The sequence below is a fragment of the Streptomyces sp. NPDC015242 genome, assembly GCF_043079125.1.
In the GTDB taxonomy this organism is placed as follows: Bacteria; Actinomycetota; Actinomycetes; order Streptomycetales; family Streptomycetaceae; genus Streptomyces.
Window position 1 is genome coordinate 337,508 of record NZ_JBIBUF010000001.1, and the last position, 56,717, is coordinate 394,224.

Annotated in this window: 49 protein-coding genes (2 of these 49 running past the window's edge); 28 read left to right on the forward strand and 21 right to left on the reverse strand. The window is 73.6% G+C overall.

Annotated elements, in window-relative coordinates; genetic code table 11:
• From ACF07N_RS01595 to ACF07N_RS01610, 4 genes are all read left to right on the forward strand, one after another.
• A protein-coding gene (locus ACF07N_RS01595) for an ATP-binding cassette domain-containing protein (protein WP_392106990.1) crosses the window boundary here: on the forward strand, positions 1–1,172 show its 3' end. It extends 1,225 nt beyond the left edge of the window; only the last 1,172 of its 2,397 coding nucleotides appear in the window; the start codon falls outside the window, past its left edge; the stop codon is at positions 1,170–1,172.
• Between the two features lie 583 nt (positions 1,173–1,755).
• Complete coding sequence (locus tag ACF07N_RS01600) at positions 1,756–1,992, forward strand: hypothetical protein (RefSeq protein WP_392106993.1); 237 nt, start codon at positions 1,756–1,758, stop codon at positions 1,990–1,992.
• Between the two features lie 66 nt (positions 1,993–2,058).
• Positions 2,059–2,268 carry a hypothetical protein gene (locus tag ACF07N_RS01605; protein WP_392106996.1) on the forward strand — a complete coding sequence of 70 codons (210 nt, stop codon included), beginning with the start codon at positions 2,059–2,061 and terminating at the stop codon, positions 2,266–2,268.
• Positions 2,269–2,411: 143 nt separating this feature from the next.
• Positions 2,412–3,455: an NUDIX domain-containing protein gene (locus tag ACF07N_RS01610; protein ID WP_392106999.1), complete on the forward strand. Its 1,044-nt coding sequence runs from the start codon at positions 2,412–2,414 to the stop codon at positions 3,453–3,455.
• Between the two features lie 395 nt (positions 3,456–3,850).
• Here ACF07N_RS01610 and ACF07N_RS01615 read toward each other — a convergent pair whose 3' ends face one another.
• Positions 3,851–5,206, reverse strand: a complete 1,356-nt coding sequence (locus ACF07N_RS01615; RefSeq protein ID WP_392107002.1) for a dipeptidase — start codon at positions 5,204–5,206, stop codon at positions 3,851–3,853.
• Positions 5,207–5,340: 134 nt separating this feature from the next.
• Between ACF07N_RS01615 and ACF07N_RS01620 the strand changes: the two genes are divergently transcribed.
• From ACF07N_RS01620 to ACF07N_RS01630, 3 genes are all read left to right on the forward strand, one after another.
• The gene (locus ACF07N_RS01620) at positions 5,341–6,582 is read left to right on the forward strand and encodes a geranylgeranyl reductase family protein (protein WP_383328911.1); all 1,242 of its coding nucleotides are present in this window, start codon (positions 5,341–5,343) and stop codon (positions 6,580–6,582) included.
• A gap of 181 nt (positions 6,583–6,763) precedes the next feature.
• A complete protein-coding gene (locus ACF07N_RS01625) occupies positions 6,764–8,023 on the forward strand; it encodes a sensor histidine kinase (RefSeq protein WP_392107005.1) in 1,260 nt (419 codons plus the stop codon).
• The gene (locus tag ACF07N_RS01630; RefSeq protein WP_392107008.1) at positions 8,020–8,685 is read left to right on the forward strand and encodes a response regulator; all 666 of its coding nucleotides are present in this window, start codon (positions 8,020–8,022) and stop codon (positions 8,683–8,685) included. The genes ACF07N_RS01625 and ACF07N_RS01630 overlap by 4 nt, the downstream gene beginning before the upstream one ends.
• A 119-nt stretch (positions 8,686–8,804) precedes the next feature.
• Here ACF07N_RS01630 and ACF07N_RS01635 read toward each other — a convergent pair whose 3' ends face one another.
• Positions 8,805–10,286 carry an MFS transporter gene (locus ACF07N_RS01635; protein WP_392107011.1) on the reverse strand — a complete coding sequence of 494 codons (1,482 nt, stop codon included), beginning with the start codon at positions 10,284–10,286 and terminating at the stop codon, positions 8,805–8,807.
• Between the two features lie 86 nt (positions 10,287–10,372).
• Between ACF07N_RS01635 and ACF07N_RS01640 the strand changes: the two genes are divergently transcribed.
• The gene (locus ACF07N_RS01640) at positions 10,373–10,768 is read left to right on the forward strand and encodes a MarR family winged helix-turn-helix transcriptional regulator (protein ID WP_392107014.1); all 396 of its coding nucleotides are present in this window, start codon (positions 10,373–10,375) and stop codon (positions 10,766–10,768) included.
• Positions 10,769–10,820: 52 nt separating this feature from the next.
• On the opposite strand, the gene ACF07N_RS01645 is transcribed toward ACF07N_RS01640, so the two are convergent.
• The 3 genes from ACF07N_RS01645 to ACF07N_RS01655 all read right to left on the reverse strand — a co-directional run bounded on the left by ACF07N_RS01645 (position 10,821) and on the right by ACF07N_RS01655 (position 13,800).
• Positions 10,821–11,549 carry a maleylpyruvate isomerase family mycothiol-dependent enzyme gene (locus ACF07N_RS01645; RefSeq protein ID WP_383328925.1) on the reverse strand — a complete coding sequence of 243 codons (729 nt, stop codon included), beginning with the start codon at positions 11,547–11,549 and terminating at the stop codon, positions 10,821–10,823.
• Positions 11,550–11,592: 43 nt separating this feature from the next.
• Positions 11,593–12,471 carry an SDR family oxidoreductase gene (locus ACF07N_RS01650; protein ID WP_383328928.1) on the reverse strand — a complete coding sequence of 293 codons (879 nt, stop codon included), beginning with the start codon at positions 12,469–12,471 and terminating at the stop codon, positions 11,593–11,595.
• Between the two features lie 153 nt (positions 12,472–12,624).
• The gene (locus ACF07N_RS01655; protein ID WP_392107018.1) at positions 12,625–13,800 is read right to left on the reverse strand and encodes an MFS transporter; all 1,176 of its coding nucleotides are present in this window, start codon (positions 13,798–13,800) and stop codon (positions 12,625–12,627) included.
• 122 nt (positions 13,801–13,922) lie between these two features.
• On the opposite strand from ACF07N_RS01655, the gene ACF07N_RS01660 reads away from it, so the two are divergent.
• Positions 13,923–15,401, forward strand: coding sequence for a glutamate--cysteine ligase (locus ACF07N_RS01660; RefSeq protein ID WP_392107021.1), 1,479 nt, complete (start codon positions 13,923–13,925; stop codon positions 15,399–15,401).
• 5 nt (positions 15,402–15,406) lie between these two features.
• Here the strand turns inward: ACF07N_RS01660 and ACF07N_RS01665 are convergent, their stop codons facing one another.
• From ACF07N_RS01665 to ACF07N_RS01675, 3 genes are read right to left on the reverse strand one after another with little or no spacing between them, the layout of a single operon-like run.
• Positions 15,407–16,519: a Gfo/Idh/MocA family protein gene (locus ACF07N_RS01665; protein ID WP_383586301.1), complete on the reverse strand. Its 1,113-nt coding sequence runs from the start codon at positions 16,517–16,519 to the stop codon at positions 15,407–15,409.
• On the reverse strand, positions 16,489–17,199 hold the full coding sequence (locus ACF07N_RS01670) for a ThuA domain-containing protein (protein WP_392107024.1): 711 nt from the start codon (positions 17,197–17,199) through the stop codon (positions 16,489–16,491). The genes ACF07N_RS01665 and ACF07N_RS01670 overlap by 31 nt, the downstream gene beginning before the upstream one ends.
• 51 nt (positions 17,200–17,250) lie before the next feature.
• A complete protein-coding gene (locus tag ACF07N_RS01675) occupies positions 17,251–18,102 on the reverse strand; it encodes a class I SAM-dependent methyltransferase (protein WP_392107027.1) in 852 nt (283 codons plus the stop codon).
• A 77-nt stretch (positions 18,103–18,179) separates the two neighbouring features.
• On the opposite strand from ACF07N_RS01675, the gene ACF07N_RS01680 reads away from it, so the two are divergent.
• Complete coding sequence (locus ACF07N_RS01680; protein WP_392107030.1) at positions 18,180–18,593, forward strand: helix-turn-helix domain-containing protein; 414 nt, start codon at positions 18,180–18,182, stop codon at positions 18,591–18,593.
• Between the two features lie 101 nt (positions 18,594–18,694).
• A complete protein-coding gene (locus ACF07N_RS01685) occupies positions 18,695–19,717 on the forward strand; it encodes a LacI family DNA-binding transcriptional regulator (protein WP_383586307.1) in 1,023 nt (340 codons plus the stop codon).
• Here the strand turns inward: ACF07N_RS01685 and ACF07N_RS01690 are convergent.
• Entirely contained in the window at positions 19,714–23,754 is a 4,041-nt protein-coding gene (locus ACF07N_RS01690) for a glycosyl hydrolase (protein ID WP_392107033.1), read from the reverse strand. The genes ACF07N_RS01685 and ACF07N_RS01690 overlap by 4 nt on opposite strands.
• A 211-nt stretch (positions 23,755–23,965) precedes the next feature.
• On the opposite strand from ACF07N_RS01690, the gene ACF07N_RS01695 reads away from it, so the two are divergent.
• The 4 genes from ACF07N_RS01695 to ACF07N_RS01710 all read left to right on the forward strand — a co-directional run bounded on the left by ACF07N_RS01695 (position 23,966) and on the right by ACF07N_RS01710 (position 29,457).
• Positions 23,966–25,252: an MFS transporter gene (locus ACF07N_RS01695; RefSeq protein ID WP_392107036.1), complete on the forward strand. Its 1,287-nt coding sequence runs from the start codon at positions 23,966–23,968 to the stop codon at positions 25,250–25,252.
• Between the two features lie 36 nt (positions 25,253–25,288).
• Positions 25,289–26,752: an arabinose isomerase gene (locus ACF07N_RS01700; protein ID WP_392107039.1), complete on the forward strand. Its 1,464-nt coding sequence runs from the start codon at positions 25,289–25,291 to the stop codon at positions 26,750–26,752.
• A gap of 522 nt (positions 26,753–27,274) precedes the next feature.
• Positions 27,275–28,612, forward strand: coding sequence for a cation:proton antiporter (locus tag ACF07N_RS01705; RefSeq protein WP_392107042.1), 1,338 nt, complete (start codon positions 27,275–27,277; stop codon positions 28,610–28,612).
• A 563-nt stretch (positions 28,613–29,175) separates the two neighbouring features.
• Positions 29,176–29,457 (forward strand): DUF3040 domain-containing protein, encoded by a 282-nt coding sequence (locus ACF07N_RS01710; RefSeq protein ID WP_383328959.1) that lies wholly within the window; start codon positions 29,176–29,178, stop codon positions 29,455–29,457.
• 9 nt (positions 29,458–29,466) lie between these two features.
• On the opposite strand, the gene ACF07N_RS01715 is transcribed toward ACF07N_RS01710, so the two are convergent.
• A complete protein-coding gene (locus ACF07N_RS01715; RefSeq protein WP_383342959.1) occupies positions 29,467–29,967 on the reverse strand; it encodes a hypothetical protein in 501 nt (166 codons plus the stop codon).
• A gap of 266 nt (positions 29,968–30,233) precedes the next feature.
• On the opposite strand from ACF07N_RS01715, the gene ACF07N_RS01720 reads away from it, so the two are divergent.
• From ACF07N_RS01720 to htpG, 3 genes are all read left to right on the forward strand, one after another.
• Entirely contained in the window at positions 30,234–31,058 is an 825-nt protein-coding gene (locus tag ACF07N_RS01720; protein ID WP_383586319.1) for a hypothetical protein, read from the forward strand.
• 134 nt (positions 31,059–31,192) lie between these two features.
• Positions 31,193–31,897, forward strand: a complete 705-nt coding sequence (locus tag ACF07N_RS01725) for a class F sortase (RefSeq protein WP_392107047.1) — start codon at positions 31,193–31,195, stop codon at positions 31,895–31,897.
• 86 nt (positions 31,898–31,983) lie between these two features.
• On the forward strand, positions 31,984–33,879 hold the full coding sequence (gene htpG / locus ACF07N_RS01730; protein ID WP_392107050.1) for a molecular chaperone HtpG: 1,896 nt from the start codon (positions 31,984–31,986) through the stop codon (positions 33,877–33,879).
• 23 nt (positions 33,880–33,902) lie between these two features.
• On the opposite strand, the gene ACF07N_RS01735 is transcribed toward htpG, so the two are convergent.
• Positions 33,903–34,154 carry a twin-arginine translocase TatA/TatE family subunit gene (locus tag ACF07N_RS01735; protein WP_383587311.1) on the reverse strand — a complete coding sequence of 84 codons (252 nt, stop codon included), beginning with the start codon at positions 34,152–34,154 and terminating at the stop codon, positions 33,903–33,905.
• Positions 34,155–34,414: 260 nt separating this feature from the next.
• On the opposite strand from ACF07N_RS01735, the gene ACF07N_RS01740 reads away from it, so the two are divergent.
• On the forward strand, positions 34,415–34,801 hold the full coding sequence (locus ACF07N_RS01740; RefSeq protein ID WP_311681862.1) for a BlaI/MecI/CopY family transcriptional regulator: 387 nt from the start codon (positions 34,415–34,417) through the stop codon (positions 34,799–34,801).
• Between the two features lie 6 nt (positions 34,802–34,807).
• A complete protein-coding gene (locus tag ACF07N_RS01745; RefSeq protein ID WP_392107054.1) occupies positions 34,808–35,755 on the forward strand; it encodes a M56 family metallopeptidase in 948 nt (315 codons plus the stop codon).
• A gap of 13 nt (positions 35,756–35,768) precedes the next feature.
• Here the strand turns inward: ACF07N_RS01745 and ACF07N_RS01750 are convergent, their stop codons facing one another.
• The 8 genes from ACF07N_RS01750 to ACF07N_RS01785 all read right to left on the reverse strand — a co-directional run bounded on the left by ACF07N_RS01750 (position 35,769) and on the right by ACF07N_RS01785 (position 46,518).
• Entirely contained in the window at positions 35,769–36,755 is a 987-nt protein-coding gene (locus tag ACF07N_RS01750; RefSeq protein WP_392107057.1) for a sporulation protein, read from the reverse strand.
• A 36-nt stretch (positions 36,756–36,791) separates the two neighbouring features.
• Positions 36,792–37,952 carry an acyltransferase family protein gene (locus ACF07N_RS01755; RefSeq protein ID WP_392107060.1) on the reverse strand — a complete coding sequence of 387 codons (1,161 nt, stop codon included), beginning with the start codon at positions 37,950–37,952 and terminating at the stop codon, positions 36,792–36,794.
• A 175-nt stretch (positions 37,953–38,127) separates the two neighbouring features.
• Complete coding sequence (locus ACF07N_RS01760) at positions 38,128–39,768, reverse strand: cellulase family glycosylhydrolase (protein ID WP_392107063.1); 1,641 nt, start codon at positions 39,766–39,768, stop codon at positions 38,128–38,130.
• A 190-nt stretch (positions 39,769–39,958) separates the two neighbouring features.
• Positions 39,959–41,056 carry a GDSL-type esterase/lipase family protein gene (locus tag ACF07N_RS01765; protein ID WP_392107066.1) on the reverse strand — a complete coding sequence of 366 codons (1,098 nt, stop codon included), beginning with the start codon at positions 41,054–41,056 and terminating at the stop codon, positions 39,959–39,961.
• A 196-nt stretch (positions 41,057–41,252) separates the two neighbouring features.
• Complete coding sequence (locus ACF07N_RS01770) at positions 41,253–42,746, reverse strand: tripartite tricarboxylate transporter permease (protein ID WP_392107069.1); 1,494 nt, start codon at positions 42,744–42,746, stop codon at positions 41,253–41,255.
• Between the two features lies 1 nt (position 42,747).
• Complete coding sequence (locus tag ACF07N_RS01775; RefSeq protein WP_383329000.1) at positions 42,748–43,287, reverse strand: tripartite tricarboxylate transporter TctB family protein; 540 nt, start codon at positions 43,285–43,287, stop codon at positions 42,748–42,750.
• Positions 43,284–44,267, reverse strand: a complete 984-nt coding sequence (locus ACF07N_RS01780) for a Bug family tripartite tricarboxylate transporter substrate binding protein (RefSeq protein WP_392108728.1) — start codon at positions 44,265–44,267, stop codon at positions 43,284–43,286. Before ACF07N_RS01780 ends, ACF07N_RS01775 begins: the two co-directional genes overlap by 4 nt.
• Before the next feature lie 241 nt (positions 44,268–44,508).
• Positions 44,509–46,518 carry a flavin monoamine oxidase family protein gene (locus tag ACF07N_RS01785; RefSeq protein ID WP_392107072.1) on the reverse strand — a complete coding sequence of 670 codons (2,010 nt, stop codon included), beginning with the start codon at positions 46,516–46,518 and terminating at the stop codon, positions 44,509–44,511.
• A 288-nt stretch (positions 46,519–46,806) separates the two neighbouring features.
• Between ACF07N_RS01785 and ACF07N_RS01790 the strand changes: the two genes are divergently transcribed.
• The 3 genes from ACF07N_RS01790 to ACF07N_RS01800 all read left to right on the forward strand — a co-directional run bounded on the left by ACF07N_RS01790 (position 46,807) and on the right by ACF07N_RS01800 (position 49,553).
• The gene (locus tag ACF07N_RS01790; RefSeq protein ID WP_392107075.1) at positions 46,807–48,705 is read left to right on the forward strand and encodes an NAD-binding lipoprotein; all 1,899 of its coding nucleotides are present in this window, start codon (positions 46,807–46,809) and stop codon (positions 48,703–48,705) included.
• A 114-nt stretch (positions 48,706–48,819) separates the two neighbouring features.
• Entirely contained in the window at positions 48,820–48,990 is a 171-nt protein-coding gene (locus ACF07N_RS01795; RefSeq protein ID WP_031106884.1) for a hypothetical protein, read from the forward strand.
• A 71-nt stretch (positions 48,991–49,061) separates the two neighbouring features.
• Entirely contained in the window at positions 49,062–49,553 is a 492-nt protein-coding gene (locus ACF07N_RS01800) for a hemerythrin domain-containing protein (protein WP_383329010.1), read from the forward strand.
• Between the two features lie 127 nt (positions 49,554–49,680).
• Here the strand turns inward: ACF07N_RS01800 and ACF07N_RS01805 are convergent, their stop codons facing one another.
• The gene (locus ACF07N_RS01805) at positions 49,681–50,322 is read right to left on the reverse strand and encodes a TetR/AcrR family transcriptional regulator (RefSeq protein WP_392107078.1); all 642 of its coding nucleotides are present in this window, start codon (positions 50,320–50,322) and stop codon (positions 49,681–49,683) included.
• 85 nt (positions 50,323–50,407) lie between these two features.
• Between ACF07N_RS01805 and ACF07N_RS01810 the strand changes: the two genes are divergently transcribed.
• A complete protein-coding gene (locus tag ACF07N_RS01810) occupies positions 50,408–51,145 on the forward strand; it encodes an SDR family NAD(P)-dependent oxidoreductase (protein ID WP_392107081.1) in 738 nt (245 codons plus the stop codon).
• Between the two features lie 24 nt (positions 51,146–51,169).
• Here the strand turns inward: ACF07N_RS01810 and ACF07N_RS01815 are convergent, their stop codons facing one another.
• A complete protein-coding gene (locus tag ACF07N_RS01815) occupies positions 51,170–52,348 on the reverse strand; it encodes a serine hydrolase domain-containing protein (protein ID WP_392107084.1) in 1,179 nt (392 codons plus the stop codon).
• Positions 52,349–53,424: 1,076 nt separating this feature from the next.
• Here ACF07N_RS01815 and ACF07N_RS01820 point away from each other — a divergent pair.
• The 4 genes from ACF07N_RS01820 to ACF07N_RS01835 form a co-directional block, all read left to right on the forward strand.
• The gene (locus ACF07N_RS01820; protein ID WP_392107087.1) at positions 53,425–54,549 is read left to right on the forward strand and encodes a Gfo/Idh/MocA family protein; all 1,125 of its coding nucleotides are present in this window, start codon (positions 53,425–53,427) and stop codon (positions 54,547–54,549) included.
• Positions 54,546–55,472 (forward strand): PmoA family protein, encoded by a 927-nt coding sequence (locus ACF07N_RS01825; protein ID WP_392107090.1) that lies wholly within the window; start codon positions 54,546–54,548, stop codon positions 55,470–55,472. Before ACF07N_RS01820 ends, ACF07N_RS01825 begins: the two co-directional genes overlap by 4 nt.
• Entirely contained in the window at positions 55,466–56,230 is a 765-nt protein-coding gene (locus tag ACF07N_RS01830; RefSeq protein ID WP_392107093.1) for a cupin domain-containing protein, read from the forward strand. The genes ACF07N_RS01825 and ACF07N_RS01830 overlap by 7 nt, the downstream gene beginning before the upstream one ends.
• Positions 56,231–56,445: 215 nt before the next feature.
• Positions 56,446–56,717, forward strand: partial view of a phospholipase gene (locus tag ACF07N_RS01835; protein WP_383329030.1) — the 5' portion only. Its footprint extends 181 nt past the window's final position; only the first 272 of its 453 coding nucleotides appear in the window; it begins with the start codon at positions 56,446–56,448; the stop codon falls past the right edge of the window.

The window sequence follows — 56,717 nt, forward strand, 5'->3', positions numbered from 1 at the left end:
GCCTGCACCCGCACGACATCCAGCGGATGAACGACCTGCTGCTGCGGCTGCGGGACAAGGGCAACACGGTCCTCGTCGTGGAGCACAAGCCGGAGACGATCGCGATCGCAGACCACGTCGTCGACCTGGGCCCCGGCGCCGGGACGGCCGGCGGCACGGTCTGCTTCGAGGGCACGGTCGAGGGGCTGCGGGCGGCCGGCACCGTCACCGGCCGGCACCTCGACGACCGGGCGAGGCTCAAGGAGACGGTCCGCGAGCCCACCGGCGCGCTGGAGATCCGGGGCGCCTCGGCCAACAACCTGCGCGACGTCGACGTCGACATCCCCCTCGGGGTGCTCACCGTGGTGACCGGCGTGGCCGGCTCCGGCAAGAGCTCGCTGCTGCACGGCTCGATCCCGTCGGACGCGGGCGTGGTCTCGGTGGACCAGAGCCCGATCAAGGGCTCGCGCCGCAGCAACCCGGCGACGTACACCGGGCTCGCCGACCCGATCCGCAAGGCGTTCGCCAAGGCCAACGGCGTGAAGCCGGCCCTGTTCAGCGCGAACTCCGAGGGTGCCTGCCCCACCTGCAACGGCGCCGGTGTCATCTACGTCGACCTCGGCATGATGGCCGGCGTCGACACCCCTTGCGAGGACTGCGAGGGCAAGCGGTTCCAGGCCTCGGTGCTGGAGTACCGTCTCGGCGGCCGGGACATCAGCGAGGTGCTCGCGATGCCGGTGGCCGAGGCGGAGGAGTTCTTCGGCGCCGGGGAGGCCCGTACTCTGGCGGCGCACCGGATCCTGGAGCGGCTCGCCGACGTCGGGCTGGGCTACCTCACCCTCGGCCAGCCGCTCACCACGCTCTCCGGCGGCGAGCGGCAGCGGCTGAAGCTGGCCACGCACATGGCCGACAAGGGCGGCGTCTACGTCCTCGACGAGCCGACCACCGGCCTCCACCTCGCGGACGTGGAGCAACTGCTGGGCCTGCTCGACCGGCTCGTCGACTCCGGAAAGTCGGTGATCGTGATCGAACACCACCAAGCGGTGATGGCGCACGCCGACTGGATCATCGACCTCGGGCCCGGGGCCGGTCACGACGGCGGCCGGATCGTCTTCGAGGGCACACCGGCGGACCTGGTCGCGGACCGCTCCACGCTGACGGGAGAGCATCTGGCGGCGTACGTGGGCGCCTGACGGACCCGCCCGGGGCCGGTGCCACACCCGGCGACCGGCTCCGGCCGGCCCTGGCCGGCTCCGGGCAGCTCCGGACCGCCCGGTCTGCGGCCCGGTTCGGAGGTCCCGCCCGCCCGTCGCCCGCCCGGCTGGCACGCCCGGCCCGACGGCCGTCCCGCCCGGTCGGCCCACCGGGCTGGTACGCCCGCGCGCTCGGCCTGCCCGGACCGCCCGGTCCGCGGCCCGGCTCGGAGGGCAAGCCCGTCCGCCACCCGCCCGGCGGGCCTGGCCGGCCTACCCCCGGCCTGTCAGCCCCCCCCGCCCGGAAGGCCGCCTGGCTCGTCCGGCCCGCCCGCCCGGGCGAGGCGGTGGTCAGGGTCTGGGCACCTGGCCTGTGTCGTCCGGCCGGGATGGACGAGCCCTGCTCGCCGCTCAGGGTCCGGCCGCGCACGGCAACCCCGCCGGCTCCTTCGCGGCGCGGGCCGCGTCCGTGCCCGGAAGCGGGGAGTTCGCGAGCAGTGGCCCGTCTTGGCGGGTCCGGCCGGGTCGGCCGAACGGACCCCTCCAGGGGGCGCACGGCCGCGTCCCCGCGCAGGCTGGTGCCATGGCGTCCGTGAAACCCGTCGTGGTCTACCCGCCCGCCGCGGACGGCGGCCGGCGGGTCCGTGTGGACGACCAGTTCCTCGGCATCGCCTACGGACTGCTGGACGTCGCCGAGTTCCTGCGGCGCGCGGGGATCGAGGACGCGGACGAGGCGTACGTGACGGCGTCGGGCCTGATCGAATGGCGCGGCGGCGGCCCGGACAGCTGGGGCGACGGCTCCGAGGACGATCTCGCGTGAACGCGTTCCTCGCCCGGCCGGAGGCGCCCGCGTGACCCCGGGGTGGGTCCGGCCGTTGTGCGGGGCATGAAGAAGCGCAGCATGCTCGCCATCGCCTCCCTCGCCACCGGCTTCGTCGTCGCGGCGGTCACCCCGTCCCACGCCCTCACGGAGAACCTCGGCTCCCTCAGCGTGGACGACACCCTCAAGACGCTCGACGGGACCGTCGTCGCCAACGACAGCCTGTCCCTGGACCGGGAGGACGGCAGCCAGGAGAAGGACAAGGACAAGGGCTGACGCGCCGCCCGGTCCGGACCACGGCGCCGGCGCTCCCTCTCGCGGGGGCGCCGGCGCCGTCGTCATGCGCCCTCAACTGCGGCTGGTTTCCGTGGCAGGGTGGAGCGGGCAAGCCTCAGGGGGCCAACAGAAGAGGGGGACCTGTGACCGTCGTCTGGATCAACGGCGCGTTCGGTGCGGGGAAGACCACGACCGCACAGGAACTGATCGAACTGATCCCGAACAGCACGCTCTTCGACCCCGAGGTCATCGGCGGAGCGCTCCGGTACCTGCTGCCACCGAAACACCTCGCGGAGGTCGGCGACTTCCAGGACCTGCCGATCTGGCGCCGGCTCGTGATCGACACGGCCGCCGCGATGCTCGCCGAGCTCGGCGGGACCCTCGTGGTCCCCATGACCCTGCTGCGCCAGGAGTACCGGGACGAGATCTTCGGCGGACTGGCCGCGCGCCGCATCGCCGTCAGCCACATCCTGCTCGCCCCGGCCGAAACGATACTGCGGGAGCGAATAGCCGGCCGCGAGGTACCGCCCGAGCTGCCCGACGGCGAGATACGCGTACGGCAGTGGTCCTTCGACCACATCGAGCCCTACCGCGCCGCCCTCGGCTCCTGGCTCACCGCCGACGCCCACCCCGTCGACACCAGCGAGCTCACCGCATACCAGGCCGCCGTCCGCATCGCCGAGGCCCTGAACAGCGGCTCCGTGCCCGTCTGCGACATCGTCCAGACGCCCGAGCCCACCGCCGAGACGCTCGCCGCCGGAGTGCTCCTCTTCGACGAGCAGGACCGCGTGCTGCTCGTCGACCCCACCTACAAGGCCGGCTGGGAGTTCCCCGGTGGGGTCGTCGAGCCCGGTGAGGCGCCCGCCCGCGCCGGGATGCGCGAGGTCGCCGAGGAGACCGGCATCCACCTCGACGAGGTGCCCGGTCTGCTCGTCGTCGACTGGGAGCGGCCCGTGCCCCCCGGCTTCGGCGGACTGCGCCTGCTCTTCGACGGCGGCCGGCTCGACTCCGCCGAGGCCGCGACGATGCTGCTGCCCGGGCCGGAACTGCGCGAATGGCGGTTCGTCACCGAGGACGAGGCCGCCGAACTGCTGCCCCCCGTGCGCTACGAACGGCTGCGCTGGGCCCTGCGGGCACGCGAACGCGGCGCGGCGTTCTACCTGGAAGCGGGAGTCCCGGTCGGCTGACTCCCGTGTTCCGCGCCTTCACCCGGCCCGGGGGTTCCTTGAGGGGAAGCGAGAGAAAACGCCGCCGGAGTGATGCCTGAGCGATCCCCGGGGAAACGGCGCGAGTGCGGCGTGAAGCGAACGACAGGCCCTGGCAGCCCGGTTGTCCCCGGGCCGCGTCCCGCAGCGCTCGGGACGCGTGTGCCGTCACCGGATCCCCGTGGCCGAAGCACGCCATGCCCGGGTCCGGCTCCGCCAGCCGCCCGCAGGCGGCGTCACGCCGGAGACAGGCCTGCCCGACGGGGAAGCGCAGCAGGCGCAGACGAGGCAACAGCTCGATGACGTCGTCCATGGGGCGACCGTGGAGAAGGCCCCCGTCCGTGGACGAGGGCCTTCTGCCGAGGGCAGCGGCGCGGTCAGCCCGCCGCGTAGTTGCGCAGGAACAGCGCCTCCGCCACCGACAGCCGCTCCAGCTCCTCGGGCGACACGCTCTCGTTGACCGCGTGGATCTGCGCCTCCGGCTCGCTCAGCCCGATGAGCAGGATCTCCGCCCGCGGGTAGAGGGCGGCGAGCGTGTTGCACAGCGGGATGGAGCCGCCCTGACCCGCGTACTGCATCTCCTGGCCCGGGTAGGCCACGGTCATCGCGTCCGCCATCGCCTGGTACGCCGGGCTGGCGGTGTCGGCGCGGAAGGCCTGGCCCTGGCCGATCTGCTCGGTGCTCACGCGCGCGCCCCACGGCGTGTGCGTCTCCAGGTGCGCCTGGAGCAGCTTGGTCGCCTCGGCCGCGTCCACGCCCGGCGGCACCCGCAGGCTGATCAGCGCGCGGGCGCCCGCCTGCACGGACGGGGTCGCGCCGACGACGGGCGGGCAGTCGATGCCGAGCACCGTCACGGCCGGGCGCGCCCAGATGCGGTCGGCGACCGTCCCGGAACCGATCAGCTCCACGCCGTCCAGCACCTTGGCGTCCTGCCGGAACTGCTCCTCGTCGTACTGCAGCCCGTCCCAGGAGGCGTCCGAGGTCAGTCCGTCGACGGTCGTCGAGCCGTCCTCGGCGCGCAGTGAGTCCAGCGCGCGGATCAGCGCGGCCAGCGCGTCGGGCGCGGCACCGCCGAACTGGCCCGAGTGCAGATTGCCGGCGAGCGTGTCGACGCTCACCCGCACCAGCGTCATGCCGCGCAGGGTGGAGGTGACGGTCGGCAGGCCGACCCGGAAGTTGCCCGCGTCGCCGATGACGATCGTGTCCGCCTCCAGCAGCTCCGGGTGCTCCTCGGCGTACCGCTCCAGGCCGCCCGTGCCCATCTCCTCCGAGCCTTCGGCGATCACCTTCACGTGCACCGGCACGCCGCCGTTCGCCTTCAGCGCGCGCAGCGCCAGCAGGTGCATGATCACGCCGCCCTTGCAGTCGGCGGCCCCCCGCCCGTACCAGCGGCCGTCCCGCTCGGTCAGCTCGAACGGCGGGGTCGTCCAGCCGGCCTCGTCCAGCGGCGGCTGCACGTCGTAGTGCGCGTAGAGCAGCACGGTCTTCGCTCCGGCCGGGCCGGGCAGGTAGCCGTAGACGGACTGCGTGCCGTCGGGGGTGTCGAGCAGCGCCACGTCCTGGAAGCCCTCGGCGGTGAGCGCGCCCGCGATCCAGCGTGCGGCGCCCTCGCTCTCGCTCCTCGGGAACTGCTCGAAGTCCGCGACCGACCGGAAGGCCACCAGCTCGGCGAGCTCCTCCTTCGCCCGGGGCATCAGCGAGGCGACGGTCCCGGCGACCGGATGCGACGACATGGGCACGCTCCTTGTGGGTGCGACGTTGTAGCGGTGAGTGCTGTAGATCCTCCCACAGCGGTCGGTGACCAGGTCGGCCGTAGGATGCGGGAGACAGCAGCAGCGGGCGGCTTGATCGGGAGCAGTAGACCATCGTGAGCAGCGAGAACTCTTCGGCGGACGACGTGCGGCAGGTGTGGGACGTCGTCGTGGTGGGCGCGGGACCCGCGGGCGCATCGGCCGCGTACGCGGCGGCGGTCGCCGGAAGACGCGTGCTGTTGCTGGAGAAGGCCGAGCTGCCGCGGTACAAGACGTGCGGCGGCGGCATCATCGGCCCCTCGCGCGACGCGCTGCCGCCCGGCTTCGAGCTGCCCCTGAAGGACCGCGTGCACGCGGTGACCTTCTCGAACAACGGCCGCTTCACGCGCACCCGGCGGTCCCGGCAGATGCTGTTCGGGCTGATCAACCGCCCCGAGTTCGACCAGCAGCTCGTGGAGCACGCGCAGAAGGCCGGCGCCGAGCTGCGTACGGGTGTCACGGTCCAGCGGGTCGAGCAGCACGGCTCGGCGGTGCCGGACCGGCGCACGGTCGCGGTCGTCCTCCAGGGCGGCGAGGTCGTGCTGGCGCGCGCCGTGGTCGGGGCGGACGGCAGCGCCAGCCGCATAGGGGCCCACGTCGGGGTCAAGGTCGACCAGGTGGATCTCGGCCTGGAGGCGGAGATCCCGGTGCCGGAGACGGTCGCCGAGGACTGGAAGGGGCGGGTGCTGATCGACTGGGGGCCGATGCCCGGCAGTTACGGCTGGGTCTTCCCCAAGGGCGACACCCTCACGGTCGGGGTGATCTCGGCGCGCGGTGAGGGAGCCGCGACCAAGCGGTACCTGGAGGAGTTCATCGGGCGGCTCGGCCTCGCCGGTTTCGAACCGAGCATCTCCTCCGGGCACCTGACCCGCTGCCGGGCGGACGATTCGCCGCTGTCGCGCGGCCGGGTGCTGGTGTGCGGTGACGCGGCGGGGCTGCTGGAGCCGTGGACCCGTGAGGGCATCTCCTTCGCGCTGCGCTCCGGCCGGCTCGCCGGCGAGTGGGCGGTGCGCATCGCCGAGGCGCACGACGCCGTGGACACGCGCCGGCAGGCCCTGAACTACGCCTTCGCGGTCAAGGCCGGGCTCGGGGTCGAGATGAGCGTCGGCAGGCGGCTGCTGACGGTGTTCGAGCGCCGCCCCGGGCTGTTCCACGCGGTCCTGACCGGATTCCGCCCGGCCTGGAAGGCGTTCAAGGAGATCACCCAGGGTTCGACGACGCTGGGCGAGATCGTCCGCACGCATCCGCTGGCCCAGCGGGCCCTGACCGCGATGGACCGCCGCCCGGCGGCGGGCGGCGAGGCCGGCGCGCCGGAGTGATCCCGAGGACGGGGTGGTCCGGGGCGACACGGCGCGGCTCGACCCGGGGGAGCCGAGGCCGACGGCGCTGAAGTAGACCCGACCTCCGCTTTCCCTACCGGCCCGTACTTCCCGGGGAGTACGCGTCACCACCACGCGCGGGTGACGCCGCCCCGGGGTGACGGCGTCTAGCGTGGCCGGTATGGACGAGCAGCGTGCGCGGGGCGGTCCGCCGCAGTGGTGGCGGCACGGTCCTCCCTGGTGGGACCGGTGGGCCGACGGGGAGCGTGCGCCCCGGTGGCCCTGGCGGTCCACCGCCTTCCTCACGGTCTTCGTGCAGGCCGGCTCGAACTTCGCGGCGCACGGACAGGAGGGCGAGCGGGCGGCCCTGGATCCCTTCGCGCGCGTGCTGCTGCTGGTGGCAGCGGGTCTGCTGCTGTGGCGGAAGCGGCATCCCGTGGCCGTGGTGTTCGGCACGGCCGGTGCCGTCATGGTGTATCTGGGGGCCGGGTATCCGTACGGGCCGGTGCTCCTGACCGTCGCCGTCGCGTGCTTCAGCGCCATCGTCGCCGGGCACCGCCGGGCGGCCTGGGCGGCGATGGGGACGCTGTGGGCCGGGCACGTGCTGGTGGCGCACTGGCTCTTCCGATGGCTGCCGCCGCCGGGGGACGCCGCCGCCTCCTGGGGTGCGGAGGCCGTGGTCGCGACCTGGGTCGTGGCGGTCACGGCCGTGGCGGAGCTGTTCCGGGTGCGGCGGGAGCAGTGGGCGCGCGAGCGGGCCCAGCGTGCCGAGGCCGCGCGGCGGCGGGCCGACGAGGAGCGGCTGCGGATCGCCCGGGAACTGCACGACGTACTGGCGCACAGCATCTCCGTCATCAACGTGCAGGCGGGCGTCGGTCTCGCGCTCCTGGACACCGACCCCGAGCAGGCCCGTACGGCGCTCACCACCATCAAGGACAAGAGCAAGGAGGCGCTCGGCGAGGTCCGCCAGGTGCTCGACACGCTGCGCGCGCCCGGTGCCGCGCCGCGCGCTCCGGCGCCCGGCCTCGACCGGCTGCCCGAACTGGTGGAGCAGGCGGCGGGCGCGGGGCTGACCGTCCGGGTCGTGGGGGAGCCGCCGCACCTCCCGCCCGGCACCGACCTGGCCGCCTTCCGGATCGTCCAGGAGGCCCTGACGAACGTCGTCCGGCACTCGGGTTCGCGGCACGCGCGCGTGCACCTCGCGCACGACGCGGAGGTGCTGCGCCTGCGGGTGGACGACGACGGGCCCCCGACCGGCGCCGAGGCGGGCGGCAGCGGCAACGGGCTGGTCGGCATGCGGGAGCGGGCGGCCGCACTGGGGGGCACCATCGAGGCCGGGCCCCGCCCGGACGGCGGCTTCCGGGTGCGTGCCGTCCTGCCGCTCAGCCCTCACGCGGACCGCCGGGCCGCATCCCGGACGACGTCAGGAGGTCCACCGTGATCCGCGTACTGCTCGCCGACGACCAGTCATTGGTCCGGGCCGGGTTCCGGGCGCTGCTCGACGCGCAGCCCGACATCGAGGTGGCCGCGGAGGCGGCCGACGGCGAGGAGGCCGTGCGGGGGATCCGTGAACTGCGGCCGGACGTCGTCCTCATGGACATCCGGATGCCCGCGCTCGACGGCCTGGCCGCGACCCGTCGGGTGACGCAGGACCCGGTCCTGCGGGACGTGAAGGTGGTCATGCTCACCACCTTCGAGCTCGACGAGTACGTCTTCGAGGCGATCCGTTCGGGCGCCTCGGGGTTCCTGGTCAAGGACACCGAGCCGGACGAACTCCTGCGGGCGGTGCGGGCGGTGGTCGCGGGCGACGCCCTGCTCTCGCCGGGGGTGACGCGCCGCCTGATCGCCGAGTTCGCGGCCCGTTCCAAGGAACCCGCGGCGGCCGGGGCCCTGAGCCGGCTCACCGAGCGGGAGCGCGAGGTGATGGCCCTGGTCGGGATCGGCCTGTCCAACGAGGAGATCGCCCGCCGCCTCGTCGTCAGCCCGCTCACCGCCAAGACCCACGTCAGCCGCACGATGGTGAAGCTCGGCGCCCGCGACCGCGCCCAACTCGTCGTGCTCGCCTACGAGTCGGGGCTCGTGCGGCCGGGCTGGCTGGGCTGATCCGCCGCCCGGACGCGGGCCCGGTCACAGCCACGGGACGGCCGCCGCGGCCACGGCGTGTGCCCGGCGGGCAAGGCAGCCCGCCGGGCACACGGGACGAGGCGGTCCCCCTGGTCGCGCTAGTCGCGCACGGCGACGCGCTCCGCCTCCTTCGGGGTGGACACGGCGACCACGACGGACGGCCGCTTCCGGCGGGTCCGCAGGCCGGTGAGGGTGACCAGCAGGCCGGCGAGGGCGATGAGCGTGACGACCACCAGGCCGGGCCGGTAACTGTCGAGGACGGCCTGCGGGGAGGCGCCTTCGCCCTCGGGGGAGTTGGCCGTCACCACCGCCGTCACGACGGCCAGGAAGATCGCGCCGCCCACCTGCACCGAGGTGTTGAGCAGCCCGGAGACCATGCCCTGCTCGTGGTCGTCGACGCCGTTGGTGGCCTGGATGTTGAGCGAGGGGAAGACCAGGGCGCAGGCCGCGCCGATCAGCAGCATGCTCGGCAGGATCACCGCGGCGTACACCGGGTCCAGGTCGACGCGCAGGAACAGCGCGTAACCGAGGACCATGAGTGCGAAGCCGACCGCGATCAGGCGCTGGGTGCCGAAGCGGTCCACGATCGCGCCGACCTTCGTCGAGGACGCCGCCACCAGCGCGCCCGCCGGCAGGAAGGCGAGCGCGGTGTGCAGCGCCGACCAGCCGAGCAGGGACTGCATGTAGAGCGTGGCGAGGAACTGGAAGCCGACGTAGGAGCCGAAGAAGGTCATGGCGCCGAGCTGGGCGCGGACCTGGCTGCCGGAGCGCAGCACGCCGAGCCGGATCAGCGGTCCCGGCGAGCGCCGCTCGACCAGGACGAACACGGTCAGCAGCACGGCCACGGCGAGGAAGGACAGCAGCGTGCGGGCCGACGCCCAGCCGGTCTCCGGTGCCTGGACGACGGTGAAGACCAGCAGCAGCATGGACGCGGTGCCGAGGACGGCGCCGGGGATGTCGTAGCCGTTGTGGTCCTTCTCCCGTTCGCTGCGCGGCAGCAGCTTCCAGCCGGCGAGGAGCGCGATCAGGGCGATGGGCGCGGGCAGCAGCATGGTGAGGCGCCAACTGGCCTCGGTGAGCAGTCCGGACAGCACCAGGCCCATGGAGAAGCCGGTGGCCGCGCAGGTGGTGTAGATGGCCAGCGCACGGTTGCGCAACGGGCCCTCGGGGAACGTCGTGGTGATGATCGACAGGCCGGCGGGGGCCGTGAAGGCCGCGCTCAGGCCCTTGATGAAGCGGCTGGCGATGAGCAGCGGGCCGGAGTCGACGAGACCGCCGAGCAGCGAGGCCAGCGCGAAGACGCCCAGGGCCACCAGGAAGACCTGGCGCCGGCCCAGCAGATCGGCGGTGCGTCCGCCGAGGAGCAGCAGGCCACCGTAGCCGAGGATGTAGCCGCTGACGATCCACTGCAGCGAGGAGGTCGACAGGCCCAGGTCCGCGCCGATGGACGGCAGCGCGACGCCGACCATCGACACGTCCAGGGCGTCCAGGAACATCGCGGCGCAGAGCACCAGCAGGGTGCCCCACAGGCGGGGAGTCCAACGCACGCCGGACGTCGGGGTGGTGAGCGGAGAGGTCATGCCCGACACGCTACATGCGCGTGCATGAAATGCAAGTGCATTTAATTCAGGTGCAACAATCCCGGTTCTCTGTTACGGTGCCGCGCATGGCGGCGGAGCAGGCCGAACAGGCGCTCGCAGAACGGTGGCGCGGCATCCTGGCGCTGCACGCGCGGACCCAGTGCGAGCTGGACCGCGCGCTGCACGGTCACGGCCTGTGCGCCAGCGACTTCGAGGTGCTCGACGTCCTCGCCCGGGGCCGGGCGGCGAAGGGCGCCGCGGCCTACCGCGTGCAGGAGATCTCCGAACGGGTCCATCTGAGCCAGAGCGCCCTCTCGCGCCTGATCGCCCGGCTGGAGAAGGAAGGGCTCGTCGAGCGCTGCGTGTGCCCCGAGGACCGGCGGGGCGTCCGGGTGCTGCTCACGGCCGAGGGGCGCGCACTGCACGGCGAGGTCCTGCCGGTACAGCGCGCGGTCCTGGCGCGGATGCTGGCCGACGGCTGACCCCGGCCGGGGCGCCTGACGGCGGTGGCACCCCGGGCCGGGACGCTCGGACTCAGATCGCCGACGTCTCCCGCCACAGCTCGGCCAGCGCCCGGTCGCCCCTGACCGACGGCAGGGGAGCCCGGTTCCACAAGGCCAGATACAACTGCCCGGCGGGGCCCGACAGTTCGCACTCGGCCTCCCCGGACGCGCCCCGCTCGGTGACGGGCGGCTCCGGGGACAGCCGTACGGTCCACACCGCGCCGGTGTCGTCCGCGCGCACGCGCAGCACGCGCGGCCCGGGGGTGCGCACCCGGCTGCGCTCACGGGCGTGGAAGCCGCGCAGCAGCTCGTCGATGCCGTCGGTCGCGAACTCCGGTGTCACCGCCGTCGGTTCGCCACCGCGTGCCGACTCCGCGTCGAAGCGGTGCACGGCCGTCTCGTGCGCCTGGCGGCGGGTCCAGAAGGCCAGCGGGGACGGCGCGGGCAGGAAGGCCCAGCACTGCAGGCCGGGCGGGGCGGCGGCCAGAGCGCCGACGAGGCGGCGGTGGCTGTCGCGGTACCAGGCCACCAGCTCCGCCCCGTCGAGATCGGAGGGTTCGGTCAGGGGGCGGCGCCCGGTGTGCCGCTCCGTGACATACGAAGCGGCCCAGCGGTGCACCGCCCCCGTGTGCCGCAGCAGATCGCGCACGTGCCACCCCGGGCAGGTCGGCACCTCGGCGTCCGTACCGGCCTTCTCGGCGGCCTCGGCCAGCAGCCTGCCCTCGGTCTCCAGCGCGCGCAGGAATTCGGCGGTCTCCATGGCGCCGAGTCTGCCGTACGCGGCGGGCGGCACGCCCCCGGATTTACGGCAGCGGGGTGCCGCCCGTGGCGTTGACGATCTCGGCGGTGATGTACGACGCCTCCTGCGAGGCCAGGAAGACGTACGCCGGGGCCATCTCGGCCGGCTGCGCGGGCCGTCCGATCGGCGCCTGCTTGCCGAACTCCTGCGTGTCCGGCATCGTCGCCGGGATCAGCGGCGTCCACACCGGGCCCGGGGCCACGGCGTTGACGCGTACGCCCCGGTCGATCACCATCTGCGCTAGGCCCTGGGTGAACGTGACGATCGCGCCCTTCGTCGTCGCGTAGTCCAGCAGGTGCGGGCTGGGCTTGTAGGCCTGCACGGACGTGGAGTTGATGATGCTGCCGCCCTCCGGGATGTGCGGCAGGGCGAGCTTGCACAGCCAGAACATGCCGTACAGGTTCGTGCGCATCACGCGGTCGAACTGCTCGGTGGTGATCGCCTCGATGCCGTCGGGCTGCGACATCTGGTACGCCGCGTTGTTCACCAGGACGTCGATCCGGCCGAACTCGTCCACGGCGCGCTCGATCAGCGCACGGCAGTTGTCCTCCTCGCGGATGTCGCAGGAGACGGGCACCGCACGCCGGCCGGCGTCCTCGACCAGCCGGACGGTCTCGGCGGCGTCGTCCTTCTCGTCGTCGAGGTGGGTGAAGAGCACGTCGGCGCCCTCGCGGGCGAACGCCAGGGCGACCGCGCGGCCGATGCCGGAGTCCCCGCCGGTGATCACGGCCTTGCGGCCCTCCAGCCGGCCGCTGCCGCGGTAGGACTCCTCACCGTGGTCCGGGGGCGGGTCCATGGGGCCCGTCCAGCCCGGGTGCGGCTGGTCCTGGGAGGGAAACTCCGGGGTGGGCTGCTGCTCGCCGGGGTGCTGCTGTTCGGTCACGGGTCTTCCTCCTGGGTCATGACGTCCGGCCCGGTGATCGCATCGGGCGTGGCCACGGGTACCCAGGATCACGAGGGTGCCGATCTCGTTTGCGCGGGGAGACCGCGCGCCGGACCGCCGTTCACCCGGACGGCGGCATCGGCGGCATCGGCGTCATCCCGAGGTCCGGCGGGCGGCCGGGCCGGCCAGCGCCCCGACCACCGCCGCCATCCCCGCCAGCAGCGCCACGCTGGTCAGCGCGGACGGCAGGGTGAACCAGTCCGCCATGAACCCGATCGCGGGCGGGCCGAGCAGCATGCCGCCGTAGCCGAGGGTGGAGGCGGTGGCCACGCCGCTCGGGCCGGCCAGGGCGCCCGCGCGTTCCACGGCCACCGGGAAGAGGTTCGCGAGGCCGAGGCCCGTGACCGCGTAGCCGAGCAGGGCCGCCCACAGGGAGGGCGCGAGGGAGCCGAGGACCATGCCGGCCGCCGCGGTGGCCCCGCCGGCCACGACGGTCCGCGTCCGCCCCAGGCGTTCCAGGAGGGTCGTGCCGGTCAGCCGGCCCACCGTCATCGCGAGCGCGAAGCAGGAGTAGCCCGCGGCGGCGGCACCCGCGGAGGCGTCCAGGTCCTGTTCCAGGTGCAGGGCGCCCCAGTCGGCCAGCGCCCCCTCGCCGTACGCGGTGCAACCGGCGATCAGGCCGAAGACGAGCACCAGGCCCCGTGTGCGGCCGTCGAGGCGGCGCGGGGCGTCCCGCCGGCGCTCCTGCTCGGGGGGCGCCGGCGGTTCGTGCCGCAGCAGTGCGGGACCCGCGGCGGCCGTCACGACCAGCCCGGCGACCGTGAGCAGCAGCAGGTGGCGGGTGGGGGAGAGAGAGCCGGCGACCAGGCCGCCCAGGCCCGCGCCGACCATGCCGCCCAGGCTGAAGGCGGCGTGGAAGCTCGGCATGACCGGCCGGCGCAGGGCGGCCACCAGCTCGACGGCGGCGCTGTTGAAGGCCACGTTGATCCCGCCGTACGCGGCACCGAAGAGCAGCAGGACGAGGCCGAGCGCGAGCGCCGAGTGGGCGAGCGGCGGCAGGGCGACGCTGAGCGAGAGCAGGACCGCGCAGACGACGGTGACCCGGTGGTTGCCGTAGCGGCGGCACAGCCGTCCGGTGAGGGTCATGGTGACGACGGCGCCCGCCGAGACGCCCAGCAGGGCGAGCCCGAGGGTGCTGGCGGAGGCGTTCGTCTGCTCCTTGATGGCGGGGATCCGGACGACCCAGCCGGCGAAGACGAAGCCGTCGAGGGCGAAGAAGACGGTCAGGGCGGCGCGGAGCCGGGCGAGGGAGTCGCCGTCACCCGGCACGGCGCTGTGCGTTCGGGATTTGTTTATTTGCGGCACAAAGTCAGGCTAGGTGGGTGCGGGGCCGGGGACAAGGTGCGAGGCTTGGACGGTACGCATCCGCCGAGGGAGCTCCGGAGGGCACGATGGGACGCGATGTGCCGGCCCTGGTGTTCACGCGCGAGGACCGCCGCCGCTACCGGGAGAAGATGCACACCGACCTGGAAGTGCTGGCGCACATGCTGCGCGAGTCCGGCTTCGAGAGCGAGCGCCCCCGGGTCGGGCTGGAGATCGAGCTCAACCTCGTCGACGACCACGGGCTCCCGGCGATGCGCAACACCGACGTGCTCCGGGCGATCGCCGACCCGGCCTGGTCCAGCGAGCTGGGCCGCTTCAACCTGGAGATCAACATCCCGCCCCGGGAGCTGACCACCGGCGGGCCCGGCGACTGGGAGCAGGCGATCCGCGACGCCCTCAACCACGCCGAGGACCGCGCCTCCGCCGTCGGCGCCCACCTGATCATGGTGGGCATCCTGCCGACCCTGGGGGAGCCGGACGTGAGCGGGGCCGCCCTCTCCGGGGACCCGCGCTACCGGCTGCTCAACGAGCAGATCTTCGCCGCGCGGGGAGAGGACCTGCGGATCAGGGTCGACGGCGTGGAGCGCCTGTCGACGTACGCCGACACCATCACCCCCGAGGCGGCCTGCACCAGCACGCAGTTCCATCTCCAGGTCGCCCCCAAGGAGTTCCCGCAGTACTGGAACGCCGCCCAGGCCATCGCGGGCGTGCAGATCGCCCTCGCGGCCAACTCGCCCTTCCTGTTCGGCAAGGAGCTGTGGCGCGAGACCCGCATCCCCCTCTTCGAGCAGGCCACCGATACCCGGCCCGAGGAGATCAAGGCCCAAGGGGTGCGGCCCCGCGTGTGGTTCGGGGAACGCTGGATCACCAGCGTCTTCGACCTGTTCGAGGAGAACGTCCGCTACTTCCCCGCCCTGCTGCCGCTGTGCGAGGACGAGGACCCGCAGCACGAGCTCGACAACGGCCGCGTCCCCCAGCTCGGCGAACTCACCCTGCACAACGGCACGATCTACCGCTGGAACCGCCCCATCTACGCGGTCACCGACAGCGGCCCCCACCTGCGCATCGAGAACCGCGTCCTGCCCGCCGGCCCCACGGTGGCCGACATCATCGCCAACGGCGCCTTCTACTACGGCCTGACCCGCGCCCTGGTCGACGAGGACCGCCCGGTGTGGACGCGGATGTCCTTCTCGGTCGCCGAGGAGAACCTGCACACCGCCGCCCGCGACGGCATCGACGCCCGCCTGTACTGGCCCGGCGTGGGCGAAGTGCCCGTCACGGAACTGGTGTTGCGGCGCCTGCTGCCCCTCGCCCACCGGGGCCTGGAGCTGGCGGGCATGGACGCCGAGTGGCGCGAACCGCTGCTGGGCATCATCGAGCAGCGCTGCGTCACCGCCCGCAACGGCGCGCTGTGGCAGGCGGAGACGGTGCACCACCTGGAGAAGGCCGGCCTGTCCGACCGGCGTGAGGCCCTGCGGCAGATGACCCGGACGTACATGGACTACATGCACATGAACGCCCCGGCGCACACCTGGCCCGTGGACTGACGGATTCACGCGGGGCTGGGCGCGGACTGGCCCCTCCAGTGCGCGGCCGGCGTCAGCGGCACGGGCGCGGGCACCGTCACGGTCGTCGTCAGCTCGACGCGCCGCCCCTCGGCCGCGGAGCGGAGCAGGGCGTCCATGGTCTCCAGGACGTGCAGGGCGACGTCGCCGTTCGCACGCCCCCCGTCCGCGGCGAGGAAGTCCAGCAGGCCGACGCCGCGAGCCCCGTCCTCGTAGCCCGCCGAAACGGGGAGGGCGCGCCACTGGGTGTCGCCGAGCGCGTGGAGGCGCACCTCTCCGTCGAAGCGGTTCGGGTCGGGGACGGCGAGGCTCGCCCGGTCGCCGTGCACCTCGATCGGTGCGGCCGTGGTCGCGACCCCGTCGAAGCTCGTCGTCAGGGTCGTCAGCGCCCCGTTCACGTGCTCCAGGACACCCGAGACATGGCTGTCCACCTCGACCGGTATGCGCTCACCCGCCCGTGGCCCGGAGCCGATGACCCGCTCGGCGCGCAGCCGGCCCGCCGCCCCGGTCACCGCGCGCACCGGGCCCAGCAGATGGACCAGGGACGAGAGGTAGTACGGGCCCATGTCCAGCAGCGGGCCGCCGCCGGCCGTGTAGTAGAAGTCGGGCTGGGGATGCCAGCGTTCGTGGCCGGGGGTGACCATCACGGCCGAGGCGAACTGGGGACGGCCGACGCTGCCCGCCTCCACGGCGGCCCGGGCGGTCTGCACCCCCGTGCCCAGCACGGTGTCCGGCGCGCAACCCACCCGCACACCCGCGCGCGCGGCGGCCTTCAGGACGGCCCGGGCCTCCTCCGGGGTGGCTGCGAGGGGCTTCTCCCCGTAGACGTGCTTGCCCCGGCCGATCGCCCCGAGGGCGATCTCTGCGTGGGCCGCCGGCGTGGTCAGGTTCAGCACCGTGTCGACGTCCGGGCTGCTCAGCAGCTCCTCGACGGTTAGCGCCTCGGCGCCGGGCAGGTCGCCGGCGACCGCGGCCGACCGGGAGGCGTCGAGGTCGGCGACCGCGGTGACGCGCACGGCGGGATGGCCGGCGAGCGTGTCCAGATAGGCCCCGGAGATGACCCCGAGCCCTACGACGCCGACGCGGTGCGCGTCGCCCACAGCATGCCCCTCTCGATGATGGTGCGGACGTCGGGGTGCTCCAGCACGTCGAGGCTGTGCCCGGGGGTCGTCACCACGATCCGCCCGGCACCCCAGCGACGCGTCCACACCGCGGGTGAGGTGACGGGCCGGTGCCAGGGTTCCCACGGCCGCACCGGATGGGTGGTGGTCGCCAGCACGTCGATCAGGTCGTCGTGCAGCACCCAGTACTGCTCCGTGCGCAGCTCGAAGTCCTCGATCCCGGCCGTGACCGGGTGCGCCCGACCGGCGTCGGTGAGGGTGATGGTGTGCGGCAGGAAGTTGTCCGACGCCTCACCCCGCCGCTCGCACGGTTCCTTGCCGGGGTGGGTGGCGAACTGGCCGCCCACCAGGTGGAGATAGTCCGACGAGGCACGGAACGAGTCGGCGATGCCACCGTGCCAGCCGGTGAAACCGGTGCCGGCGACGACCGCCGCCCGCAGCCCCGCCAACTGCTCCGGCGTGATCTGCGACATCGTCACGCACTGCACGACGAGGTCGGTGGCGGCCATCTCGGCGGTGTCGGCGTAGACATCGGTCGATTCCTCGACCCGGACGGCGTATCCGTTGTCCCGGAGGAAGGGCAGGAACAGCTCCGTCGCCTTGACCGGCTCGTGGCCCTCCCACCCGCCCCGGACAACCAGCGCTCTCTTCTGCGTCATCGTGATCTCACTATGCGCAGGGCGGACGCGCTCGGAAAAGAGGGCAGAGCATCACGAAAGTTTCGCGGGCACGGCCCGCGCGGAAACCACCCAGCAGGCCGCCGTGAAGCGGACCTCCTCACCCCGCACGAAGGGCTCGAACGCGGGGCGGACCGCCTCGACGATCCGCGCGCGGGTCCGCTCGTCCGCGCCCGGCAGCAGCATGCCGAGCGGCCCGAGCCGTGTGAAGTAGCGGACCAGTTCGCGCTCGGGCAGCGTGCACACCACGTCGACCGGCCGGAGCTCGACCCCCGCCCAGCCGCTCTCCGCCAGGATCCGGTTCACCCGCCGCGGGTCGGCGAAGGCGAACTGCCCCGGCTGGTCCGGCCGGCGCGGCGGAAGCTCCGGCACGAAGGGCGCCGCGGCCCGCTCCGCCGTCGTCATGAACGGGTTCTCCTCGGGGCCGCGCCACACCACCAGCCGCAGCCCGCCACCGTCCTTCACGGCACCGCGCAGGTTGGTGAAGGCGCGCACGGGGTCGCCGAAGAACATGACACCGAACCGTGAGACGACGGCGTCGAATCCGGCCGGCTCGAACGCGTACTCCTGCGCGTCGCCCAGGACGAAGGACGCCGGGACGCCCTCGCGTTCCGCGATGTCCCGCGCGGTGCCGATCATCGGCTCGGAGATGTCGATGCCGACGCAGTGGCCGACCCGCCGGGCGACGGCCCGGGTGACGCCGCCCGTGCCGCACCCGACGTCGAGCACGCTGCCCACGTGCTGCTGCGACACGGCCTCGGCGAGCAGGTCCTCGAAGGGCCGGAACATGCCGTCCAGCACCTCGTGGAGGTCCACCCAGGCGTGGCCGGCCGGCCCGTTCCAGCGGGCCGCCTGTTCGTCGTCGCTCCTGCGGGGGGCGTTCATGGTCGTCTCTCCTCCTGCTTGTCCTCGTCCGGCGGGGATGACAGCGTTCTACTTCAAGCCGACTTGAGGTCAAGACAATGACGGAACTGGACATCGCCGAGGTGGCACGGCGCGCCGGAGTGCCCGCCTCGACCCTGCGCTACTACGAGGAGAAGGGGCTGATCGCCTCCACCGGCCGGCGCGGCCTGCGCCGCCAGTACGACCGCGGCGTGCTGGAACGGCTGGCGCTGATAGCGCTGGGCCGCACGGCCGGGTTCACGCTCGACGAGATCGCCCGCATGTTCGCGCCGGACGGACGGCCGCGCATCGACCGGCGGATGCTCCACGACAAGGCGGAGGAACTCGACCGCAGGATCCGCGAACTGGCCGCGCTGCGCGACTCCCTGCGGCACGCCGCCGCCTGCCCGGCACCCAGCCACCTGGAATGCCCTACCTTCCGCCGCCTGCTCGACGAGGCGACGGCACCCGGACGGCACGTCCCCGGCCGCTGACGGACCACCCGGGGCCATCCGGCGAAAAACGTTCCACGTTATACTTGCGCCGCCCAGGAAGGCCACCGCCGTGCCTGTCGCACGGCCGCACGAGCGAGGGGGTGGACGCCATTCCGGCACGCCCCGCCCGCATCCAGGACGTCGCGGCCGCCGCGGGTGTCTCGGTATCCACGGTGTCCAACGTGCTCAACCGGCCCGAGCGGGTCAACGCGCGGACCGCCGAGCGGGTCCGCGTCGCCGTCGCCGAACTCGACTACGTCCCGCACCCCGGAGCCGCCGGACTGCGCACCGGACGCGCCAGCGCGATCGGGCTGGTGCTCCCCGACGTCACCAACTCCTTCTACGCGCGCATCGCCCGCGGCGCGGCCGACGCCGCCTACGACCACGGCTACTCCCTCGTCCTGTGCCACAGCGGCGACGACCCGGACCGCGAGCAGGGCTACTTCGGCATGCTCGTCGGGCAACGGGCCGTCGGCGTGGTGGTCGTGCCGCTCAGCGCCGACCCGGGCCGGCTGGCCCGGCTGCGCGAACGGGGCATCCCGCTCGTCCTCGCCGACCGCGCCATGCCCGACCGGGACGGCTGCTCGGCCTCCGTCGACGACATCGCCGGCGGGCGCATCGCCGTCCAGCACCTCCTCGACAGCGGGGCCCGCGACATCCTCGTCGTCAACGGCGAGCGCTCGATACGCCAGTGCGCCGACCGCTACCAGGGCGCCCGGCAGGCCGTGCGCAGCAGGCGCGAGGCGCGGCTGGACCAGGTCGTCGCCGAGCGGATGACCGTCGCGTACGGCACGGAGATCGCCCGCGGACTGAAGGAACTGCCGGACGGGGTGTTCTGCACCAACGACTTCCTGGCCGCCGGCCTGTGCCGGGGGCTGGCCGAACGGGGTGTGCGCGTCCCCGAGGACATGCAGGTGGTCGGCTACGGCGACCTCGACATCGCCGGCTTCGGGGCGACGACCCTGACCACCGTCCGCCAGCCGGTCGAGGACCTCGGCAGGGCGGCCGTGGAGATGCTGCTCGACGAGATCGAGGCCCGCGCCGACCACGTCCACGAGACCCGCGTCTTCGCACCGGACCTGGTCCTGCGCGACTCGACCCGCCGGCCCGGAGACAGGCCCTAGGAAGGGAACCGCAGGGTCACGGGCCCGAACAGACCCGACGGCAGCTGGGAGGGGAAGGCCCACTCCGTCGGGGTGGCCTCCGCGAGATAGGGCGCCAGCGTCCCCCGCACGGTCACCTCCAGCCGTACCGTCCGCCCGGCGACGCCGCGCAGCGGGAACCGGTACGGCGCGCAGAACGCCTCCCCGGCCGGCTCCCCGTCCAGCGACACCTCCACGCTGCCCCGCACCCGCCCGAGGTCGAGCACCGGATCAGGGCCCGGCGGCACCCGGAGCTCTCGGGCGTACAGCACGCCCCCGCTCCAGCCGCCCAGCCCCAGCTCCCGCCAGTCGCCCAGCGGCAGCGGCGCCGGGGCGGTCCGCACCCGCACCGGACCCCGCCAGGCGGAGCCGCCGCGCAGGAACGCCGTCGGCTCCGTGACGACCTCGACCCGGGCGGGCGCCGGCAGGGGCTCCCGAAGCGTCAGACGGCCGCCGTCCGCCAGGGCGGCCTCCTGCCCGTCCCCGACCCGAACGCGCGCGGGCAGCGCCGACGGCAGACACAGCGACACCGTGCCCGGCGGCACGGTGAACCGGAAACGCTGGGGCTTCGCACGGACGTCGTCGGTGGCCCGCGACGGCCGGACGGCTCCGCCCGGCACCGGCCGGCCGGTGAGCCACGCGGTCTCCGGCAGCGGATGCGGCCGTACGGCGGCGTGGCAGTGCCGCAACTCCCCGCGCCGGCGCTGGTCCTCGACGGCCCGGCCCCGCCAGGCCCCCGTCTCCACCTCCCAGCCGGCCCCGCTGACCAGGGCCGTCACCTCGTCGCCCGAGCGCACCACCAGGTCGACGAACACCGCGTCCCGGGAGGCGGTGACGACCTCCAGCGTGTGCTCACCCGCACCCAGCGCCGGCGTGTGGCGGAAGAACATGGGTACGGCGCCCCACTCCGCCTCGTAGTACTCGACCTTCTCCTGCCGCGCCACCACGTCCTTGTCGATCAGCACGGTGACCGAGCAGGCGGACCCCACGACGAGGACGGCCGGGGCGCCACCGGCCGGGACCCGAAGACGCGCCCGGTAGGTCACCGGGCCGTCCTGCCGCACTGTGCCGGGCAGGCACATGAACCGCGGCCGCGGACCGGCCCCGCCCGGCTCGGACAGGCAGAAGAAGCTGCCGAGCGGGGTGCCCTCGGTGGCGGAGACGGTGGTCGGCCGGCTGTCCGCGCCGGACAGTTCGTACTCCAGGACGTTCCGATCACGGAGGACGGTGACAGGGGCGGAAGCCACGTACCCGCCGCCCTCGGCGGCCAGCGGCTCACCGTTCCACCACACGCGTTTGACCGCCTCCGCGCCGACCTGCAGCTCGGCGGGGCCCCGCCGGCCGGTCTCCACGATCGCCCGGACCCGGGCGGCCGTTCCGCGCTCCGGCACGGGAACCCGCACGAACTCCTCGTTCACCAGCCCCTTGGTGCCCAGCAGCCCGCCCTGCTCCGGCAGGCCCCTGCTCGACGAGTACACGACCACGTCCCAGCCCGACTCCGCCGGTGCGAGCGGCAGTTCACCGGCCAGGATCCGCTCGGCCTCGACGGCGTCCAGCGGTGCGGGAAGCTCACCGGCCGGAACCGGGGGCAGGACACGGACGCGGTTGCCGTAGGTGACCCGGGCCGGAGCCCACGCGCCGCCCTCGCTCCACTCCATGGTCCAGATCTGCGGCTCGTCCACCGGCGCACCCGCCGGCAGGGCGAGGTCGCCCCAGGTGTTGTCCAGGGTGGGGACGAGCCGGCCGAGCCAGCCGTCCGAGAGGCCGACGCCCCGGCCGACCGCCCGCGGCTCCTCCGGAGGGAGCGGGCCGGCCGGCTCGCCCGCATCCGACCGCGCGGACGGCCCGGCCGGTTCCGTGCGCACCGACGGCGCTGCCGCCTCCTCGCCCGCGAACGGCCCGGCCGCCTCCGGCTCCTCGCGCCAGACGACCAGGACCGCGGGCGCGCCCTCCAGCGGTACCTCGACCGACGAGATGTCGCCGTCGCCGTCGCCGTCGCCGGAGACGGTGACACGCGCCGTGCGGCGGGAGCCTGTCGCCGGGTTCCAGATCTCGGCCTCGGCGACACGCGCCCGCACCGTCACGGCCGACGTGCGCGCGGCGACCGGAGCACGGCCGGGCCGCAGCGGGTGCGGGCCGATCTCCGGGAAGGCCGCCGTGACCAGGGCCACCCCGGATCCGCCCTGCCTCCGGACGAGCAGCGGCACCTCGCCCGTCGCGTACCCGGCGAGGGAGGCCACCGCCGCCGCCCCCGCCTCCGGGCCGGCCACCCGCTCCAGCCGGGGATGGGCGGCCAGCGCGGTCACGACCGCGTCGTCCCCGGACCGGCCCGCCGCCGTCACGGGCGGACGCCCCACGACCACCACCCGGCCGCCCCCGTCGAGCAGTTCGGCCAGCCGGCGCGCCGTCTCCTCCTCCAGCACGCTCGCCGACGGCAGCAGCACCGCCCGGTAGGCCAGGTCCCGGATCCGCAGGGCACCGTCGGTCACGTCGGCGCGCTGCACCGAGTCGTCGTCGATCACGTCGAAGGAGATGCCGTGCCGGTCCAGGCAACCGGCGTGCGGAGTCAGCCAGTTGTTCGTGCCGCACAGGTCCAGGTAGTGCCGCTGCGTCTCGTCGGCGTCGGCGTGCCCCTCGCCCAGCAGCCCGTCGCCGAAGTGCCGCACGGGCGCGTCCAGCGGGAGGAGCGCCTGCATGGTCGCGGTGGGGTACAGCACCGCCACGTCCGCCGCGTAGCCGCCCCACGACATGATCGAGCAGATCCGCGCCACCGCCCGGGAGAACGCCGGATACTGCTGCCAGTACGGCTGGCGCCAGTCGGTGGACGGCGGCGCCCACTCGAACCAGCCTCCCTCGGTGCCGAAGTAACTCGCGTGCGGGTTGTACAGGTTGGCGCCGCTGCGCAGGAACGGCAGCAGCCACGCGTAGGTCTCCTCCAGCGTGCCGCCCCAGCCGGAGGAGTGGAACGCCTCGATCCACACCCGCTCGTGGCCGTAGAGGTGCGCCATGGAGGAGTGCACCTTGGCGTCGCCGTGGTGGTCGCTGCCCGCCGCGCCGTACCAGCGGTGGGTGCGGAAGTAGTCGGTGTAGATCTGCGTCGACTGGGCCGGGTGGCCCGCGCGGGCCGGGTGGCTCTGGTCGCTGCCCAGCAGCATGCCCCGCTCCGCGTGCCACGCGGCGAGCGGCCGGAAGAAGGCCTCCTCGGTGAGTTCCGCCCGGACCGCGTAGTAGTCGGCGCGGACCTTCCCCGCCGCCGCACCGGCGTCCGTGCCGAACAGCGCGGGCAGGTGGTCGAGCAGGTCGTAGCCGCGCCGGGTGCGGAACTCCGCGGCGAAGCGGTGGCTCCAGGCGTTCGTGCCGGGCAGTTCGTCCTGGAAACTGCCCGCGACGACCGTGCCCAGGTACTCGGGGACACGGCGGTCGTACTCGTGGTGCACCGCGTCCAGCAACAGGCCGGCGGCGTACGGGTCCAGGTAGTCGAACGCGGTGGGGACGGCGGTGACCAGCCGCACCCGCGTCCCCTCGGCGGCCTCGACCTCCCCGTGTGCGCCGAGGCCGAGGCGCCGGCCCCCTTCGTCGTGGACGGCCAGGGGTGTCTCCGCCTCCCGCAGGGCGACCGCGCCGCGCGAGACCCGCACCGCGCGGCAGCGCAGCGAGAGCCCGGCCGCCCCGGGGCGACGCCGCGTCACCTGCCCCTGCACGTTGGCGCCCGAGAAACCGATCTGGTCGTAGAACCACAGCCGCGTGCCCAGTTCGGCGGCGATCTCGCAGGCGTCGGTGAAGCGGGCCCACCACTCCTCGCCGAACCAGGCCGGGTCGTCGGCCCGGGCACCGAAGGCCGGGCCGGCCGGTGCCAAGTTGATGACGACCAGGTTGTGCACCCCGCCGCGCGCGAACGCCCGGAGCTGCCAGGCGAGTCGGTCACGGGTGACCTTCGCGCCGGACCACCACCACAGCGGGGTGGGGCCGAACGCACGGGGCGGGTCGTCGAACAGCCGCCGGAGCGTGGGGGAGAGCACGGGCGCGGTCCTTCCCCTGAAACGTTTTTCGGACCGCCTTCACGGTAGGCGAGCTGGAGTGGCCGCGCCAGGGCCGGGAGCCGGAGGGCGCGATCCGGCGCCACGCCGCGCATGTCCGCGCGACACCTTGTTGCAACGTTTTCGGCGCCCTATATTCGCTGCGACCAGGCCCTCGGAACCGCCCGATGTCACCGGACGACGGAGTCGCATCATGGCCGGTACCCGCCCCATCCCCGCACCGCTGTGGAAGGCCGCCGCCCTGTCGGGCATGGCCTCCTATCTGGACGCCGGGCTGATCGTGAGCATCTCCGTCAACCTGGCCGTCTACCGCGACAGTTACGACATGGGCGTGTGGATGGCCGGGGCGATCAGCGCCGTCGTCACCGGCTGCATCGCCGTCGGGTCCCTCGTCGGCGGACGGCTGGCCGACCTCTTCGGCCGCCGCCGCGTCTACAACTGGGACATCTTCTGCTTCGCGTTCGGCGCGCTCGTCATCACCCTGGCCCCGGACGACATCACCCTGCTGATCGGCGTCCTCGTCGCGGGGCTCGCGGCGGGCGCCGACCTGCCGACGTCCCTGGCCGTGGTCTCGGACGCCGCGCCCTCCTGGGCCCGGGGCAGGCTCGTGGCGTTCACCCAGGTCATGTGGATGCTCGGCATCACCGTCGCCATCTTCCTCGGTTTCGTCCTGTCCACCACGGGCATGACCGGGGCCCGGCTGATCACCGGGCAGCTGGCCGTCGCCGCGCTCGTCACCTGGGCCCTGCGCTCCCGGCTGAGACTGCCCGCAGCGCACGAGCCGGACGGTGCGGAGCCGCAGGACGCCCCGGAGGGCATGGCCCAGGACGCCCCGGAACGCGTGTCGCTGAAGAACGTGTGGACCCGCTCCGCCCTGCTGCCGATGACCGCGACCTTCGTCTTCTACGTCACCTGGGGTCTGGGCGCCAACACCTTCGGCCAGTTCGGCACCTATCTCCTCGTCACCGTCAGCGACGCCTCCCAGAGCCTCGCCACCGGCATCAACCTGGCCTTCATCCCCATCGGCGTGCTGCTGACCCTCGCCTTCGTCCGGGTCGCCGACACCCCTTGGCGCGACCGGCTCTTCCACGTGGCCGCCGTCGTGCAGATCCTCGCCTTCGTCATCGCCTCCCTCACCGCGGGCGCCCTCGCCGGCATGCTCGTCTTCTTCGTGCTCTACCAGCTCTCCAACCCCTTCGCTGGCGAGGCCAACTACAAGGTGTGGTCGCAGCTGACGCTGCCCGCCGACACCCGCGGCACCACGCAGGGCCTCACCTACGCCCTGTCCCGGGGGGTGTTCGCGGTCGCCGCGTTCTTCACCCCCGCCCTCGCCGACCACAGCCCGGCCGTCCTGCTGTGGACCATCACCGCCTGCATGACGGCCGCGGCGTTCGCGGGCGTGTTCATCATCCGCGTCCTGGTTCCGCGCGCCCCCGGTGCGGTGCCCGGCCGGGCGGACCTGCGCGTCCCCAGCCCCTGAGCCGCAGCCGACCGATCCGAACGAGGAGCCCCGACCATGGCAACGACCGCGGACCGCACGGCCGTACGCGCCGCCGCCCTGCACCGACTGCTCCCGCCGGTCACCCGGCGCCCCACCCGCATCGGCCTGGTCGCCGGCGGACTCGGCACCTACTGGCCCCAGTTCCCCGGCCTGCTCCCGCAGCTGAAGGAGTCCGCCGCCCATGTCGCCGAGCGGTTCCGGGCCATGGACGCGGAGGTGACCGACGCCGGGTTCGTCTCCGACGCGCAGGAAGGGGCGCGCGCCGCCGAGCAGTTGCGCCGCGCGGACTGCGACCTGATCGTGCTGTTCCTGACGACGTACCTCACCTCGTCGATGGTGCTGCCGATCGCCCAGCGTTCGCACACGCCCGTCCTCGTCATCGACCTCCAGCCGACCGAGCGGATGGACCACGCCACCTTCGACACCGGCGCCTGGCTTGCCTACTGCGGGCAGTGCCCCGTCCCCGAGGTCGGCAACGTCTTCCGGCGCGCGGGTATCCCCTTCCGGTCGGTGTCGGGCTGGCTGCGGCAGGAGTCTGCCTGGCGGCGCATCGAGCGGTGGATCCGGGCCGCGCGGGTCCGCGCCGCCCTCCGGCACGCCCGGCACGGCCTCATGGGGCACGTGTACCCCGGCATGCTCGACGTGCAGACCGATCCGACCCTGCTGCCGGCGACGTTCGGCTCGCACGTGGAGGTGCTGGAGTTCGACGACCTGCGGCACCGCGTGGAGCGGGTGACCGAGACCGAGACGCGTGAGCGCATGGCACTCGCCCGGCAGGTCTTCACCCTCGACGACAGCGTGGACGAGGAGGACTTCGCCTGGGGCGCGACCGTCTCGGTCGCCCTCGACCGGCTGGTGGAGGACTTCGCCCTCGACAGCCTCGCCTACTACCACCGCGGCCTCGACGGCGAACTGCACGAGCGGCTCGGCGCCGGCATGATCCTCGGTGCCTCCCTGCTCACCGCCCGGGGCGTGCCCGCCGCCGGCGAGTACGAACTGCGCACGTCCGTCGCTCAGCTGGCCTCCCAGAGCATCGGAGCCGGGGGATCCTTCACGGAGATCCAGGCTCTGAACTTCGAGGACGGCGTGGTGGAGATGGGCCACGACGGCCCCGCCCACCTCGCGGCCGGCTCCCGCGACCCGCTGCTGCGCGGCCTCGGCGTCTACCACGGCAAACGCGGGTGGGGCGTGAGTGTCGAGCTGGACGTCCGGCACGGGCCGGTCACCCTGCTCGGACTCGGCCAGCACGCCGACGGCGGCCTCTCCTTCGTCACCTCCGAGGGCACGGTCGTCCCCGGGCCGCTGCTGGAGATCGGCAACACCACCAGCAGGGTCGACCTCGGCCGCGATCCCGGCGAGTGGGTCGACGCGTGGAGCGCCACCGGCGTGGGCCACCACTGGTCCCTCGCGGCCGGCCACCACGCCGCGGACTTCGAGGCGGCGGCGAGCCTGCTGGGCATCGGGCACCGGCACGTCTGACGGCGCGGGGCGACGGAACGGCGGGTTGGCGGGACGGCGCGGGACGGCGGAACGGCGGGGCGGTGGAGCGTTGGGTTGGCGGGGCGGCTGATGGGTGTCCGCCCCGCCCGGATATGGGTGCGGGCACCGATGGCGACGCCGGCGGCGCCCATGTGAGGCTGGCAGCGCCGCCGGGGCCGACCGCGCCCGAGCCGAGCGGGCTCCAGCCCACCGTGCTCAAGGGCACCGTGCCCGGGCCGTTCTCGCCCGGGCCGACCGTGCCCGAGCCGTTGGCGCCCGGGCCGATCGTGCCCGGGCCGTTCGCGTCCCGGACGCGACCGTGCCCGAGGCGACTGTGCCCGAGACGATCGCACCGAGTCGATCGCACCCGGGGCCGCCGCGCCCGGGCCGATCGCGTACGAGCCGACGGCCGGCCGCGGCGCACCACGCCACCCGCCGGACCGCCCCACCGAGGAGGAGCCCTTATCCGTCCCCGCACGATGAAACGATCCGCCCGACGCACACCCACGGAGGCGGTGACCCGTGGGACACGCTGACAGCCTGCTCGCCATGGGCGGTGCCTTCCTCGCCGCCGCCCTCCTCGCCCGCCTCGGCGGCAGAATCGGCCTGCCGACGATCCCGCTGTTCATGCTCGCCGGCATCCTGCTCGGACCGCACACCCCGGGCCTGGTCATCGTCGAGGACGCGCACGACTTCGAGATGCTCTCCGCGCTCGGACTGGTGCTGCTGCTGTTCTACCTGGGCCTGGAGTTCCACCTCGACGACCTCAGGAGCGGCGGCCGGCGCCTGCTGACCGCGGGCGGCATCTACCTGCTGCTCAACGTCGGCGCGGGCCTGGCCTTCGGCTTCGCCCTGGGCTGGGGGGTCCGCGAGGCCCTCGTCCTCGCGGGAGTCCTCGGCATATCCTCGTCCGCCATCGTCACCAAGATCCTCATCGACCTGGGGCGCATCGGCCGTCCCGAGACGCGCCTCATCCTCGGCGTCATCGTCGTGGAGGACATCTTCCTCGCCCTGTACCTCGCCGCGCTCCAGCCCGTCATCAGCGGCGCCCAGGGCGTCGGCGACATGGTCCTCCAGGGCGCCAATGCCTTCGGTTTCCTGCTGGCGCTGGCCGCCGCGGCCCGTTACGGCACCCGCCTGGTCGGCCGGCTGATCGCCACCCGCGACAACGAACTGCTCGTCATCAGCTTCCTCGGCGCCGCCGTCCTGGTGGCCGGAGTGGCCGAGGTCCTGGGCGTCGCCGACGCCATCGGCGCGTTCATGGTCGGCCTGATCCTCGCCGGCACACCGTCCGGCCCCCGCATCCGGGACCTGGTGCACCCGCTGCGCGACGCGTTCGCGGCCATCTTCTTCTTCGCCTTCGGCCTGTCCATCGACCCCGGTGACATCCTGTCCGTCGCCGGCCCGGTCGCCGCTGCGGCCGCACTGACCGTCGCCATGAACATCGCCGCGGGCCTCCTCGTCGCCCGGGTCTACCGCTACGGCGCCGAACCCGCCGCCGAGATCGCCACCACCCTGGTCGCCCGCGGCGAGTTCGCGCTGATCCTGGCCGCCATGGCCGCCACCGCCGGACTGGACGCCCGGCTCGCCCCGTTCATCGCCGGGTACGTCCTCGTCCTCGCGGTCCTCGGACCCATCGCCGCCGGACGCGCCCACCTGCTGGCCCGCGCGCTCCGGACCGGCCAGGACCTGCTGCCCGGCCGCACGGCCCGCACGTCCGACCGGAGCAGTCCGGACCCGTCGGACGGCGCGGGTGACGGCCCCTGCGACGGCCCGGGTGACGGTACTGCGGACAGTAGTGCGGTCGCCGCTGCGGACGGCACGCCCTCCGTGCCGCAGCCCGCCGAGGCCGAACGCTAGAGACCCGCCCGGGGTCCCGTCACCGCGGCGCGTTCAGCGCGGTGACGAGGCCCGGGAGGGCTCGCCCCGCCGTCCGGCATGGTCGAGGTGTTGCGGATCAGCGCCCCACGGCACCGGGACGCGGGAACGGCCCGCCCACGTCGCCCATGGGCCGCCGTGCCTGCCGGACCCGCAGTTGAGGACGGCGAGGGCGCGACGGCGTGGGCGGCGACGGCAGGAGAGACTCCCGTGCGCGAGGGCAGGCGAGGCTGCCCGAACGAGCGCGCCGGTCCCGTCTCCCGCCCGGACGCCCGCGGCCGGCGGCTCCGCCATCCGTGGCGCGACCCATTCCCGGCCGAACAGCCGCCCCGGCGCCCGGCGTTCGCGGGGTACGGTCACCGGGCAGGATGAGGTCAGGGCCCGATGGCGGACGCCTCTGGAGGCGGGAGACGCTGCAGCCCGGGGGAGACGGCGGCGGCAGGCCGGATCCCGCCGCACCGCACCCAGGGCCCGGCACCCCAGGACGTGTCACGGCCCCGGCCGTGCCCCGCCCCCAGCGCTGCCGGGTTCCGGAAGGAGACGCCGTGCCCCCGTCCGAAGACGAACGTCTGGTCGCCCTCGCAGCGCGACTGGAGCGCGAGGACCCCAGATTCGCCCGTGCCCTGCGGTCCGGCCGACCGGTCCGGCCGCGTGAGTACCGGCGTACCGGCGCCTGGTGGGGCCTCGCCCTGGGCGTGGCCGTCCTGGGCCTGGGCATCGCCCTGCCCCAGGGCCTGCTCATCGCGTGCGGGCTGGTCCTCGTGGGTCTCGCGGCCCAGCTGGCCGACCCGGACCCGGCCCGCCCGGGCCACCGGGGAGCCGGGTAGCGGGCCGGCTCAGGCCCCGGCCCACTTCCGCAGCAGCGCCTCGCGCTCCTCGCGCGGCGGAGTGCCCTCCGCCGCGTGGTCGCGGCCCCACGCCAGCAGATCGGCGATGTCGGCGCCGCCCTCGGCCAGCCGCCGCAGGAGGAGGGCGGACAGCTCGTACTCGGCGGGCAGGTAGATGCCCCCGGTGACGGCGGCGTGCGCGTCAGCCAGGACGGTCTCCCCGGCCGTCGCCACCTCCACGGTGAAGGCCGGCGGCAGCTCACCGTCGCCCGTGACCGCGACGAGCGCGGCGTCGAACGCCATCGACGCCAGCCTGCGCACGCCCGAGCGCACCGGCACGTCGTGCGTCTCGATGCGGACCACCTCGTCCCAGGTCCAGGACCTGTCCCCGCCGGCGCCGAGCACCGCGACGCCGTCCTCGGTCAGCCGCACCCCGGAGGCGGCTCCCGTGGGCTCGGCCCCCACGTGCACCGCGTCCTCGCCGATCCAGAACAGGCCGACCATGGCCATGAGCGCCTCCCCGCTTCCGGTTCCGGGGCCCGCTGATCCGCCCCCGTGTCGCCGTAGGAGACGGTGCGCGGGAGCGGGCGGTTGCGGATCTTGGTCATCGGGTCCGCCGGGGGCCGGGCATGGGGCCGTCAGGGTGGGGTCGTAACCCGTGTGAACGCCCCGGATGGTGGGACGGCCCGGCATGACTGACGGTGGTTCACGTCGAGACCGGGTCTCGTGAGCTGGCGCGGCGTCAGCTGCCCGGTCGGCGACGGAAGGACTCACCGATGCGCTCTGCCCGCATGCTGCTCGCGACGGCCACGGCCACGGCCGCCCTCGCGATCGCCGCACCCACCGCCTGCGCCGAGGCGATGGGTGACCGGGACCACGACACCACTTCGTACAGCAAGGAGCACCACAAGGACGGCACCCACCACGAGCCGCGTGGCGGGATGCACACGGGCGGCGGAGCCCTGACCGGCCTGACCGCGGACGACGACGGCAGCCACGACGAAAACGGCTACGGCGACCACCGCGACGAGGAGGGCAAGCACGAGGACCACGGCAAGGACGGCCGCCACGACGAGGACTCCTGGAACGGCAAGCACGACCGGGACCACGAGCACGGCAAGCACGACGAGCACGGCAAGCACGACAAGCCGCGCGGTGGCGTGCACACGGGCGGCGGAGCGCTGGCCGCGGTGAACGCGGACGACGCGGACGCCCCCAAGGAGGCCAAGGACGCCAAGGACGACCAGGACGGCTACAAGGACGGCGAGGACCCCTGGGCCGAGGAGCAGGAAGAGGACGCCTACGGCGAGAAGCCGGACGAGAACGGCAAGCACGAGGAGAACGGCGGCCACGAGGAGAACGGCAAGCACGAGGAGAACGGCAAGCACGAGGAGGGCCAGCACGAGGAGGACGGCCGGCACGACGAGCACGACAAGGGTGCCTGGCACGACAAGCACGACAAGCCGCACGGTGGCATGCACACCGGTGGCGGCGGGCTGGCCGACGCGCCGGGTGTGACCGCCGGCGGTCTCGCGGTGCTGGCGGTGGCCGGGACCGGCCTGTACGCGCTGCGCCGCCGGGCGTCGCAGGGTGCCGCGTGACGCAGGCCTGACGCGTCAAGCCGCCGTGGCCGCCGCACGCCTCTCGCGCGTCGCGGCGGCCCGGCCCGTCCGCCCGCGGGTCGCGCCCGCTGCCGTGCCCGACCCGCCGCCGTGCCCGAATGAGGTGGTCCCCGATGGCAGCCACATCTCCCTCCGCGGCCGAGCCCGCCCCCGCTCCGGGGCGACGGCGGTGGCGCACCGCCGTGACGCTGATCTGGATCGCGGCCGCGCTCGCCGCCACCGCGTACCTGGTCGGCGGCCGTGGTGGGCCGTCCGACGCCGGCGGCCCGCCGCACGCCCCGCCGGCCGTGTCGTCCACCGCTTCCGCCGTCCCCGACGCGGCTGCCGCCCCAGCGGCGCGGCCGTCCGCCGCGGACGCCCCGCGCCTGCCGCGCTCGAAGCCGGTCCGTCTGCTCATCCCCAAGATCGCGGTCGACGCGCCCTTCACCGACCTCGCCATCGGGCGGTCGGGCCAGCTGGACCCGCCGCCGCCCGACGACACCAACCTCGTCGGCTGGTACGCCAAGGGCCACTCGCCCGGGGAGCCCGGCACCGCGATCATCGCCGGGCACGTCGACACCACCACCTCACCGGCGGTGTTCGCCCGGCTCGGCGAGCTGAAGAAGGGCGACCGGTTCCACGTGACGCGGGCCGACGGCAGCAGGGCGACCTTCGTCGTCGACCACAAGGAGTCGTTCCGCAAGGACGCCTTCCCCAGCGAACGCGTCTACGGCGACACCCCCGACGCCCAGGTCCGCCTCATCACCTGCGCCGGGGCCTACGACCGGCGCGCCCGGGACTACACCGAGAACCTCGTGGTCTTCGCCCACCTCGTCTGACATCCGGTCCTGCGGCCTGACTTGGTGTTTTAGAGTGACTGCCACCAGTTCAGGCGACTGTGCGACCTGTGAGGTATGGGCGAACCATGACGACCGAAACGTTTGAGTTCCAGGTAGAGGCGCGTCAGCTGCTGCAGCTGATGATCCACTCGGTCTACTCGAACAAGGATGTCTTCCTGCGCGAACTCGTCTCCAACGCCTCCGACGCGCTCGACAAGCTGCGTCTGGAGAAGCTGCGGGACGACGCGCTCGACGCGGACGTGTCGGATCTGCACATCGAGATCGACGCCGACAAGGAGGCCCGCACCCTCACGGTGCGGGACAACGGCATCGGCATGTCGTACGACGAGGTCGGGCAGCTCATCGGCACCATCGCCAAGTCGGGTACGGCGACCCTGCTGAAGGAGCTGCGCGAGGCCCAGGACGCGGCCGGTGCCGAGGGCCTGATCGGGCAGTTCGGCGTCGGCTTCTACTCCGGATTCATGGTGGCGGACGAGGTCACGCTGGTCACCCGCCGGGCCGGCGAGGAACAGGGCACCCGGTGGAGCTCGCGCGGCGAGGCCACCTACACCCTGGAGCGCGTCGACGACGCCCCGCAGGGCACGTCCGTCACCCTCCACCTCAAGCCCGCCGACCCCGAGAACCAGCTGCACGACTACACCTCCGAGTGGAAGATCCGGGAGATCGTCAAGCGCTACTCGGACTTCATCACCTGGCCCATCCGGATGGTCCCGGCGGCCGGCGACAAGGACGAAACGCCCGAGCCCGAGACGCTGAACTCGATGAAGGCCCTGTGGGCCCGCTCGCGCGAGGAGGTGTCCGACGACGAGTACCACGAGCTGTACAAGCACATCAGCCACGACTGGCGCGAGCCGCTGGAGACGATCCGCCTCCAGGCGGAGGGCACCTTCGAGTACCAGGCGCTGCTCTTCGTCCCCTCGCACGCGCCGCACGACCTGTTCACCCGGGACTTCAAGCGCGGCGTCCAGCTGTACGTGAAGCGCGTCTTCATCATGGACGACTGCGAGGCGCTGCTGCCGCCCTACCTCCGCTTCGTCAAGGGCGTCGTGGACGCGCAGGACCTCTCGCTGAACGTCTCGCGCGAGATCCTCCAGCAGGACCGCCACATCCGGATGATGCAGCGCCGGCTCACGAAGAAGGTGCTGTCCACGGTCAAGGAGATCATGACCAAGGACGCCGACCGCTACGCCACCCTGTGGCGCGAGTTCGGCACGGTCCTCAAGGAGGGCCTGGTCACGGACTCCGAGAACCGGGACGCCCTGCTCGCCGTCGCGTCGTTCGCGACCACCCACGGGGACGAGCCGACCACGCTCGCCCAGTACGTCGAGCGCATGAAGGACAGCCAGGAGGACATCTACTACCTCACCGGCGAGTCCCGGCAGAGCATCGAGAACTCCCCGCACATGGAGGCGTTCCGCGCCAAGGGCATCGAGGTGCTGCTGCTCACCGACGCCGTCGACGAGGTGTGGGTCGACACCGTCGGCGAGTACGAGGGCAAGAAGCTGCGGTCCGTGGCCAAGGGCGAGATCGACCTCGACGCCGAGGAGGCGGAGAAGGCCGGCGAGGAGCGGGAGAAGCAGGCCGAGGAGTACGCCGGACTGCTCGGCTGGATGCGCGAGCAGCTCGACGAGGACATCAAGGAGGTGCGCCTGTCGACGCGGCTGACCGTCTCCCCGGCCTGTGTGGTCTCCGACGCGCACGACCTGACCCCGGCCCTGGAGAACATGTACCGGGCCATGGGCCAGGAGGTGCCGCGCACCAAGCGGATCCTGGAACTCAACCCCGGCCACCCGCTGGTGAAGGGCCTGAACCAGGCCTACCGGGAGAGCGCGGACCGCACGGAGCTGGCCGAGTCCGCGGAACTGCTCCACACCCTCGCGGTGCTCGCCGAGGGCGGCCAGCCGAAGGACCCGGCGAAGTTCGTGAAGCTGGTGGCGGACCGCCTGGAGCGCACGCTGTAGCGGTCACGCCGGCGGGCCCCGGATCAGTGGTGGTCCGGGGCGTCCGCCGCCCGCGCGCCGGGCGGCGGCGTGCCGGTGCCCGGCGGGACGACCTCGCCCCGGACCACCCGCGGCGCGGGCGCCGTCCCGGCCTCCTCGTCCTTCGCGGCCCGGGCCTCGGCCTTGAGGATGCGGGCCGCCTTGCCGGCCGAGCGCGTCAGCTCGGGGAGCTTCTTGATCCCGATGACGGCTATGACCACGATGAGGATGATCGCGAGCTCGCTCAGTCCGAACATGGTGTGCTGTCCTTTCTCGCCCGGGCCGGGCACGGCGTGAGCGTATCGGCCGGGGAGCGCGGTGTGATCGCCGCCTCGGGAGACGAGGCGAGCCGTCGGCGTGAGTGCGTGCGGACGGCTCCTCGCTGAGGGAGACGCTGCGGCCCGTGCGGCGGCATACGCATAGAATCTACAGCACTGTAGAAGTCGGCGGGGCCGGTCCGGCGGATCTATACGATGTCCGCACGGGCAACGCAGGGCGGCGGAAGGGAGGCAGGGCGGTGACGGATCCCCGGCAGCGTCCCCGGCGGGGGCAGGGCGAGCTGGAGGCGCTGGTGCTGTCGGCGCTGCGGGAGGCGGACGGTCCGGCGACGGCCGGCTGGGTGCAGGAACGCCTCGGCGGCGACCTCGCGTACACGACGGTGATCACCATCCTGACCCGGCTGCTGGGCAAGGGCGCGGTCACCCGGGAGAGGGTGGGCCGGTCCTTCGCCTGGACGCCCGCCGCCGACCAGGCGGGTCTGGCCGCGCGGAAGATGCGCAAGGTCCTGGACGCCGAGAGCGACCGCGAGGCCGTGCTGGCCAGCTTCCTCACCGGCCTCGGACCGGACGACGAGCGCCTGCTGCGCGAGCTGCTGGAGCAGGCCCACGGCGAGGGGGAAGACTGAAGCCTCATGGGGGTCTTCGTCTTTCTGCCGCTGGTCCTGCCGCTCACGGCCTGGCCGGTCGCGCGCCTCGCCGAACAGCATCTGCATCCGCGCACCGCGACCCGGCTGCTGACCGCGCTGGCCGTGGTGCTGGCCCTGTGCAGCACGGTGTGCCTCGGGCTGGTGATGGTGGTGGGCACCGCCCAGCTGCCCGGCAACCCGCTGCCCGACGGCTGGTCCGACCCCGAGGTGCGGGCGGCGGTGCCGTACGACGAGATCGCCGGCAAGGCCGCCATTCCCGCGCTGTGCGCCGTCCTGGTGGCCTGTGCCCGGACGCTGGGGCTGCACGCCCGGGTGCGCCGCCGGGCCCACCGCGCGCTGGCCGGGCTGCCGGACACGGAGGTGGCCGTCCTGCCCGACGCCGCCCCCTACGCGTACGCGCTGCCCGGCCGCCGGGCCCGCGGGGCGCGGGCCGGCCGCGTCGTGGTGACCACGGCCCTGCTGGACCGGCTGGCGCCGGGCGAGCGCCGGGCCCTGTTCGCGCACGAGCGGGCCCATCTGGCCGGCCGGCACGACCGCTTCCTGCTCGCCGTGCGGCTCGCCGCCCGGGCCAACCCCTTCCTGCGGCCGTTGGGCACCGCCGTGGCGTACACGGCGGAGCGGTGGGCCGACGAGGAGGCGGCCCGGGTGATCGGCAGCCGCCGCACGGTGGCCCGCGCCATCGGCACCGCCGCGCTCGTCTCCCGGGGCACACCGGCACCCACGCTCGCGGGGCTCGCCGCGCCCGGTCCGGTGCCGCGCCGGGTGGCCGCGCTCCTCGGCCCGGCACCGGCGGCGCGCAACTGGCCCCCGGCCTTCACCTCGGTCGGGCTGGCGGCGTGGGGCGCGGCGGCCGGGACGGCGGTGTCCGCCATGTCGTCCGCGAACTCGGCGGTGACGATGGTGTTCATCCTGCACGCGGCGACGCCGCTCTGAGCGCGCCCCGGGATCAGCCCTCCTCTTCCTCCTCCTCGCCTTCGAAGAAGTCCCCGATCTCGTCGACGACTTCGCCCGCCACCATGCCGCCGGCGACCCCGACCGCGAGACCGGCCGCGCCCGCGGCGACGGCGGTGCCCATGCCCGGGCCCGAGCGGCGGCCGTCGTGGTGGTGCTCCTCGAAGCCGTGGCCGCCCGGGCCGAACGCGGCGGGGGAGCCGTACGACGCCCGCTGTTCGACCAGCTGCCGGATCCAGCCGTCCACGAGCGCGGGCCAGTCCTGGTGCGCGACCTGGTCGTGGGAGACGGTGAAGCGGGTCAGCGCGTCGTGGCCGCGGGACAGGAGGCCGCCGCGCTTGTCCGCCTCCAGCACCACCTCCATGCCGGCGGGACCGGCCAGGAAGGTCAGCTCGATCTCGTCGACCCGGTGCGCGTACCGGGTCGAGGGGACGAGTTCGATCTCCTGGTAGAAGGGCAGCCGCTGGCCCGTGCCGCCGATGCGGCCGTACTCCAGGTCGGCCGAGCGGAAGCCGAACCCGAGCCCGCCGAGGGCCTCCAGGACCGCCTCCTGCGCGGGCAGTGGCGCGACGTTCAGCGGGTCCAGGTCGCCCTTGTCCTTCGCGCCCGCCACCGACAGCTCGGTGCGCACGCCCAGGACGACGCCCAGGTTCTGGCCGTGCAGTTCGGTGACCGGCGTCTCCCACGGCACCGTCACGCCGAACGGCACCCCGCGCTCCTCGCCCTCGGCCAGCCGGAAGCCGCCACCGACGGTGAAGCGGTCGAAGGCGACGACGCCCTCGCTCTCTCCGCCCTCGTGCTCGGCCTCGACGCGGGCCACCAGCTCCAGGATGATCTGCTCGATCTCGAAGTCGGCGCTGCCGCCCTTGAGCAGGACCCGGCCGGTGAGTGTGCCGCCGGGACGGACGGGTGCCGGGTCGAGGACCGTGTCCACCGTGGGGCCGCCCACACCGAGCGCGCCGAGCAGTCGTTTGAACACCATGATGGCGTCCACTCCTTCAGATGCGTGTACTGACTTCTACAAGCGTGTAGAAGTGTAGCCGTTCTGCCCGCGCCCGCGCGCGTCCGGGCGGAACGCCCACGTCATCCCGGGCTCCACCACCCAGCGGAACACCCGCCGCACCGGCGGGGTGCACAGCGCCGTCACGAGTACCGCGGCGGCGGCCGTCACGAGGACCGCGCCCAGCGGCCGGTGCACCCACGCCGGCTCGTACCAGCCCCAGAACTTCGATCCCTGGGCCACGAAGCCGTGCAGCAGATAGCCGTACAGCGTGCCCGCGCCCAAGGCGGTGAACCAGGCGCGGCGTCCCGGCACCCACGCCAGGAAGCAGGCCACCAGGACCAGTGAGCAGCCGAAGGTCAGCAGCGTCATGACCGGGCCGTACCAGGCGGGCGCGGCCAGTTCCGCCGCGCTGTCCCGGTGGTAGAACCAGGCGCCGCTCATCCGCGGGACCGCCCAGTACGCCACGGCGGCCGCGCAGACGGACACCGGCACCGCGAGGATCCGCACCGCGCGGCGGCGAACCCACTGGAAGTGCTCGGGCCTCAGGAGCAGGCCGAGGACGAAGTACGGCAGGAACTGCAGGGTGCGCTGCAGATCGAGGTCGTCGCCGATCGACGGCGAGAGCGTCGCCAGCATCGCGACGGCCAGGGCGAGCGGCAACGGCCACCGCACCCGCTGCCACAGCGGCGTGGTCAGCCGCCAGACGAACAGGGCCGCCAGGAACCAGGTCAGGTACAGGGGGTCCAGCAGGCTGACCGGCCGGTCCGGCTCCTGGTCGGTCCACCGCGTGAACAGGGTGTACGCCGTCTCGAACACGACGTACGGCACCGCAAGCCCGGTGACCAGCCGCCTGATCCGGCCCGGGCCGCCGTCGAAGGAGCGCGAGAAGTGACCGGAGACCACGATGAACGCCGGCATGTGAAAGGCGTACACGACCATGTAGAGCGCGCTGACCGTCCGGCTGCCGTCGCGCAGCGGCTCCCAGGCGTGCCCCACCGCCACCAGCACGATGGCCAGGTACTTGGCGTTGTCGAAGAACGGGTCCCGGGCACCGGCCGGCCGGGCCGCCGGACGTTCCCGGCGTTCGGTGCCGACGGCCGGGACGGCGCGGATGCGCAGGGTGTCCTCGCTCACCGGGCCTCCCCCAGGGCGTGCGGTGAGCCCGGCCGGGCGCATGTGCGTCGTGCCGGGGCTGCGGCCCGGGCGTACCGGTGTGACATCCCCGCCGCCTGACCACCCCGCGACCGCGCAAACCGCCGCCCTTGCCGATGTGGCGCGGATCACGCAGGTCGGGACGGTGCCGCCGGGCCCGGACGACGAAGGCCGCGGCGGCACCGCCGCACGCGCGCGGTCAGCTCACGGAGCAGGCCGCGCCGTTCAGGGTGAACACCGCCGGGCTCGGGTTCGCGGCACCCCGGGTGGCCGTGAAGCCGAGGGTGACCGAGCCCGCGGCGGGGATCGCCGCCGTGTACGGGGCCGCCGCGACAGCGACGTCGGATCCGCTCTGCGTCGCCGTGCCGCCCCAGAGGCTGGTGATCCGCTGGCTGCTGTCGGGGAAGGTCCAGCGCAGCGTCCAGCCGTCGATCGCCGACGACCCGGTGTTGCGCAGGGTGATCTCGCCCTGGAAGCCGCCGGGCCAGCTGCCCGTCACCCGGTAGCCGACCCCGCACCCCGGGGCCGTGCCGCCGGGCGGGGTCGTCACCGACACCGTGCCCGAGCGGGGCGAGCGGTTGCCGGCGGCGTCACGGGCGTACACGGCGAAGGTGTGCGCGGTCGCGGGAGCCAGGCCGGTGAGGGTCGCGCTGGTGCCGGTCGTGCTGGTCACGATCGTCTCGGCGCCGGCGGCGATCCGGACGACGTCGTAGCCGGTGACGCCCGTCGCGTCGGTGGCGGCACCCCACGTCAGGGTCACCGAGGAGGACGTCACCCCGGAGGCGGCGGGGGTGCCGGGCGCCGTCGGGGGAGTGGTGTCGCCTGCGCCCGAGGAGTAGATCGCGGCCTCCTTGGCCGTGGCGGCGATGCCGTCAGCGCCGTCGAAGAGCCGCCGGCCCCAGCTGGTGAGCTGGTCCGGGTCGAAGTTCGTGACCATGTCCAGATACTCGACGCCGCCGCCGTTGCCGCTCCAGGACCAGCCGAGATAGCCCAGGCGGAGTTGCCGGGTGACCGCCAGGATGGTGTCCTCGTCCGGGTTGCCGTCCGAGTGGTCGTGGCCGAACTCGCCCACCACGATGGGCAGTTTCGCGGTGACGAAGCGGTTCAGGTAGTCCGTGATCTCGGCGGCCGTGTCGAAGACGCCGTACATGTGGATCGAGAAGACGGTGTTGGCGTCCGGGTCGGCGGCGAAGACCGAGGCGGCGTTGTCGCGCATGGTGAACGCCCAGTCCTGGCCCCAGTTGGGCGCGTCGACCATGATCGTGTGATCGAGGCCGGCGGCGCGCAGCTTCTGGATCGCCGCCTTGGTGTCGGCCGTCCACGCCGTGTAACCGGTGTTGCCGTGCGGCTCGTTGCCGATGTTGACGATGACGTAGTCCTCCTGGCCGGTCAGCGCGCTCTGCACGCTGATCCAGTAGTCGGCGGCGCGGGAGAGCGTGACGGCTCCGCTCTGTTCGCCGTAGCCGGTGGTGTCGTGCACCTCCAGGACGCAGATCAGCTTGTTCCGCTTGCACTGCGCGACGACGTTCGCCACGTCGGCGGTGTCGTTGCGGGTCCAGCGGTCACCGCTGGAGAGGACCACGCGGACGGTGTTGGCGCCCTTGGCCTTGATGTGGGCCAGGGAGCTGATGCGGTCGGGATACCAGGTGTGCGCGTGGTTGACCCCGCGCATCACGAAGTCGTTCCCGGAGGCTTCCAGGAGCCGGCCGTTCTCGACACGGAAGCCGGTGGGGGCGGCGTGGGCCGGGGCGGAGAGCGTGAGGAGGGACAGGACCAGTCCGAGCAGCACGGCGGCGACGGTGACCGGCCGCTGTGCCGGGGAGGAGAGCGGGGATCTCATGGCGGCTCCGGGTGTGGGGTGGGATGGCGCCTGGGGTGTGCGGGATGCGGCCCCGCGCGTGCGCGGCGGGGCTCAGTGCGGGGGTGGGGCGAGCGCGCGGGATGGTGCGAAGTGCGTGGTGGGGCGTAGTGCGTGGTGGGGCGTAGTGCGTGGTGGGCCGGATGCGGGCGGGGCCGGTTTCGGCCGGGCTTCAGGAGGTCGTCGTCCGCCCGGTGCACGTGACGGTCGCCGCCGGGGCGCCCGCGGTTGCCGGGGTGGTGGCGACGAACCCGAACGTGGCGCTCGCGCCCGGAGCCAGGGCCCCGTTCCAGCCCGCGTCCGAGACGGCGGCCGTACCGTCCGCCGCCGTGCGGAGCGTGCCGTTCCAGACCTGGGTCAGGCGCGCCCCGTCCGCAGGCGCGACGGTCGCGGTCCAGCCCGCGAGGGCGGAGGCGGAGGTGTTGGTCACCGTCACCTCGCCCTGATAGCCGCCCTGCCAGGAGGAGACGGCCCGGAAGCGGGCGGCGCAGGCCCCGGGGGTGCCGGGATCGCCCGGGTCCTGCGGGACGCCGGCGTCGAGCGCCGCCGCCAGGGCCGGGAACCAGCGAGCGGCGATCTTCGCGTCGCCGGAGGCGTTGGGATGCACACCGTCGTAGGTGTCGCCGGCCGTGCTGAAGCCCGTCCACTGGTCGACCACGGTGACCGGGGAACGGTCGGTGCCCGTGGCCCGCGCCCACGCCGGGATCCGCGCGTTGAGGTCGACGACGCGCTGCGCACAGGCCGCGCAACTGCCCGGGTTCATCGGGATGAGCTGGGCGACGAGGATCCGCATGTCCGGGTTGGAGGCCCGCATCTGCCCGACGAGCTTGGTGTAGGCGGCGAGGATGCGGTCGGGGGCGATGCCGCTCCACACGTCGTTCGTGCCGTAGTGCATGACAACGATGTCCGGGTCGGTGGCCGCGAGCCGGCCGGGCAGCAGGTTCCGGTCGGCCGCCTGGGTCGCCAGTTCACCGCCGTGGCCCTCGTTGTCACCGTCGTGGGCCTGCCCGCACGCCTGGGGCGGGAGCGTGCCGACGAAGTCGATGCCCGTGCGGCCGCTGCTCACCAGCCGGTTCCACAGCACCGCGCGCCAGCAGCCGGGCGAGCCGGTGATCGAGTCGCCGAGCGGCATGACGCGCACCGGTTCCGCCGCGGGGGCGGCCGAGGCGGGCGGTGCCGGGGTCAGGCCGAGGGGCAGGAGCAGGAGTGCCAGGAGAGCGAGGAGCGGGATGAGCCGTGGGGGGCGATGCGTGCGGGGGTTGCTGCGCATGGTGGTCCCTTCCCTGGAGGATGTGGGAGCGCTCCCATGACATCAAGCCACCGTTGTCCGTGACGCGTCAAGAGGTGGTGCGGCGCGGGCAGCCACCTCCCGCCGGCCGGCCCGGTGACGGACGGCGACCCGTACGCGCGGTGTTCAGGTCCGTGCGTACGGGTCGTCCGGCCGGCCGGCCGGCCGTGGTGACCGGTCAGGCCGCGGTGCGGCCGCGGGTCACCGCCCTGCGCAGCAGGGGCCACGCCAGCAGCACCGCGATCACCGCGTACACGGTCACCGCGAACGGCGTGTCGACGAGCCCCGTGACGCTGCCGTCGCTGATCTGCAGCGCGCGGCGCAGCTGCTGTTCGGCGCTCGGGCCGAGGATCACGCCGATGACGGCGGGCAGCACCGGCAGCCCGTAGCGCCGCATGCCGAAGCCGATCAGGCCGATGACCAGCAGGATCACCAGGTCGGTCACCTCGCCGCCGACCGCGTACGCGCCGACCGCCGCGAAGAACAGGATCCCGGCGTACAGGTACGGCCGCGGGATGCGCAGCAGCTTCGCCCACACCGGCGCCAGCGGCAGGTTCAGGGCGAGCAGCAGGACCATGCCCACGAAGAGCGAGGCGATCAGGCCCCACACCAGGTCGGGTTCGCGCTCGAAGAGGAGCGGACCCGGCTGGATGCCGTACTGCTGGAACGCGGCCAGCATCACGGCCGCGACCGCCGTGGTCGGCAGGCCCAGGGTCAGCATCGACACCAGCGTGCCCGCCGCCGAGGCCGACGCCGCCGACTCCGGCCCGGCGACGCCCTCGATGGCGCCCTTGCCCCACTCGTCCTTGTGCTTCGACAGGCGCTTCTCCGTCACGTACGACAGGAAGGTCGGGATCTCCGCGCCGCCCGCCGGGATCGCGCCGAACGGGAATCCGATGAACGGGCCGCGCAGCCAGGACTTCCAGGTGCGTCGCACATCGCCGCGCCCCAGCCACGGCCGGCCCACCGGGATCGGCTCCGGCGGCCGGCGCCGCAGGTGCGCCGCGACCCACAGCGCCTCGCCGATCGCGAAGAGCCCCACCGCGACGATCACCACGTCGATGCCGTCGGCGAGTTGCAGCGAGCCGAAGGTGAGGCGCTGCTGGCCGGTCATCTGGTCCAGGCCCACCAGGCCCAGCGTGAGGCCGATGAACAGGGAGGCCATGCCGCGGACCCGGGACGAGCCCAGCACCGACGTCACGGCGATGAACGCCAGCACCATGATGGCGAAGTAGTCCGGCGCGCCGATGTCCACGGCCAGTTCGGCGACCGTCGGCGCGAGCGCCACCAGCAGCAGCGTGCCGACCATGCCGCCCGCGAAGTGCCCGATCGCGGCGGCCGCGAGGGCCTGGGCGCCGCGCCCGGACTTGGCCATGGGGTTGCCCTCCATCGCCGCCACCACCGCCGCGCTCTCGCCGGGGGTGTTGAGCAGGATGGAGGTGGTGGAGCCGCCGAACATCGCGCCGTAGTAGATGCCGGCGAACATGATGAACGCGCCGGTCGGGTCGAGCCCGTAGGTCACCGGCAGCAGCAGCGCGACCGCCATCGCCGGGCCGATGCCCGGCAGCACGCCGATCGCCGTGCCGAGCAGGACGCCGACCGCGGCCCAGAGCAGATTGACCGGCGTGAGGGCCGTACCGAAGCCGTCCAGCAGGGAGTTGGGGGCGTTCATGTCACAGCACTCCCATCAGCGGACCGCCGGGCAGGGGCACTCCGAGGAGGTTGTTGAAGACGGTGTAGGTGACGAGGGAGATCCCGGCCGCGATGAGCGGGTCGCGGTCGGTCCGGCGGCTGCCCAGCGCGAACGCCGCGCCCCAGAACAGCAGGGCGCCCGCGACGGGGAAGCCGAGCGGCTCGATCAGCACGGCCGAGCCGAGGAACACCCCGGCCAGCAGGAGCACGGTGCGCCAGTCGGCGGGCTCGGACAGGTCGATGTCCTCGCCGCCCTCGGCCTCGCCCCGGCCGCCGCGCAGCACGTCCACGGCGAGCAGCGCCGCGATCAGCAGCAGCCCCGCCCCGACCACGATCGGCACGGTCGTCGGGCCGACCGGGCCGCGCTGGGCGATGTCGACGTCCATGGTGAGCGCGTCCGTCAGGACGAGCACGCCGAGCGCCAGCAGCAGGGCGCAGACCCCGAGTTCGGAGTGTTCCCTGAGCCACGATCGCCGGCCGTTCTCCCGCGCCGGGGGGATGTCGGTGGTCTGCGTCGTCACAGTCCCAGCTCCTTCAGCACCGAAACCACGCGCCGGTCCTCGGCGTCGAGGAACGCGCCGAACTCCTCACCCGTGAGGAAGGCGTCGTCCCAGCCGTTCTGCCGCAGGGACGTACGCCACTCCGCCGAGTCGTGCAGCTCCTCGATCAGCCGCACGAGCTTGGCGCGCTCGCCGTCCGTCAGACCGGGCGGGGCGACGATGCCGCGCCAGTTGGTGAAGTTCACGTCGTACCCCGCCTCCTTCAGCGTGGGCGCGTCCAGCCCGTCCACGCGCTCGGGGCCGGTGACCGCGAGGAGACGCAACTCGCCCGCCTTGATCTGGTCGAGGTACTCACCGACGCCGGAGACGCCGAAGGCGACCTTGTTGCCGAGGATGGAGGCGAGCAGCTCGCCGCCGCCGTCGAAGGGGATGTAGTTGACCTGCTTCGGGGGGATCCCCGCCGCCCGCGCCATCAGCATCGGCGCGAGGTGGTCGGGCCCGCCGGGCGAGGAACCGCCGCCCACCGGCAGCTTGCCCGGGTTCTCCTTCCAGGCGCCGATCAGGTCGTCGATCGTCTTGTACGGGGAGTCCTTGGCGACCACGACCACGTCCTGCTCCTCGGTGAGCCGGGCGATGGGCGTGGTGTCGCCGAGTGTCCTGGGGGCGTCGTTGGAGCGTACGGCGCCCACCACTCCGAGACCCATGGACATGGCGAGCTTGCCGTTGCCGTGCTCGCTCACGAGCCGGCTGAGGCCCACGGTGCCGCCGGCGCCGGGCAGGTTGAACACCTCGATGTTGTGGGTCAGTCCGGCGTCCTCGGCGTTCTTCGCGGCCGTGCGGGCCGTGATGTCGTAGCCACCGCCGGGCGTGTTGGGGACCATGAAACGCAGGCCCGGGATCTGTGTGCCGGTCTCGGAGCCGCTGCCGGTGGTCAGCAGCGGCGGTCCGAGGAGCACGAGCACGGCGGCCCCGAGCAGGGCGAGGGGAGTGCGCAGGCGCACGAGTGCCACCACCTGTCGGTACGTCGTTGCGGGTAGGTCGAGGCCCTGTGGGGGAGGGTGAGGTGGGCCACATGGTGCCCGGCCGCCGGCGAGGTGTCTCGCTTGCGCAAGCAACGGAGGTTGTGGTCGTTGTGGTCACGGAGTCGTTGTGGTCACGCAGGGGTGGGCGCCGCCGTTCCCTGCGCCGGAGGACGACGGAGCCCCGGCGCGTGCGCGCCGGGGCTCCGTCACCGGGTGCCGGTCAGTCCGCGTGGACCTCCAGGACGGCCCGCACGGCGGACTCCAGGGCCCCCTCGATCCACGCCGGCTTGACCGACGTGTGGTCCCCGGCGAAGTGCAACGGCCCCTCGGCCGCCGGGATGGCGGGCAGCAGTTCCGTGTGCTGGCCGGGCAGCAGCACGGACGCCTCCCCGTAGGCGTACGGGTCGCGCAGCCAGCTCTGGGTGCGGCCCGCACCCGTGTAGAAGACCTCGATGCGGCGGCCGTAGACCTGCTGCAGACCGCACAGCGCGTGCGGGTAGCGCGCCTCGTCGTCCAGGGAGTCCCAGCGCAGGGCGTCGTCCGCCCAGCTGTAGGAGGCCAGGACCACACCTCCGGCGCTGCCCGGGACGGGGTGGGACGGGTGGAACATGAAACGGTTGGCGTTGTCCGACACCGAGCCGCCGCCCACCACGCCGGCCGCCTCCGGCTGGTCGCGGCCGATCGCGCGGTTGGCCGCGTAGTGGGTGCGCTGGCCCGCCGTGATGTGCCCGCCGGGCACGGAGGGATGTGCGCCGAGCAGGCTGCCGTCCGCCGGGGCCCGGCCCGTGCGGTACGCCTCGTACAGGCCCGGCTTCACCGCGTTCAGCTCGCGCTTCCAGTCGTCCTCCTCGAACTCCCACCAGCGGCGGCTGAATTCGAGCAGCACCTTGGTCGCGCTGTCGTAGTGCAGTTCGCACACCGCGCGGCGCTTGCGGTACGACAGGGGCGGGTCGATCTGCACGTGGCGCAGCCCGGAGAACGGCACCGTGACCACCGCGACGTCGGCGGTGAACTGCTCGCGGACGACCGGGCCGTCGCGCCCCTCGGACACGGTGTCCACCCACACGTGCGGCCCCTTGCCCCGCACGTGCCCGTCCTCCGGCGACGGACGATCAGGATGGTGGTACTGGATACGGGTCACCCGGCGGTCGAACCGCACCTCCTCGCGGACCCGTTCCAGCAGCGCGTCCGGCAGGACGGCCGTGCCGCCCTCCAGTTCGTAGAAGGGCGTGTCGGGGCTGATGAGGGAGGAGCCGATGAAGCTGTGGATGAACGACAGCGGCAGGCGTGAGGTGAGGTTCTCCAGGGTGCCGATCAGGTCGACGGTGCGCTCGTCGAGGCCGGCGTGCTCGGTGAGGAAGCGGAACATCGACCAGTCGCCGAACCGCTGCACCACGCGGGCCCAGCCCCGCAGCCGCTCGGGGAGCGGCTTGTCGACGCGCTTGCCGTCCGGGCCGACCCGGCTGAACTCGTCGCGCACCGGGTCGAGGGCGGCGCGCAGGATCGCGGCCGCCGGGGTGTCCCAGTGCTCCTTCGGAACGCCGAAGGAGCGGTTCACGCGCCGGGGCGAGCGGGCGTAGTCGGCGCGCCGCACCCGGATGCCGTTGACGTGGATCCAGGTGCGCGCGGCGGGACGTCCCTCCTCGTCGACGTCGACGTAGTGGAAGCGCCGCTTCTTCAGGTCGAGCTGGTCGATGAGCTGCATCACCAGCGGGTGGCTGCCGGGCAGGCGCATCGCGCCCGCCTCGGCGTACTGGCGGGGGTCGGCGAACGGCTGCGCTGCGCCCTCGTGCCCGCCCTTGCGGAAGGTCTTGACGCGGCCGCCCGCCCGGTTGCCGTTGGCCTCCAGGACCGTCACCCGGTGTCCCGCCCGTTTCAGCAGCCAGGCGGCCACGAGTCCGGCCGGGCCGGCGCCGATGACGAGGACCTCTTTGGGGCGCGTCCTGCGCGACGGCAGCCCGTCGCGCAGGACGCGCTGGTAGCGCGGGACGAGAGGGCGGTCGTCGGAGTCGAGGACGAGCAGGGCACGGGCGACGGCGAGGCACCGTTCGCGGTCGGCGCCGCGGGTGCCGCCGGGGGCGGGCGGCGCGGCCGGTGCGGCCGGCGCGGGAAGTGCTGTGGCGGTGGCGCCGGTCAGGGCCGTCGCCACGGTGGCCGTGCCGGCCACCGCCGCGAAACTCCGCCGGGAGAAACCGCCGTCCGGGCGCACCACCGCGTGATCATCAGTCATGGCGATCTTTGTAGCGACCGCCGCGACGGGGCGCCGCCCCTTGCCCGGGCATTGCCCCCAAGGAGCGAATTCGGTGTGAAACCCGCACGTCACACGAGATTTCCATGCCCGGCGTACGCGGGGGACCCTAAGGAATGAATGCGCGGCGAACCCCGCCCACGGCCCGCGACGAGCCCCCACACTGCGACATGCGGAATCACACCCGCGCCCATCGCCCGCCAGCGCGCCGCACGCGCACGCGGCGCCGACCGGCGCACGGGAGTGACGGGGGCGACGGAGGGGGGAAGGGTGGCGCAGCGGCGCACTTCGTTCGGTGACCGGATTCGCTACTGGTTCGACAGCACCCTGACCCGCGGGGCGTCCGCCCTGGTCGGGTGGATGGCGCTGCTGTGCTTGGCCGTCGTGGTCCCGGCCAGCGCGGTGGTGGTGTGGACCGACCCGGACGCGCCGCGGTCCCTGCCGGGCCGGCTGGCGCAGGTGTGGCACCTCACGGGGGAGACCCTGCGGCTCGGCGGTGCGACCGGCACGCCGCTGCGGGTCACGATGTCGGTGCTGCTCGCCCTGGTCGCGCTGCTGTACGTCTCGACGCTGGTCGGTTTGATCACCACCGCTCTCACGGAACGGCTCACCGCGCTGCGGCGGGGCCGCTCGACCGTGCTCGAACAGGGGCACGTCGTGGTCCTGGGCTGGTCGGAGCAGGTGTTCACGGTGGTCGGCGAGCTGGTCGCCGCCAACGCCAACCAGCGGCGCGCCGCCGTGGCGGTGCTGGCCGACCGCGACAAGACCGCGATGGAGGAGGCCCTGGGCACGAAGGTCGGGCCCCTGGGCCGTACGCGGCTGATCTGCCGCAGCGGCCCCACCACCGACCCGGCCGTACTGACCCTGACCAGTCCGGCGACGGCCGGTGTCGTACTGGTGCTGCCCCGCGACGAGCCCGACGCCGACGCCGAGGTCGTCAAGACGCTGCTGGCGCTCCGGGCGGCCCTGGCCGGTGCGCGGAGCCGGCCGCCCGTCGTCGCCGCCGTCCGGGACGACCGCTACCGGCTGGCCGCCTGCCTCGCCGCCGGGCCGGGCGGGGTCGTCCTGGAGAGCGACACCATCACGGCCCGGCTCATCGTCCAGGCCACCCGCCGTCCCGGCCTGTCCCTGGTCCACCAGGAGCTCCTCGACTTCGCCGGTGACGAGTTCTACCTGGTCGGCGAGGCGTCCCTGACCGGCCGCACGTTCGGCGAGGCGCTGCTGTCCTACCCGACGTCCAGTGTGGTGGGCCTGGTGCGCGGCGGCACCCCGCTGCTCGCTCCGCCGCCGCAGACGGCCATCGCCCCGGACGACCTGCTCGTCGTCGTCTCCCGGGACGACGACACCGCCTGGCCGGGCGAGTGCGGGCAGTGGGTCGACAAGGAGGTGACGGCGTCCGGCCCGCCCACGCCGGCGCGGCCGGAGCGGGTCCTGCTGCTCGGCTGGAACCGCAGGGCGCCGCTCATGGTCGACCAGCTGCGCCGTCGCGCCCTGCCCGGGTCGGTGGCCGACGTGGTGGCCGACTGCGGCGAGGACACGGTCCGGCAGGTGCACGAGTCCGGCACCCACCACGGCACCGGCCTGGCCCTGACCCTCCACCAGGGGGACGTCACCCGCCCCGAGACCCTGCGGCGTCTGGACGTGCACTCCTACGACAGTGTCATCGTCCTCGGCCGGGACCCCGCCCCGGGGCAGACGGGCGACCACCCCGACAACCGCACGCTCGTCACGCTCCTGCTGCTGCGCCAGCTGGAGGAGGCCACCGGACGGGAACTGCCGGTCGTGACCGAGCTGGTCGACGACCGCAACCGGGCCCTGGCCCCCATCAGCCCCGGCGCCGACGTGATCATCAGCGGCAAGCTCATCGGCCTGCTCATGGCGCAGATCTCCCAGAACCGCCACCTGGCAGCGGTCTTCGAGGAACTGTTCTCCGCCGACGGCGCCGGCATCCGTCTGCGGCCCGCGGGCGACTACGTCCTGCCCGGGTGTGAGACGGCGTTCGCCACCGTCGTGGCGGCGGCTCGGCAGCGGGGCGAGTGCGCCATCGGCTACCGCAGCCACGGCGAGGCGCCGGCGGGTCCCGGCCAGGGCGTGCGCATCAACCCGCCCAAGGCCGAGCGGCGCCGCTGGGCTGCCGGGGACGAAGTGGTGGTCGTCGGCAGGGACTGACGCACGCCCCGGCCGAATGGGACCGTCTGCCCGCCATCCGCCTGGAAAAACAAAGGAATTCGCCTGCGTGTTCAGCGAAAGCCCGGGCATCAGGAGTTCTGGAGGTAGATAAAAATGGTTCCCTTGCTTCTCGTTCTGCTGCTGGCCCTGATCCTTTTCGGCGCGGGCTTCGCCCTGAAGGCCCTGTGGTGGATAGCGGTGATCGTGCTGGTGGTGTGGCTGCTCGGCTTCGTGCTGCGCAGCGCGGACACCGGTGGCCGCAAGGGCCGCTGGTACCGGTGGTAGAAGAACGGAAACTCCGGAACGGGGTAAAGGAATGAGGCCCTGTTCCTCCGCATGAAAGGCGTTCCGGTTCCATGGCCGATACACAAGACGTCGTCGAGCTCATCCTCAGGGACCACCGGCGCATGGAGGACCTCTTCCGCGACATGCGGAGCGTCGAAGCCGACCGTGAGGCCGCCCTGCGGGAGTTCTCGGACCTGCTGATCGCGCACGCGCTGGCCGAGGAGTCGAAGGTCTACCCGGCGCTCAAGAGGTACAAGAACATCGACGACGAAGAGGTCGAGCACGGCGAGCACGAGCACGACGAGGGCAACCAGGCCCTCCTGGACCTCCTCCAGGTGGAGGAGGTCGGCTCCGACGAGTGGGACGAGAAGCTCGAGGAGCTGGTGCAGGCCGTCACCCACCACGCCGACGAGGAGGAGCGCACCATCCTCAACGGCGCGCGCGAGAACGTGGCGATGGAGCGGCGCGAGGAGCTCGGCCGTGCGTTCTGGCAGGAGCGCGAGCGGCAGCTGAAGGCCGGCTGCGGTTCCGTGGACAACGTGCGCAAGATCGTCGAGTCCTGAGGGACCCGCGTCCCCACCACCCCGGGAGCCCGGACCGGCAACGGTCCGGGCTCCCGCGTGTGCGGCGTGATCCGGACGGCGGTCCGGGCCGCCCGCGGCGGCACGGCGGGATCGTGACGGCCCCGCGTCAGGTCTCGCGGGCCGTACCGCGCCAGGTCGCGAGGTGTCCACGGCCCTCGGGCACGGGCAGGACCGCCATCGCGGTGTCCGCGATGTTCCGCAGCGTCTCCGGGGTCAGGCCGGCCTTGCCCACGGCTTCGATGCCGCGGACCACCGTCAGCAGCAGTGCCGCCAGCCGCTCCGGGTCGGCGGAGCCGTCGATGTCGCCGTGGCGCTGCGCGGCGGCGATCTCCGTCCGCAGCAGGGTCAGCAGTGCCGTCATGGTCTCGGCCGACCGTTCGGCGACCGTCGCGTCCTGCTGGGCCAGTTCCGCCACGCCCTTGGCCAGCAGGCAGCCGCGGCGCTCGGTGTCGGCGGCGGCGTTCTCCGCCATCAGGTGCACGTATCCGGACAGCCGGGCCAGGGCCTCCGCGTCCGGGCCGCCCGCGAGCCGTTCCCGGGCCACCTCGACGACGGCGGTGCACCAGTCGCCGAACACGCGGTGGAACAGCTTGCCCTTGTCGCCGAACGCGCCGTACAGGCTGCCCTTGCCCAGGCCGGTCACCCGGGCGATGTCGTCCATCCGGGTGCCCGCGTAGCCGGTCGCCCAGAACTGCTCCCGGGCCCGCTCCAGTACGTGGCGTTCGTCGAATGCGCGTGGTCTCGGCATGGCCGGAAGCATAAGCGTTCTTGACTCGATCGTCCATTACTGCCTACGTTGTGGACGAACCATTCCACAACTGAAGGGGTTCGGCATGCCAGGCGTGCTGCACGAGAAGGTGGCCGTGATCACCGGCGGGACCAGCGGGATCGGGCTGGCCATCGCCCACCGCTTCGTCCGGGAGGGCGCACGGGTCTTCGTGACCGGCCGGGACACCGACCGCCTCGAAGCGGCCGTCACGGCCATGGGCCCCTCGGCCACCGGCGTACGCGCCGACGTCACGGTCCTGGCCGACCTGGACGGGCTCTACGCGCGCGTCCGCGAGGAGGCCGGCCGCATCGACGTGCTGGTGGCCAACGCGGGCGTCGTCGCGGACGCCGCGCTCGGCGCCCACACCGAGGCGAACGTCGACCTGACGCTCGCCGTCAACGTCAAGGGCCCGCTCTTCACCGTGCAGAAGGCGCTCCCGCTCCTGGCGGAGAACGCCTCCGTCCTCGTCATCGGCTCCAGCAACAGCGTGCGCCCCAACGAGCACCTCGAGGTCTACAGCGCCTCCAAGGCGGCGCTGAGCAACCTCGTGCACAACTGGGCCCGGCAGTCGCGGGAGCGCCGGTTCCGGGTCAACGTCCTCAGTCCGGGACCCACGCGGACCCCGGCCCTGCTGCGCGCCGTCGGATCCGACGCCGACCGGTTCGCCGAGGCCGTCGTGCCCCTCGGGCGGCTGGCCGACGCCGGGGAGATCGCCGAGGCCGCCCTCTTCCTGGCGTCGGACGCCTCGTCGTTCGTCACCGGCGCCGAACTCTTCGCCGACGGCGGCTACACCCGGGCCTGAACGATCGCCGGTGGCGTCACGGCGTCAGCCGGAGGTGGGCCCGCAGAACTCGGCGGTCAGGGTGGGCAGGATCTGGGAGACCTCCCAGTCGCTGTTGTAGTTGAACGTCAGCTGGTGGCGCCCGTCCTCGGTGGTGGCGACGAACGTGAGGGAGCCGACCGTGCCCCCGTCGCGGTACCAGAGGGTCTCGCCGCAGCCCAGTTCGAGCCGCTCGATGCCGAGCCCGTGGGACGAGATCGGCAGATCGGGGTTGACGACGGTCGTCTTGAACTCCGCGAGCTGCCGCGGCGGGAGCACCTTGCCGCGCATCAGCGCACGGAAGAAGCGGTTCAGGTCGGCGGCGCTGGAGATGATGTCCCCGTCGCCCCACACCTGTGAGCCGTGGAACTCGGTGACGTCGTCAATCCGGTCCGGCTGTGTGCCGGAGAACAGCTTGGAATAGCCGCGTCCGCTCGGCCGGGGCAGGCCGGTGCTCGGGCCGGGGTGGGAGGTCGCCTTCAGTCCCAGTGGCTCGATGACGCGCCGGCGCACCTCGTTCTCGTAGGAGGTGCCCGCGACCTTCTCGAGAATCAGCGCGGCCAGGAGGTCGTTGGTGTGGGAGAAGGCGTGCCGGGCTCCGGGGGCGAACTGCGGCGGGTGGGCCAGCGCCACCCGGAGGCGCTGCCCGGCCGTCAGGTGGTCGTAGCGGTGCTGCAGGAAGCCGTCGCCCAGGATGTACTTCTCGTAATAGGCGGGTTCGGCCAGGTAGTCGAACAGGCCGCTGGTGTGGTTGAGGAGCTGACGTACGGTCACGGCGCGCCCGTCGTTGCCGTTGCCCGTCACCACGCCGGGCAGGTGGTGCTCGACGGTGTCGTCCAGCGACAGCTTCTTCTCCGCCGTCATCTGCAGCAGGACGGTCGCCACGAAGGTGCTGGTGACGCCGCCGACGCGGAACCGGTCGTGGAGGCCGCGCGCCGCACCCGTGCGCAGGTCGCCCACGCCCGCTGCCGTCCGCCAGCGCCCGTCGGCGTCCCGCGCCTCGGCCGTGACACCGGGGACCCCGGCCTCGACGGCCGCCTCGATGGCCTGCCGGGTCTTCTCGTGTCCGGCGGCCGGGACCCTTGTGTCCTGGGCGGCCCGGGCGGTGCCCGTCAGAGCCGTGGCCGCGATCAGGACGGCCGCCAGTCCGGCCAGGCGGGCTCTCGGCCTCGTCCGTGTCGTCATGTTCCCCACTCCCCGTCGTGTGCGTGGTGCGTCGTCGACCGGCGTCGTGCCGGTCCTGCCCGGGCCGTTCCGGCGGAGCGGTGGGCGGACGGCTCCGCTGCCGCGGCGGTGGACCGGCACGGCGGCGCAGGCGGGTGTTCTCCTCGTACCGGCACGGCCCCCCGGGGCCGGCCGTCCCGTGCGCCGCCTGAACGGCACGCCACTACGACGTCCGCGTGCGCAGCCCCCGAGGCGGGGCTCCGCACCGCCACTCGAACCCGGGCCGGCCCCGCGCACGGGTCCGCCCGCACCCGCAGGATCCGTTGGTAGGCCCCCGTCCCCGGCCGACCGGCCCGGGCCGTCCGTGCGGGCGGCAGGCCGGAATGCTGGCACATGGCCCGGGGCGAAGTACAGGCGATCGGGCGGCTGCCGACCCAGTCTGCGGCGGCCGTTCGCCTTCCGGCCCCTGCATCCCTGGAGCGCCGACGGCCGAGTCCGCGCGATGACGCGGCACCGCCGAGCCCTCCGGACACCCGGCGTCCCGTCGACCGGACACGCCGGCGCCGTGCTCGCCCGGCGCCGGCGTGTCCGGCGCCGCAGCGACCCCCGGGCGCGGCCCGCACGGCGCCCATGTCACGCCCCGCGTCGCGGGTGGTGGCACGGGCGGCAAGTCGCCGGCGCGGATCCGGCGGCGTTCGGCGAGCCGGGCCCGGCACACGGCGTCTCCCGCCGACGCGCCGCCGGTGGTGGCGGGCGAGCGGGCCGGAACGTGGGCTCGCGCCGCCGGCGCGGGCAGGGCCGTCCGGGTGGGGAGGCATGCCGGCAGGGGCGCGGGGCGCCGGCGGGCCAGGGACGGGCCGCCCCTCGGCCGCTGAGGCGGACAGCCGGTTCGTGGCCCCTGGCGCCCGAGACGGGGGAGCCCCGTTCCATGGCCCGGGCATCAACCGGAAACTCCGCCCCAAGCTGGGAAAAGGCGCAGCCCGACGATGCCCGGGTCGCTTCAGGGGGGTTGTCCAGACAATCTCCCGCGCCTAGGGTCCCTCCAGAGTGCAAGCGCTTTCCAAGCGTGAGTCCGCCGGCCGTCCGAGGAGCGCCGCATGACCGTGTCCCCAGGGTCACCCACCCGCCGCCGCGTGGCCGTCGTCGGCACCGGAGCCATCGTCTCCGGCAGCCATCTGCCCGCGGTGCGGGCCCACGCCGACCGGGTGGACCTCGTGGCCGCCGTGGACGTGGACCCGGAGCGCCTCGACGCGTTCCGCGAGCTGGCCGGCGAGCAGGTCTCCGGATACGCCTCGATCGACGCGATGCTGGACGCCGAACGCCCCGACCTCGTCCTGATCGGCACCCCGCCCGCCCTGCACCGGGACCAGGCGGTGGCCGCGCTCAAGGCCGGCGCCTGGGTGCTGTGCGAGAAGCCGCTCACCCTGTCGCTGGCCGAGTACGACGACATCGCCGCCGCCGAGGAGGCGTCCGGCGCGTACGCTGCGGTCGTCTTCCAGCACCGCTACGGCTCCGGCGCCGTGCACGCCCGGGAGCTGATCACGAGCGGTGAGCTGGGCGCCCCGCTGGTCGCGCACTGCCAGACGACCTGGCACCGCGACGCCGCCTACTACGCGGTGCCCTGGCGCGGGAAGTGGGCCAGTGAGGGCGGGGGACCGACCATGGGCCACGGCATCCACCAGTTCGACCTGATGCTGCACCTGATCGGTGAGTGGGAGGAGATCCGGGCCATGGCCGCGCGCCTGGTCCACGACACCGAGAGCGAGGACGTCTCCACCGCCCTGGTGCGGTTCCGCGGCGGCGCCCTCGCCACCGTCGTCAACAGCGTGCTGTCCCCCGACGAGGTGAGCCGTCTCCGCGTCGACTGCGCGGAGGCCACGGTCGAGCTCACCCATCTGTACGGCCACACCAACGACAGCTGGGTCTACACCCCCGCCCCGCACGTCGACTCCGCACGCGCCGCCGCCTGGCGCACCCCCGCGCACGACGTGCCCAGCTCGCACACCGCGCAGCTGGGCGCCCTCCTCGACGCCTACGACACCGGCACCCGGCCGCCGGGCAGCGGCCGGGACGCCCGCGCCACCCTCGAGTTCGCCGCCGCCCTGTACAAGGCGGCGTTCACCGGCCGGTCCGTGCACGCGGGGGAGATCGGCCCCGGCGACCCGTTCTACGCGGCCATGCACGGCGACTGCCCCGACTGGGCCCCCGAGGAGCGCGCATGACCCTCCGCGTCACCCACACGCACGGCGAGGACGTCGCCGTCACGGCGGCGAACGGCACGGAGATCCTCCGCTACGTCTACCGCCCCGACCCCGACCCCTTCGAGTCCCGCAAGCCGTACGCCCACCCCGTGCGCACCCTGTCCGGGCGCACGGTGACCGGCTACCGCCCGAACGACCACCGCTGGCACAAGGGCCTGCAGATGACCGCGAGCCACCTGTCCGGCCAGAACTTCTGGGGCGGCAACTGCTACGTCCACGGCGAGGGATACCGGCGTCTGCCCGAGCGGGTCGGATCCATGCGGCACGACGGTTTCCCCGAGTTCACGGCCGAGGACGACCGGTTCACCCTCGCCGAGGACCTCACCTGGATCGAGCACGGCGGCGAGGAATGGGCCCGCGAGGCGCGCGGCCTGACCGTGCACTCGGTGGACGAGGAGGCCGGTGCCTGGGCCCTCGACTGGTCGATCCGCCTCACCAACACCCGCTCCACACCCCTGGCCTTCGGCTCTCCGACCACCGCGGGCCGCGAGATGGCCGGCTACACCGGACTCCAGTGGCGTGGCCCGCGCGACTTCACCGGCGGCACGGTCTTCGCCCCGGACACCGACGCCGGCGCGGACGAACTGATGGGCAGCCAGGGTCCCTGGCTCGCCTTCACCGCCGAGCACGACGACGTCGACGGCCACTCCACCCTGGTCTTCGCGCACGCGCCCGAGAACCTCGACCGCGCGTCCGCGATCCACGAGTCGCACTGGTTCGTCCGCTCCGAGCCCTTCCCGACGGTCGCCTTCTCCTGGGCGTTCTTCGAGGAGTTCGAGCTGCCGCCGGGCGAGACGTTCGCCTACCGCTACCGGCTGGTGGTCGCCGACGGCGCCTGGGACCGCGACCGGGTCGCCGCCCACCTGAAGGGCCTGCCGTGGTGAGCGGACCGGAACCGGCGGGCCCGGCGCACCCGCTGCCCGGTGCGATCGGCCTGTCCCACCTCACCGCCTACGACTGGGAGGCCGCCGACGGCGTCTGCGGCGGCAGCCCGCACCTGCACCTGGTGTGCACGGAGGCGTACGTCGTCACCGGCGGCCGGGGCGCGGTGCAGACGCTGAGCCGCGACGGCTTCCGGGACATCCCCCTTCAGGCCGGCTCGGTCGCCTGGTTCACCCCGGGCACCGTGCACCGCATGGTCCAGGGCGGCGATCTGCGCGTCACCGTGCTGATGCAGAACAGCGGCCTGCCCGAGGCCGGGGACGCGGTCTTCACCTTCCCGCCCGAGGTGCTCGCCGACCCCGGTGCGTACGCGGCCGCCGCCGGCCTGCCACCCGGCACGGGGCCGGAGACCGAGGCGGCGGCCAGGCGCCGCCGTGACCTCGCCGTCGAGGGCTACCTCGGCCTGCGCGAGGCCCTGGCCGCCGGGGACGCCGGCCCGTACCGGGAGTTCCAGCGGGCCGCCGCCCGGCTCGTGCGGGACAAGGTGCCCACCTGGCGCGCCCTGTGGCGGGCGGGCGCCCTGGCCGCGGCCGAACGCACCGGCGCGCAGCTCGACGCGCTGGCCGACGGCGACCCCGCCCACCTCGCCGAGGCCACCGCCCACCAGGCCGCGCCGGCGCGGCTCGGCGGCTACGGCATGTGCGGCCGCCGCGACGAGTACGCGCTGCCCGGCACCACGCCGCCCTTCCCGGCTCCGTAGCCGCGCGGGGGAACCGGGGACTCCGGACCTGACGAGGGCTCAGCCGGCGGGACGACCGTGCGCCGACGTCTGCCCGTCCGCTGCCGTTCTCCTCGAAGAGGCAGAAATTCAGGGGCTCTTGGGGCACATTCGGTGTGAGCGCCCGCGCGAGACGTCATCCTCTTGTCATGTACCTGCGGTCCGATGGGCGGACCGCAGCCTCATGGAGGTGTGGAATGCACCGAAAGATCGCCACGGGTCTCGCCGCCTCGACTCTGGCCCTCGTCACCGTCGCCACCACCGCCACGACCGCAAGTGCCGCTCCCGCCGACAAGCCTCAAGTGCTCGCGAGCTGGACCCAGACCAGTGCGTCGAGCTACAGCGCGTGGGCCGCCGCCCGCGCGAACCAGGCCGCCTGGTCCGCGTACGCCTTCGACTGGTCGACCGACTACTGCTCCTCCTCGCCGGACAACCCCTTCGGCTTCCCGTTCTCCATGTCCTGTGCCCG

What these genes read in the sequence shown, in the direction of transcription:
- ACF07N_RS01600 (WP_392106993.1), top strand. Translation starts at nt 1,756, where the DNA reads ATGGCGTCCGTGAAACCCGTCGTGGTCTACCCGCCCGCCGCGGACGGC.
- ACF07N_RS01605 (WP_392106996.1), top strand. Translation starts at nt 2,059, where the DNA reads ATGAAGAAGCGCAGCATGCTCGCCATCGCCTCCCTCGCCACCGGCTTC.
- ACF07N_RS01615 (WP_392107002.1), bottom strand. Translation starts at nt 5,206, where the DNA reads ATGTCGTCGCATCCGGTCGCCGGGACCGTCGCCTCGCTGATGCCCCGG.
- ACF07N_RS01625 (WP_392107005.1), top strand. Translation starts at nt 6,764, where the DNA reads ATGGACGAGCAGCGTGCGCGGGGCGGTCCGCCGCAGTGGTGGCGGCAC.
- ACF07N_RS01635 (WP_392107011.1), bottom strand. Translation starts at nt 10,286, where the DNA reads ATGACCTCTCCGCTCACCACCCCGACGTCCGGCGTGCGTTGGACTCCC.
- ACF07N_RS01640 (WP_392107014.1), top strand. Translation starts at nt 10,373, where the DNA reads ATGGCGGCGGAGCAGGCCGAACAGGCGCTCGCAGAACGGTGGCGCGGC.
- ACF07N_RS01645 (WP_383328925.1), bottom strand. Translation starts at nt 11,549, where the DNA reads ATGGAGACCGCCGAATTCCTGCGCGCGCTGGAGACCGAGGGCAGGCTG.
- ACF07N_RS01660 (WP_392107021.1), top strand. Translation starts at nt 13,923, where the DNA reads ATGGGACGCGATGTGCCGGCCCTGGTGTTCACGCGCGAGGACCGCCGC.
- ACF07N_RS01670 (WP_392107024.1), bottom strand. Translation starts at nt 17,199, where the DNA reads ATGACGCAGAAGAGAGCGCTGGTTGTCCGGGGCGGGTGGGAGGGCCAC.
- ACF07N_RS01675 (WP_392107027.1), bottom strand. Translation starts at nt 18,102, where the DNA reads ATGAACGCCCCCCGCAGGAGCGACGACGAACAGGCGGCCCGCTGGAAC.
- ACF07N_RS01680 (WP_392107030.1), top strand. Translation starts at nt 18,180, where the DNA reads ATGACGGAACTGGACATCGCCGAGGTGGCACGGCGCGCCGGAGTGCCC.
- ACF07N_RS01695 (WP_392107036.1), top strand. Translation starts at nt 23,966, where the DNA reads ATGGCCGGTACCCGCCCCATCCCCGCACCGCTGTGGAAGGCCGCCGCC.
- ACF07N_RS01700 (WP_392107039.1), top strand. Translation starts at nt 25,289, where the DNA reads ATGGCAACGACCGCGGACCGCACGGCCGTACGCGCCGCCGCCCTGCAC.
- ACF07N_RS01715 (WP_383342959.1), bottom strand. Translation starts at nt 29,967, where the DNA reads ATGGCCATGGTCGGCCTGTTCTGGATCGGCGAGGACGCGGTGCACGTG.
- ACF07N_RS01720 (WP_383586319.1), top strand. Translation starts at nt 30,234, where the DNA reads ATGCGCTCTGCCCGCATGCTGCTCGCGACGGCCACGGCCACGGCCGCC.
- ACF07N_RS01725 (WP_392107047.1), top strand. Translation starts at nt 31,193, where the DNA reads ATGGCAGCCACATCTCCCTCCGCGGCCGAGCCCGCCCCCGCTCCGGGG.
- htpG (WP_392107050.1), top strand. Translation starts at nt 31,984, where the DNA reads ATGACGACCGAAACGTTTGAGTTCCAGGTAGAGGCGCGTCAGCTGCTG.
- ACF07N_RS01735 (WP_383587311.1), bottom strand. Translation starts at nt 34,154, where the DNA reads ATGTTCGGACTGAGCGAGCTCGCGATCATCCTCATCGTGGTCATAGCC.
- ACF07N_RS01745 (WP_392107054.1), top strand. Translation starts at nt 34,808, where the DNA reads ATGGGGGTCTTCGTCTTTCTGCCGCTGGTCCTGCCGCTCACGGCCTGG.
- ACF07N_RS01750 (WP_392107057.1), bottom strand. Translation starts at nt 36,755, where the DNA reads ATGGTGTTCAAACGACTGCTCGGCGCGCTCGGTGTGGGCGGCCCCACG.
- ACF07N_RS01755 (WP_392107060.1), bottom strand. Translation starts at nt 37,952, where the DNA reads ATGCGCCCGGCCGGGCTCACCGCACGCCCTGGGGGAGGCCCGGTGAGC.
- ACF07N_RS01760 (WP_392107063.1), bottom strand. Translation starts at nt 39,768, where the DNA reads ATGAGATCCCCGCTCTCCTCCCCGGCACAGCGGCCGGTCACCGTCGCC.
- ACF07N_RS01765 (WP_392107066.1), bottom strand. Translation starts at nt 41,056, where the DNA reads ATGCGCAGCAACCCCCGCACGCATCGCCCCCCACGGCTCATCCCGCTC.
- ACF07N_RS01770 (WP_392107069.1), bottom strand. Translation starts at nt 42,746, where the DNA reads ATGAACGCCCCCAACTCCCTGCTGGACGGCTTCGGTACGGCCCTCACG.
- ACF07N_RS01785 (WP_392107072.1), bottom strand. Translation starts at nt 46,518, where the DNA reads ATGACTGATGATCACGCGGTGGTGCGCCCGGACGGCGGTTTCTCCCGG.
- ACF07N_RS01795 (WP_031106884.1), top strand. Translation starts at nt 48,820, where the DNA reads ATGGTTCCCTTGCTTCTCGTTCTGCTGCTGGCCCTGATCCTTTTCGGC.
- ACF07N_RS01800 (WP_383329010.1), top strand. Translation starts at nt 49,062, where the DNA reads ATGGCCGATACACAAGACGTCGTCGAGCTCATCCTCAGGGACCACCGG.
- ACF07N_RS01805 (WP_392107078.1), bottom strand. Translation starts at nt 50,322, where the DNA reads ATGCCGAGACCACGCGCATTCGACGAACGCCACGTACTGGAGCGGGCC.
- ACF07N_RS01810 (WP_392107081.1), top strand. Translation starts at nt 50,408, where the DNA reads ATGCCAGGCGTGCTGCACGAGAAGGTGGCCGTGATCACCGGCGGGACC.
- ACF07N_RS01815 (WP_392107084.1), bottom strand. Translation starts at nt 52,348, where the DNA reads ATGACGACACGGACGAGGCCGAGAGCCCGCCTGGCCGGACTGGCGGCC.
- ACF07N_RS01820 (WP_392107087.1), top strand. Translation starts at nt 53,425, where the DNA reads ATGACCGTGTCCCCAGGGTCACCCACCCGCCGCCGCGTGGCCGTCGTC.
- ACF07N_RS01825 (WP_392107090.1), top strand. Translation starts at nt 54,546, where the DNA reads ATGACCCTCCGCGTCACCCACACGCACGGCGAGGACGTCGCCGTCACG.